We start from the raw sequence: 57,671 nt of genomic DNA, 5'->3' as shown, positions 1-57,671 counted from the left end.
CGTGATAGCGCACCAGTCGCTTGGGGGCGACCCGGCCTTCGTCGTCGATCTCGCCGACGCCGATGAACTCGCGCTCAGGACCGACCGTCATGCGAACCTGGCCGCCTTGCGGGGCACCGGCCACCTGCACGGCCTGACCCTGGTTCACATAGGCGGCCACCGCCGCCAGCATGTTCACCTCGGGCAGGGCCGCCACGGCGGTATCCATCGGCAGCAGCAGGGGATCGAGCTGCTCGCGCGGCGGAATGCTCTCGGCCTTGGCCTGCTCGAAGATGCACTCGAGCTGATCCAGAGTCAGCATCCGCTCATAGGGATAGTTCGCTACCTGGGTGCGGCGCAGCTGGGTGACGTGGGCGCCACAGCCCAATACCTCCCCCAGATCGTCCACCAGGGAGCGGATGTAGGTACCCTTGCTGCAATGCACCTCCAGCCGCACCTCATCCCCTTCGAAACTCAGCAGTTTGAGCTCGAACACAGTGATGGGACGGGCTTCCCGCTCGATCTCGATGCCTTCACGGGCATACTCGTAGAGCGGGCGACCGTTGTGCTTGAGGGCGGAGTACATGGACGGCACCTGCATGATAGGGCCGCGGAACTGGTCCAGCGACTCGATCAGGGTGCCCAGAGCCACGTTCACCGGCCGGGTGGAGACCACCTCACCGTCGGAGTCGCTGGTGTTGGTGCGCTCGCCCAGCTTGGCGGTCACCTCATAGCGCTTGTCCGCCTCCAGCAGATACTGGGAGAACTTGGTGGCCTCGCCAAGGCAGATCGGCAGCATGCCGGTCGCCAGCGGATCCAGGGCACCGGTGTGACCGGCCTTGGCGGCGTTGTAGATACGCTTGACCTTCTGCAACACATCGTTGGAGGTCAGACCGGTCGGCTTGTCCAGCAGCAGGATGCCGTGTACGTCACGACCCTTGAAACGGCGTCTACGAGACATCTCAGGCTTTATCCTCTGTATCATCCGGTGCGGCTTCATCTTCCTCACGGCCGGCTTCGGCCATGCGACGCTTGTCGTCACGCACTGTGTTGGACACCAGGTTGGAGATGCGCATCCCCTCGACCAGCGTCTGGTCGTAGTAGAAACGCAGCTCAGGCACCACCCGCAGGCGCATGGCGCTGCCGAGCAGGCTACGGATGTAACCGGCGGCTTCGGTCAGGCCCTTGAGCCCTTCCGCGATACGCTCGGCATCGATATCCAGCTGCAAGAAGGTGACGTATATCTTGGCGTAGTTAAGGTCCTTGGACACTTCCACGTCCGAGACGGTTACCATGCCGATGCGCGGGTCTTTCACCTCACGCTGCAAGATCAGTGCGATTTCGCGCTGGATCTGCTGGCCGACCCTGCTGGTCCGGCTGAATTCTCTGGCCATATTTCTATCCTGCGATAAAAGGGGGCCGCAGCCCCCTATTTTGTCTAATGCCCGGCTTACAGAGTCCGTTGAATGACAACAGTCTCGTAAACTTCGATCTGGTCGCCTTCGCGTACGTCGTTGTAGTTCTTGACCGCGATACCACACTCGTAACCGTTGCGGACTTCGTTGACGTCATCCTTGAAGCGGCGCAGGGATTCCAGCTCGCCTTCATAGATGACCACGTTTTCACGCAGAACACGGATACGGTTGGAACGCTTGACCACACCTTCGGTAACCATACAGCCGGCAACGGCGCCGAACTTCGGTGACTTGAAGACGCTACGCACTTCAGCCAGACCGATGATCTCCTGACGATACTCAGGAGCCAGCTTGCCGCTCATGGCCTGCTTCACTTCGTCGATCAGATCATAGATGACGGAGTAGTAACGCAGATCCAGGCTCTCGGATTCGATGACCTTGCGCGCAGAAGCGTCGGCACGGACGTTGAAGCCCACCAGGATGGCGCTGGAGGCAGCCGCCAGGGTAGCGTCGGTTTCGGTGATGCCACCGACGCCGGAGCCCACGATCTTGACCTTGACTTCGTCGGTAGAGAGCTGCACCAGCGCATCGCAGATGGCTTGCACTGAACCCTGTACGTCGGCCTTGATCACCACGTTCACTTCGGACACTTCGCCCTCGGTCATGTTGGCGAACATGTTTTCCAGCTTGGCCTTCTGCTGGCGAGCCAGCTTGACGTCGCGGAACTTGCCTTGACGATAGAGAGCCACTTCACGGGCCTTCTTCTCGTCACGTACGACGGTAGCTTCGTCACCGGCAGACGGCACCCCGGACAGACCCAGGATTTCGACCGGCAGGGACGGGCCCGCTTCCTTGATCTCGCGACCCAGTTCGTCACGCATGGCTCGAATACGACCGTATTCCAGACCACAGAGCACGATGTCGCCCTGGCGCAGGGTACCTTCTTGTACCAGCACGGTAGCAACAGGACCACGACCCTTGTCCAGGAAGGACTCGATCACGACGCCGCTGGCCATGCCATCGACAACCGATTTCAGCTCCAGTACTTCGGACTGGATCAGGATGGCTTCCAGCAGATCGTCGATGCCTTCGCCAGACTTGGCGGAGACGTGTACGAACTGGCTATCGCCACCCCAGTCTTCGGACATGACGTTGTAACGGGCCAGCTCGGTCTTGACGCGATCCGGATCCGCTTCAGGCTTGTCGATCTTGTTGACCGCAACCACGATGGGCACTTCTGCCGCCTTGGCGTGCTGGATGGCTTCGATGGTCTGCGGCATGACGCCGTCATCGGCAGCCACGACCAGTACCACGATATCGGTCGACTTGGCACCACGAGCACGCATGGAGGTAAAGGCCGCGTGACCCGGGGTATCCAGGAAGGTGATCATGCCACTGTCGGTTTCGACGTGGTAGGCACCGATGTGCTGGGTGATGCCACCGGCTTCGCCTGCGGCAACCTTGGCCTTACGGATGTAATCCAGCAGCGAGGTCTTGCCGTGGTCGACGTGACCCATGATGGTCACGACCGGAGCGCGCGGCTTGGCTTCGGAGGTCTCGTCACGATCGGACAGTACCGCCTCTTCCAGCTCGTTCTCACGACGCAGCAACACCTTGTGGCCCATCTCCTCGGCGACCAGCTGAGCAGTTTCCTGATCGATCACCTGGTTGATGGTGGCCATGGCACCCATCTTCATCATCACCTTGATGACTTCGACGCCCTTGACGGCCATCTTGTTGGCCAGCTCGGCCACGGTAATGGTCTCGCCGATCACCACGTCACGGTTCACCACGGCAGCCGGTTTGTTGAAACCGTGCTTCATGGCGTTCGGAGTGGCCATCTTGCCGCGCTTGCCCTTGCGAGCACGGGGGTTGCGGGAGTCCTTATCATCCTCACGGCGACCCGGTTTCTTCGGGCTGCTCTTCGCGGCAGCAGCCGTACGACGGCTGGTCTCTTCCTTACGATCCAACTCATCTTCAGCCGCTTGCGCGTGCTTGTTGGTGGTCAGATGGTAATCGCTGCTCTCTTTGGCGCGAGCGGCTTCTTCTTCGGCCCAGCGAGGACCGTTCTGTTCCGCCATGACGCGAGCCTCTTCGGCTTTCTTCGCGGCGAGTTCTTCAGCCTTGGTCAAGGCTGTTTGTTCTTGTTGGCGCTTCAGTTCTTCTGCTTCGCGCTTGGCCATCTTTTCTGCCTCTTGCTGAGCTGTGCTAGCGGCTACTTTGGCGGGCTGTGGAGCCTGTCGAGCCTTTGATTGTGCCTCGATCCGCGCCTTTTCCTCAGCTTCACGACGAGCCTGCTCAGCCTCACGGCGAGCCTTCTCTTCAGCGTCGAGACGGGCCTTATTGTCGGCCTCGTGACGAGCTTTTTCTTCTGCTTCCAAACGCGCTGTTTCCTCGGCTTCCGCCTGACGCTGTTCATCTTCCAGCGCCGAGCGTTTTACATAGGTGCGAGTCTTGCGCACTTCTACCTGCACTTCTTTGTTCTTGCCGCCAGTCCCCTGAACACTGATGGTGCTCTTGGTCTTGCGCTGCAACGTCATGCGGGCAGGTGCGGTGCTCTCGTCACCTCCATGCTGTTTTTTCAGGTGCGCCAGCAGAGTCTGTTTCTCAGACTCGCTGACCAGGTCGTCGGCCTTGCTCTTGCTGATACCGGCATCGACAAACTGCTGGAGAAGACGATCAACCGGCGTGTCGATGTCAGTGGCAAGTTGTTTGACTGATACTTCTGCCATTCATTTTCCTCCGTTTGATCTTAACTAGACTGCTCTTCTCCGAACCAACAGATATTGCGAGCAGCCATTATCAGCTCACCGGCTTTCTCAGCGGTCAGCTCTTCAATGTCGGCAAGGTCGTCGATACCTTGCTCTGCCAAATCTTCCAGGGTACCGACACCGCGGGCGGCCAGGGCATAGGCCATGTCGCGGCTGAGGCCAGCCAGATTGAGCAGGTCTTCGGAAGGCTCAACACCTTCAAAGGATTCTTCTTTGGCCAGGGCCTTGGTGGTCAGTACATCTTTCGCACGCTTGCGCAGCTCTTCCACCATGTCTTCGTCCAGACCGTCGATGGCCAGCAGCTCATTGACGGGCACGAAGGCAATTTCTTCCAGGGTGGAGAAACCTTCTTCCATCAGCAGACTGGCGAAATCGTCGTCGATATCGAGGGCGCTGGTGAACAGGGTCAAGATGCGATCGTTCTCGGCCTGGTGCTTGGCACGCATGTCCTCGACGGTCATGACGTTCAGCTCCCAACCGGTCAGCTGGGAGGCCAGACGCACGTTCTGACCGTTGCGACCGATGGCCTGGGCCAAGTTGGCGGCTTCCACGGCGATGTCCATGGTGTGGTTGTCTTCATCGACGATGATGGAGGCCACATCGGCAGGCGCCATGGCATTGATCACGTATTGAGCCGGGTTGTCATCGTACAGCACGATGTCGGCGCGCTCACCGCTCAGCTCGGCGGAGACCGCTTGTACGCGGGCACCACGCATGCCGATACAGGCACCGATCGGGTCGATACGACGATCGTTGGTCTTGACCGCGATCTTGGCGCGGGAACCCGGGTCACGGGCGGCGCCCATGATTTCGATCATCTCTTCGCCGATTTCCGGCACTTCGATGCGGAACAGCTCTTTGAGGAAGTCAGGGCTGGAGCGGCTGACGAACAGCTGGGAGCCACGGGCTTCCGGACGCACTGCATAGAGCAGACCACGAATACGGTCGCCCGGACGGAAGGTCTCGCGCGGCAGCATGTCGTCACGGAAGATCACGGCCTCGGCATTGCTGCCCAGATCCAGGATCACGTTGTCACGGTTGCTCTTCTTGACCACGCCACTGATGATGGTGCCTTCCTTGTCCTTGAACTGGTCAACGACTTGGGAACGCTCGGCTTCGCGCACTTTCTGCACGATAACCTGCTTGGCGGTCTGGGTGGTGATACGGTCGAAGGTGACAGAATCGATCTGGTCTTCAACATAGTCACCCACCTGGATTTCGGGGTCATCTATCTGGGCCGCTTCGAGGGTGATTTCACCGTAAGCGTTCTCCATGGAGGCCTGATCGGCTACCACTACCCAGCGGCGATAAGTGTCGTAGTCACCGGTCTTGCGATCGATCTCAACGCGAACTTCAATCTCGCCTTCGTATTTTTTCTTGGTCGCAGTCGCCAGCGCAGTCTCCAGCGCCTGGAAAATCTTCTCGCGGGGAACAGCTTTCTCGTTGGACACAGCGTCAACGACCAGCAAAATCTCTTTATTCATATCCGATAGCCTCGTTAACCAAAGTTCGGCACTATGTTCGCTTTTTGGATATTGGTGAAAGCCAACACCTCGTCCTTACCATCTACCGTCAGGGTGACCATGTCGCCCTGCACGGTTTTGATTACGCCTTTGAACTTGCGGCGGTTGTTTGTTGCCATCCGAAGCGAAACCGCCGCCTCTTGGCCAACGTATTTTTCGAACTGGGCGACCTTGAACAAGGGGCGATCCAGGCCAGGGGAAGAGACTTCCAGGAAGTACTCCTCGGTGATGGGGTCTTCGACGTCCATGATGGCGCCAACCTGGCGGCTCACCTCGGCACAGTCTTCCACCGTCACGCCTTGTTCTGCATCGATGAAGACGCGCAGGGTCGAGTGCCTACCCGCACGGATAAACTCGACACCCCAAAGTTCAAAACCCAAGGCAACGACCGGAGCCTCGAGCAGATCGGTCAAACGTTGTTCCAACGTAGCCAAAGTCACCCTCCGAAAAACAAAAAAAGGGCATATAGCCCAGATAGAGATCGATTCAGAATAAATCGCACATAACAAAAAGCCCCGATGTCAAATCGGGGCTTGGCGCTTTACCCTGATTGTCGCCTCGCAGCGACCGCCTTCCTGAGCGTAGGAAATGCGTGAAATTTGGTTGCGGGGGCCGGATTTGAACCGACGACCTTCGGGTTATGAGCCCGACGAGCTACCATGCTGCTCCACCCCGCGTCCGAAATCGTGCGAGATTATAGCCACTTCACCCTCGTCACACAAGACTGACTGGCTATAATACACTCGGTTACCCGAGCTCACTGCTTAATTGGTGCCGTGGGCGGGACTCGAACCCGCACACCCTAGAGCACTACCCCCTCAAGATAGCGTGTCTACCAATTCCACCACCACGGCAAAAACTCTTTACTCGGGAACGTCAGTATCTTTCTTCACTGGCGCTTTTGTCTGCTCAACTTGTTGAGTCTGTTGCAGATTTTCCCATTCGCTACCCTGTTTTACCTTGTTGCTTGACATGGATCCAAGCAGCAGGCTGATCAAAAAGAACAGAGTGGCTAAAATTGCAGTTGTGCGGGTCAGGAAACTGCCTGAACCACCGGAGCCGAATACGGTATTCGATGCCCCTGCGCCGAAGGAGGCGCCCATATCAGCCCCTTTACCTTGCTGAATCATCACCAGACCGATCAGAGCCAGCGATACCAACAGATAAACGACTAAAAGAATCTCGTACATTTAACTTGCACCCTTTGCCGCTTCAACAATTCCTAAAAACGCCTTGTCATCGAGACTCGCACCGCCGATCAGACCGCCATCAATGTCGGGCTGGGCAAACAAATCTCGTGCATTGGCCGGTGTCACGCTCCCACCATAGATGATTCTGACTTTCTCACCTATTACCGGAGTATCCTCCGCCAAGCGACCGCGAATAAAGGAATGAACCTCTTGTGCCTGCTCGGGTGTGGCGCATTTACCTGTGCCTACAGCCCAAATCGGCTCGTAGGCGATGATAGCATTATCGAAAGCCATCGCGCCATTTTTCTCTATGACGATGTCCAGCTCCTCGGCGATCACCTCGAAGGTTCTTCTCGCCTGCCTCGCCGCACCTGACTCCCCCAAACAGAGGATGGGGATCAAGCCTGCCGCTCTGGCTGCCGCAAACTTCTCTGCGACGATAAAGCTGGTCTCACCAAAGAGACGCCTGCGCTCGGAGTGCCCTACCAATACGTAACGACACCCTGCCTCAACCAACATCTCACACGAGACTTCACCCGTGAAAGCGCCGGCCTGGTGCTGACTCACATTCTGAGCCCCCAACTTCATCACCTTCTGCTCATTGAGCAGCGAAGCGGTGAAATCGAGATGCACATGGGAAGGACACAAAACCACATCTACTTGCTCATCGATGCCTTGCAGGCACTGGCCAGCAAACTGTTCTAACTGCGACCTACTACCGTGTAACTTCCAGTTGGCTGCTACAAACGGCTTGCGATGTCCCATCGGCAACTCCCTTGCGAAAGCGGGCTGATAATATCCAGAGGATGCTCAGCTGACAAGTGCTATTTTCAAATTTTCGAATCGTTTGAACAAGATACAACCAAGGCGACTAGAAAGCCGCCTTGGTTGCTCATTAAAACGCCGATTCGACCTGTTTGGCGATGCGATTCGCCATGTCCATCACTTGCTGTTCGTGCTCACCCTCCACCATCACCCGGATCAGGGGTTCGGTGCCGGATTTGCGCAGCAAAACGCGGCCACGGCCACCCAGCTCCTGTTCTACCTTGGCGACTTCCTGCTGTACGGCCACCGCCGTCAGCGGATCCTTGCCCTCGGCAAAGCGCACGTTCACCAGCACCTGCGGGAACTTGCTCATGCCGGAGCGCAGCTTGGCCAGCGGCATCTCGGCGGAGCATACCGCCGTCAGCACCTGCAGGGCGGCGACTATGCCATCCCCGGTGGTGGTCTGATCCAGGCAGATGATGTGGCCGGAGTTTTCACCGCCGATGCGCCAGCCCTTCTCGCTCATCATCTCCAGCACGTAACGGTCGCCCACCTTGGCCCGCGCAAACGGAATGCCAAGGGTCTGCAGCGCCAGCTCCAGGCCCATGTTGGCCATCAGGGTACCGACCACACCGCCCTTGAGGCGACCATTGCGCAGCGCATCACGGGCGATGATGTAGAGGATCTCGTCCCCGTCGATGATGTAACCGGTGTGATCCACCATCACCAGGCGATCGCCGTCACCGTCGAAGGCGACACCGAGATCGGCCTTGCACTCCAGCACCTTGGCGGCCAGCGCCTCCGGCGCGGTGGAGCCGACACCGTCGTTGATGTTGAGGCCATCCGGGCTGCAGCCGATGGCGATCACCTCGGCGCCCAGCTCGCGGAACACCGAGGGGGCGATGTGATAGGTGGCGCCATGACCACAATCCACCACCATCTTCACCCCTTCCAGGCTCAGGTGGGTGGGGAAGGTGCTCTTGCAAAACTCGATGTAGCGACCGGCGGCATCGTCGATGCGCTGCGCCTTGCCGAGCTCGGCCGACTCGACGCACTTGAGTTCGTGATCCAGCTCGGCTTCGATGGCGAGTTCGACGTCGTCCGGCAGCTTGGTACCATCGGCGGAGAAGAACTTGATGCCGTTATCGTAATAGGGGTTGTGAGAGGCGCTGATGACGATGCCAGCCTCGGCCCGGAAGGTGCGGGTCAGGTAGGCGACCGCCGGAGTGGGCATGGGCCCCATCAGTATGGCCTTGAGACCGGCGGCGGAGAGGCCCGCCTCCAGGGCCGACTCCAGCATGTAGCCGGAGATGCGGGTATCCTTGCCGATCAGCACCTTCTTGGTGCCCTTCTTGGAGAGCACCTTGCCCGCGGCCCAACCCAGTTTCATCACGAAATCCGGGGTGATAGGGAATTCACCCACCTTGCCGCGCACACCGTCTGTGCCGAAGTACTTTCTGGTCATTGTCTGTTCTCGTTCTTTTATTAGGATACGAAATCTTGTCCCGTCATGGTCATCCAGCCGACACGCAGGGCATCCATGGTAGCGCGCACATCGTGCACCCGGATGATCCTGGCACCATGTTGCAACCCGATCAGGGCGCAGGCCAGACTGCCAGCCAGCCGCTCATCAACCGAGCGGCCGAGCAGATTGCCTATCATAGACTTTCGCGACATCCCCACCAAGAGCGGCAGACCGTAATCCAGCAACTTCTGCTGCTTGGCCAGCAGCTGGTAGTTGTGGGTCAGCGTCTTGCCAAAGCCGTAGCCGGGATCCAGCAACAGTTGATCACGCTTGATGCCTGCCGCCAGACAGGCGGCGATCCGCTCATCGAAGAAGGCCCTCACCTCCCCCAGCAGATCGTCGTAATGGGGCTCCGCCTGCATGGTCCTCGGCTGCCCCTGCATGTGCATCAGGCAGACGGGCACCTCAGCCTCTGCCGCGGCGGCCAGGGCACCAGGCTCGAGCAGGGCCCGCACGTCGTTGATGAGATGGCCACCTGCGGCGCAGCCTTCGCGCATCACGACAGCTTTCGAGGTGTCGAGGGAGATCATGACATCCAGCTCCTGTCCCATCCGCTCGACGACCGGGATCACCCGGTCCAGCTCTTCCTGCACGCTCACATCGGGCGCCCCGGGGCGAGTCGATTCGCCGCCGATGTCGATGAGGGTGGCCCCCTCGGAGACCAACTGGCGAGCATGGGCCATCGCTCGCTCAATCTGGTTGAAATGGCCGCCATCGGAGAAGGAGTCCGGCGTCACGTTGAGGATCCCCATGACGTGGGGACGGTCGAGGGAGAGGCTGCGCCCCTTGCTGCTGAGTTGCATCTTCACTTCCATCTGTATCAAAAACGCGGCATGCGCATAAAGAAAAACCCCGGGCAAGCCCGGGGTTTGGTCATGGCAACTTATTTGGCCGGGACATCGTTAGCCTTGTCGATGTCGTTCAGCTGTGCGCTGTTGTCATCGGCCTTGGCCTGAGTCTTGGCTTCTGGCTCGGCGGTCACGGTAGCGCCGCCTTGCGGGGTATCGCCGTGCTCATCATGCCAGTTGCTGGGGGCACGGACCTCGCGACGGGCCATCAGATCGTCGATCTGCTTGGCGTCTATGGTCTCGTACTTCATCAGCGCATCTTTCATGGTGTGCAGCACGTCCATGTTGTCCAGCAGGATCTGCTTGGAGCGGGCGTAGTTGCGATCGATGACCTGCTTGACCTCGGCGTCGATGACGCGCGCGGTGTCGTCGGACATGTGCTTGGCCTTGGCCATGCTGCGACCGAGGAAGACTTCACCCTCTTCTTCGGCGTAGAGCATGGGACCGAGACGCTCGGACATGCCCCACTGGGTGACCATCTTGCGAGCGATGTCGGTGGCACGTTCGATGTCGTTGGAGGCACCGGTGGATACCTTCTCCGCACCGTAGATCAGCTCTTCCGCCAGACGACCGCCGTACAGGCTGGAGATCATGGACTCCAGATGCTGCTTGGAGTGGCTCCAGCGATCCTGCTCCGGCAGGTACATGGTCACCCCCAGCGCACGACCGCGCGGGATGATGGAGACCTTGTAGACGGGGTCATGATCCGGTACCAGACGACCGATGATGGCGTGACCCGCCTCATGGTAAGCCGTCATCTCCTTCTCGGAGTCCCTCATCACCATGGAGCGACGCTCCGCACCCATCATGATCTTGTCCTTGGCCTTCTCGAACTCCAGCATGGAGACCACACGACGGCTCTCACGGGCGGAGAAGAGAGCGGCTTCGTTGACCAGGTTGGCGAGATCGGCGCCGGAGAAGCCCGGGGTACCACGTGCAATCACAGCGGCATTGACGTCATCCGCCAACGGCACCTTGCGCATGTGCACCTTCAGGATCTGCTCGCGACCACGGACATCCGGCAGACCGACCACGACCTGACGGTCGAAACGGCCCGGACGCAGCAGCGCAGGATCCAGCACGTCGGGACGGTTGGTGGCGGCGATGACGATGACGCCTTCGTTGCCTTCAAAACCATCCATCTCGACCAGCATCTGGTTCAGGGTCTGCTCGCGCTCGTCATGACCACCGCCGAGACCGGCGCCACGCTGACGACCGACCGCATCAATTTCATCGATGAAGATGATGCAGGGGGACGACTTCTTGGCCTGCTCGAACATGTCGCGCACCCGGGAAGCACCGACACCGACGAACATCTCGACGAAATCAGAACCCGAGATGGTGAAGAAAGGCACCTTGGCTTCGCCCGCGATGGCCTTGGCCAGCAGGGTCTTACCGGTACCGGGCGGGCCGACCAGCAGTACGCCGGTGGGGATCTTGCCGCCCAGCTTCTGGAACTTGGTCGGATCACGCAGATAGTCGACCAGCTCTTTGACCTCTTCCTTGGCCTCGTCACAGCCTGCGACGTCGACGAAGGTGGTCTTGATCTGATCTTCACTCATCAGGCGAGCCTTGCTCTTGCCGAACGACATGGCACCCTTGCCACCGCCGCCTTGCATCTGACGCATGAAGAAGACCCAGACACCGATCAGCAACAGCATCGGGAACCAGGAGATGAAGATGGACGTGATCAGAGACGGCTCTTCCGGCTTCTCACCCATGACCTTCACATTGTGATTGAGCATGTCGTTGAGCAGCTGGGGATCCGGCGCCGGGATGATGGTGGTGAAACGCTCACCGGTGCGCTTGACGCCATTAATGACCTTGCCATCCATCCGCACTTCACGGATCTGCTCTTGGGTCACTTCTTTAACGAAGCTGGAATAGTCCAGCTGGCGACTGGTGGTATCGCTGGGGCTGAAGCTATTGAACACCGACATCAACACGACGGCGATGACCAGCCACAGGATTAGGTTTTTCGCCATGTCACTCAAATCAATGACCTCGCAGACTGACAGTTAACGATGAGGGTTAGGGTACTACAGTTTAAAACCGGTAGCCACAATGTAGACTTCTCGTGAACGGGCACGGGAGGAGTCTGGTTTACGTATCTTGACGGCAGAAAAAAGTTTACGAATTTCATTGAGATAGGCATCAAAACCCTCTCCCTGGAACACCTTGACCACGAAACTGCCGTTGGTACGCAGGACCTGATTGCACATGTCCAGCGCCAGCTCGATAAGGTACATGGAGCGTGCCTGGTCCACCTGCGGGGTACCGCTCATGTTGGGCGCCATGTCAGACATGACGACATCAACCTTGTCCGGGCCCACCCGTGCCAGCAAGGCGCCGAGCACAGTTTCCTCCCGAAAGTCCCCCTGCAGGAAATCGACACCGGCGATGGAATCCATCGGCAGAATATCGCATGCGATCACCCGCCCGTTGTCACCCACCTGATTGATGGCAAACTGGGACCAGCCACCGGGGGCCGCCCCCAGATCCACCACCGTCATGCCCGGTTTGAGCAACTTGTCCTTGCCCTGGATCTCGTCGATCTTGAACACGGCGCGGGAACGCAGTCCCAACTTCTGGGCTTTTTTGACGTAATGATCGTCAAAATGTTCTTTTAACCAGCGGCTTGAACTGGGGGAATGCTTTTTCTGGGTCATGATTGTCGACTTTAAAAAACCACAAGGGTTATTAGTATTAAGGGCTAAGTGGGGGTAGAATACGCCCCTTTCAACCCTGACTTATGAAGAAATTGCCATGATTCTCAACAATAAACAGAAACAGTACCTCAAGGGCCTCGCCCACAGCCTGAAGCCGGTTGTCCTGCTGGGACAGCACGGTCTGACTGAAGGTGTGCTGGCCGAGATCGATCTGGCGCTGAACCACCACGAGCTTATCAAGGTGAAGGTGTCGTCTGAAGATCGTGAGATGAAACAGCTGGTGATGGATGCCATCGTCCGTGAGACCGGCGCCATCAAGGTACAGAGCATGGGCCACGTGCTGACCATCTATCGTCAGGCCAGCGAACCCAAAATCCAATTACCGCGCAAGTAACAGGAAAGAGCATTCGCTCTTTCCTTCATTTCTCTTCTTCCCAAGTCGCTTGCCAAAATAGTCGTCAGGCCCTTAACCTGCGATGAATACTTGCGGACATCCACGATGGACAAGCATCACATTCTCACCGAAGAAGAGCTGGCCATGCTGCGGGACTTGGGAGGCGCCGAGGACCTGGCTGCCAGCCAATTTCTGCGCGGTTATCTGAACCTCCCCCTGCTCAGCCTGCTGCAACAGGCCGATCCCCTGATACTCGAGGCCCGCATCGCCGGCCATCAGCTGCGCTTCCCGCTGTCTTGCACCGATGCGGCGGAAGGCCATGTCGAGCTGCGCATCGCCGCCCCCACCATCACCGAGCTCGGTCACCCTCATCTGCGCGCCTGGCGACTCGATGAGAAAGCCAGCCTGCAGACGGCCGACGCCGACTATGTGGTGCACAGCCTGTCGCTGGGCGGCCTCATCGTTGAAGGCCTGCCGCCAGCCTTGGCCAAGGGCGATCCGCTAAGCGGAACGCTCTGTATCGAGGGGCTGTCCCCCTTGCCGCTGACCGGCACCCTGATCAGGCGCATCCGCTCACGCAAACAGCAGCATGACTGGGCCCTGCAGTTTCAACTAGAGACAACGGAGCGGGAACTGTTTCGTGACTGGCTGTTCCAGCGTCACCAGGATGCCTTCATTCAGGAATATCAATCGGACTAAATACAACAGGGGAGCCGGGCTCCCCTGTCTCGTCTGTCAGTCCCGCTCCATCAGAGATAGGCGACTTCCAGGATCTCGTACTCCACATCCCCGCCCGGCGTCTTGACGATGGCCACATCGTCCACTTCCTTGCCGATCAGGGCGCGGGCGATGGGAGAGTTTACGGAGATCATGTTCTGTTTGATGTCCGCCTCGTCGTCACCCACGATGCGGTACACCACTTCTTCTTCCGTCTCGCTTTTCAGCAGGGTCACGGTGGCACCGAAGATAACCCGGCCGTTGTTGGTGATCTTGGTGATGTCGATCACTTGGGCATTGGAGAGCTTGCTCTCAATTTCCTGGATGCGGCCCTCACAAAAGCCCTGCTGCTCGCGAGCGGCATGATATTCGGCGTTTTCTTTCAGATCACCATGTTCACGGGCATCAGCAATCGCTTCGATAATCTGGGGACGCAGCTCGCTCTTCAGATAGTCGAGCTCTTGGCGCAGCTTTTCGGCGCCGCGAACAGTCATCGGAGTATGATTCATAGTCGAAACCTGGGTTGCTTTATAAAGAGAAGCTGCGGCAATCAGGAAGAGCCGCAGCTATCGGTTCAGATGGCGCATCTTAATATGAAGCCGCCACAAAATCCATGTCAGCCCCTGCGAGCGGGATCGCGCTTTGAACGACCAAAGGCTGCCGGGGTGCTGAAGAAAATCGAGAGGATGAGGCGAGCAGAGGCAGCCACGGCGACCTTGACCCTGGCTGCAATATTTTCGTTTTGGTTGTCTGATCAGGCTCACCACCGCATCGAGCCTCGTCTTGCCTAAGCGGCATCCTGTTTAGAGATTCGTTTCCGCACCTTGCTGGCGATCATCGGCCGAAGGGATTCAAAGGGCACTTTGACATCAAACCAGCTGGCAAAACCATCTCAGTATCTGGTGTCGTAATAGCTGTAGATACTCTTTTCCCAAGAGGTATCGGCCATGTTGGCCCAGTTGTCTCGATCAAAACCCGGGGCATTCTTCATGCGTTCCTCTGTGGTATCCATGATGAAACGCTTGTTTTCAGTATCGACCTTCAGGGCGCTCCAGGGCACGGCAAACAGCTTCTCGCCGAGACTGAGGAAACCGCCGAAGGAGAGCACGGCATAGCACACCTTGCCGTTTTCGATATCCAGCATGAGCTCCTTGATACTGCCCAGCTTTTCACCTCTCGGGTCGTACACATCGTCGCCACTGAGCGTGCTGGCGCTGAGTACTCTTGACCCAAGCCGGCGACCGGTCTTGGTTGGAATGATATTGTTCATTTGATGCTCCTGACATTGTTGGAAGAAGGACGAAGGGGAAAAGAGCGTTGGCAGAAAGTTAACCAACGCGGTAACGATTTATTTCCCCTTTCTGGCATCCTTGCGTTCTTCATTTCGATCGTCGGAGGCAGCCTGGCGTTTGCCGACGGACGTTGGAATCGCGCCCTTTGATTCCTTGTCGTCCTTGCCCTTGCCTCTGGTCTCTTCAGTACGCCCCTTGAGTTGGTCCTTGTTCATGGTGAACTCCTGGTAGTGAGTTGGATGAAGGTGCGAGCACCGACAATGGGATCCCGCACCAGCCATCGTGAGAATAAGCCGCGCACAACAGGGGGGTCTGTACGTTGACCCACATAGATAACGGACCCGGCAAGTTCGCCATTCTGTGGGCCCGACCCGAAGAGATACCCACCTATCGGGAGAGCCCTTCCGTTCGCCATCGCACAGATCAAGGCCCACCAGGATTGATACCGTCGGGAGAGGTTCCTCGTAACCGGTCGACTCGTTGAGCGATGCCGCGGGCTGCATTCACAAAGACCGCACACATCGGGTGCAGGCAGTGCCTCTCTCCCGTCCGGTCCTGCTGGGCACACCAACCCGGGCCACAGCTATGTTCGACCTTGACGTGAACGGCATATTTTTCTTCACGGTGTCACCGCTACAACTGATGCTGCGGGGGACCTTGATCTATTGGTTCCTGTTCGTAGTCCTGCGATTCGTGCTGAGGCGAGACATCGGCACTCTTGGGCTCAGCGACTTTCTGTTTGTGGCGATCCTCGGTGACGCGGCGCAGAACGCGATGATCGGCAGCGCCACCTCGACCACAGACGGCATGGTGCTTATCGCAACCCTGGTGTTCTGGAGCTACCTGCTGGACTTCCTGAGCTTCCACTTTCCGGCAGTCCGCCGCTTCACGTCGGCACAGCGCATATGCCTGGTCCGCGACGGCAAGATGCTGAGGCGGAACATGCGCCGCGAGTTCATTACCGAGGAAGAGTTGAGCGCGAAGATCCGCCAGGAGGGCATCGATGACATCGCGCGGGTCAAGCACATGTATCTCGAGGGCGATGGCGAGATCAGCCTGATCAAGCAGGAGGGGAGCGAGCCTCCCCAATGAGGACAGGGGTTGTATGCGCCATCGCACCGACACAACCACTGCGTCAACATACCGTGCAGATCATGCCTTAGTGATGAAACGAGGCGTTTTCCAGATCCTCGGCGTCGGGCAAGCCCGATCCGGACATGGTGCAGGCCAACACGGGAAGGATCGGTAATGGGGCGACAGCCGTCATCGCAGCCACCGGCAAGCATCGTCATCCGGCACGTGGACTGACCCTCCTCGTATCCGAGAAGAAGTCAGTGCATAGCGCCGACGTCGAGGCGAATCGGCCGGATTCGCCTCTCGTGGACCCTTAAGGAACGAGATCATGAACCGGGGAGCCCAACAGCCCGTCGCGGCAGGCTCTGGAGCCTCGCCCACTCTCCTTATCGCCACAACCCCCCTGATCCCGAGCATCCACATTGCACCGGCGGAGGGGTGGGCACCTGGCGCGATACTGATGGCCGCCCCGGCACACACGTGACCGCCTTCGCCCGAGGACTGGATCATGTATTTGCTGCCCAGTGGCGATGTTCTGGTGGCGGAGACCAATGCCCCGCCAGACCGGAGAGGCCAAGGGGATCAAAAGTGGGTGATGGGGCTGCTCATGAAGCAGGCGGGCGCGGCCACAAAAAGCGCCAATCGCATCGCGCTGTAGCGTGATGGCGATGGCGTGGCGGATCTGGTTCTGTCCTGATGACAGGCTTGAACTCGCCTTTTGGCATGTCACTGGTGGGGAGTTTTCTCTACGTCGCCAATACCGATGCGGTGGTGCGGTTTGCCTATCGACCCGGTGATACCCATATTGCAACGCCCGTCACCACTGTGGTGGCCCTGCCAGCGGGCCCCATCAATCATCACCGGACTGGTAAAAACTACTTGGGCTCAACAACCCCGATCGGGGCCGATACCGTCGGTTTGCCCTGCATGATGGCGATCTCCACCCGTCGGTTCATGCGCCTATTCTCAGGGCTGTTGTTCGGCGCGAGCGGCAGAGAATCCGCCATGCCCTGCACCACCAGCCGGTTGCCGTCGAAGCCGGGCACCTTGATCATCTGGTGGGCCACCGCCACCGCCCGCTGGGATGACAGCTCCCAGTTGGACTGGAACAGCTCGTCTTCGGGCGCCGCATCGTCGGTGTGACCGGAGACGGTGATCTCCCCCGGCACATCCTTGAGCAGGGCCGCCACCTTGCGGATCACCGGCCAGAACTGGGGTTGCAGGAAGGCAGAGCCAGCCGGAAACGCTGCTTTTTCTCGAATACGAATGATGATCTGCTGCCCCAGCGCCTCTATCTCCAGGGTCCCGTCCTGGATCTGGGCTCGCATCTGCTCGGCCAACTCCCTGGCCAGGGCGCTGGGCTGCGCCTGCTGGACGGGCTGCGCACTCTCGCCGCCGCTCAGTTTGCCATCCGGCCGCTCTTTTCCGCCGGTCTGCTCGGCGTCACCGGACTGAAAATCCAGCTCGGTCTCGGTCAGATCGACGGTCTGCTGCATGATGGTGTCGATGGGCGTCGGCTCGGGCCGACCCGGTCTGAACTCCTGGGCGATGACCGAGGTCCCCTTGGGGATGTCTTTGACCTCCAGGATGTGCTGCACCCCGAATGCCTTCTCCATGGAGCCGGCGATCTGCTTGAACTTCTGCACATCCATCTCGGCGAAGGAGAGCAGCAGCACGAAGAAGCACATCAACAGCGACATCAGATCGGCGAAAGTCCCCATGTAACCGGGCAGGCCGGGAGGCGGACACTTGCACTTTGACATGTGGCCTCCTATGCGAGTCCGTTGTTGCGTTTGGACTGATGCAGATAGTTTTGCAACATGGCCTGGATCACCCGGGGGTTTTGCCCATCCTGAATGCCCATGATGGCGTCCAGCACCAGGGTACGGCTCAGCTGCTCCTCGCCGCTGCGCAGCTCCAGCTTGTCGGCGATGGGGATGGCAATCATGTTGGCCTGGATGGCGCCATACAGGGTGGTCAGCAGGGCCACCGCCATGGCCGGGCCGATGGACTTGGGATCGCTCATGTTGGCCAGCATGGCCACCAGTCCTACAAGGGTGCCTATCATGCCCATGGCGGGGCCGAGATCGCCAAGGGCGCGAAACACCTTGATGGCGATGACATGGCGCTCGGCGGTGAGTTCGATGTCTTTCTCCATCACGGCTCGCACCACGTCCCCCTCATGGCCATCTACCAGCATGTCGATCCCCTTCTTCATGAAGGGGTTGGGGATATCCGCCGCTTCGAGGGCCAGAAAGCCCCCCTTGCGCGCCGCATCCGCCAGCTCGACCGCCTTGGCGATCAGATCGTCGAGCTTGTCGCCCTTGTACATGAAGGCCTTGCCCGCCACCTTGAATGCCATCAGAAACTGGCTGAGATTGAACTTCATCATGGCGATGAAAAGCGAACCCAGGATGGTGATATAGACCGAGGGCATATCGACATACATGCTGACAGGGCCCCCCAACGACATGCCGTACACCACGACCCCAAATCCCACCACTATGCCTATCAGACTGCCTAAATCCACAACCCTGCTCCTGTCACCGAACTCGTCATTTATTTATACTTTGTTGAATTTTCTGCTATTGCCCCCCTGGCGGCAAGCCTGACCTGCCTCAATCGCCACCAAATCAATGCTGGTGGATGGCCGCAGTGTATCGACCGGGGCTCCGATAGTTTGAGGCGGGTGCACTTTTCTGCCTCCCCCCTGTGGCCGGTCGATGTTAAGATGAGCCGTTTTTTTCAATCCCCGAGGATGGACATGGCCAGTAAAAAGATCGACCGTCTGAGTTTTGATGCCACCCTGGAAGAGCTGGAGACCATAGTGCATCAGCTCGAACAGGGCTCACTCCCCCTCGAGGAGGCACTCAAACAGTTCGAACAAGGCATCCACCTGGTGCGCGCCGGCCAGCAGAAGCTGGAGCAGGCCGAGCAGAAGATCCAGATCCTGCTGACCCAGGCCGATGGCAGTGAACAAGCGGTTCCTTTTCGGCCAGAGCAAGGAGAGGAGTGAGTGACGCTGGACGATTTTTCCCGCCTGCACCGGCGCCGTATCGACGACTGCCTCTCGGCACAGCTTGAGGCCCTGCCCGCCCTGGCCCCTCGCCTGCGGGACGCCATGAGTTATGGTTTGCTGCTCGGCGGCAAGCGGGTGCGCCCCTTCCTGGTCTATGCCGTTGGCGAGATGCTGGGGGTGCAAAGCGAGTATCTCGACGGACCGGCTGCCGCGGTGGAGTGCATTCACGCCTACTCCCTGCTGCACGACGATCTGCCCGCCATGGACAACGACGACCTGCGTCGCGGTCAACCGACAGTGCACAAGGCGTTTGATGAAGGTACCGCCATCCTGGCCGGCGATGCCCTGCAAACATTGGCGTTTTCGATCCTGGCCGACCATCCCCTCCCCCAGGAGCTGATGACCAACAGAGTCAAGATGCTGAGCACCCTGGCCCGCGCCTCGGGGTACCTCGGCATGTGCGGCGGTCAGGCACTGGATCTGGAGGCCGAGAGCCGCCAAATCAGCCTCGCCGAGCTGGAACAGGTGCACCGCCACAAGACCGGCGCCCTCATCGAGTGCGCCGTCACCCTGGGCGCCCTGTGCAAGGCGGATGTGGAGGCCGACACCCTGGCCGCCCTGCAAACCTATGCCGCCGCCATCGGGTTGGCCTTCCAGGTGCAGGATGACATCCTCGACATCACCGGCGATACCGCCACCCTCGGCAAGCCGCAAGGTTCGGATCTGGCGCAGCAAAAGAGTACCTATCCGGCCCTGCTCGGACTCGACAATGCCCGTGAGCTGGCTCGCGAACTGCATGACAAGGCCTTAACAGCCCTGCAATCCTTGCCCTACAATACCGACATTCTGGAAGCGTTTGCCGATTACATCATCGAGCGAACCCACTAAACGCTGGATAACAGTAACAATATGAGCGTTGATATAAGCGATTTCCCCAACCTGGCCCTCGCGGACACGCCGGTCGAGTTGCGATCCCTGCCAAAAGAGCGGCTGCCCGTGCTGTGCAACGAGTTGCGCGAGTATCTGCTGCGCTCGGTGAGCCGCTCCAGCGGCCACTTCGCCTCCGGCCTCGGCACCGTCGAGCTGACGGTGGCGCTGCACTACGTCTACAACACCCCCTTCGATCGGCTGGTGTGGGACGTGGGCCATCAGGCCTATCCCCACAAGATCCTGACCGGTCGGCGCGAGCGTATTCACACCATTCGCCAGAAAGACGGTCTGCACCCCTTCCCCTGGCGTGACGAAAGTGAATATGACGTGCTCTCCGTCGGTCACTCCAGCACCTCCATCGGGGCGGCGCTCGGCATGGCCGTTGCCGCCGAGAGCGAAGGGCTGGGCCGCAAGGTGGTGGCCGTCATCGGCGATGGCGCCATCACCGCCGGCATGGCCTTCGAGGCGCTCAATCACGCCGGCGATGTCCACAAGGACATGCTGGTGGTGCTCAATGACAACGAGATGTCCATCTCCGAGAACGTCGGGGCACTGAACAATCACCTGGCCCGACTGATGTCCGGCAAGCTCTACACCACCATCCGCGAAGGCGGCAAGAAGGTGCTGGCGGGTCTACCCCCGGTCAAGGAGCTGGCCAAGCGGGCGGAGGAGCACCTCAAGGGCATGGTGGTGCCCGGCACCCTGTTCGAGGAGTTCGGCTTCAACTACATAGGCCCCATCGACGGCCACGATATCCACGCCCTGGTCGAGACACTGCGCAACATGCGCAACCTCAAGGGGCCTCAGTTGCTGCACATCAAGACCAAGAAGGGCAAGGGTTACGAGCCCGCCGAGAAGGATCCCATCGGTTATCACGCCGTGCCCAAGTTCAACCCGGACGACTGTGCCTTGCCCAAGAGCGCCGGCGGCAAGCCGACCTTCTCCGCCATCTTCGGTCAGTGGCTGTGCGACATGGCCGCCAAGGATGAGCGGCTGGTCGGCATCACCCCCGCCATGCGCGAGGGCTCCGGCCTGGTCAAGTTCAGTCAGCAATACCCGGATCGCTACTTCGACGTGGCCATCGCCGAGCAGCACGCGGTCACCTTCGCCGCTGGCCTCGCCATCGCCGGCCAGAAGCCGGTGGTGGCCATCTACTCCAGCTTCCTGCAACGGGCCTATGACCAGCTGATCCACGACGTGGCGCTGCAACAACTGCCGGTACTGTTCGCCATCGACCGCGCCGGGCTGGTGGGGGCTGACGGCCCCACCCATCAGGGGGCATTCGACATCAGCTTCCTGCGCACCGTGCCGAACATGGTGGTGATGACCCCGTCCGATGAGAACGAGTGCCGCCAGATGCTCTACACCGGCTACCAGCACAACGGACCGGCTGCGGTGCGCTATCCCCGCGGCAGCGGCTGCGGCACCGAGATCATGAGCGAGATGACTGCGCTGACACTCGGCAAGGGACGCATAGTACGCGAAAGAAAGGGGAGTGAGTGCAAGGGCACCGCCATACTGGCGTTCGGCACCCTGCTGCATCAGGCCAAGGCCGCCGCCGAGGCGCTGGACGCCACCCTGGTGGACATGCGCTTCGTCAAACCCATGGACGAGGCACTGGTGCTCTCCCTGGCCGCCACCCACGATCAGTTCGTCACTCTGGAAGACAACGCCATCATGGGCGGGGCCGGCTCCGCGGTGAACGAGCTGCTGATGCGCGCCAAGCAGTGCAAGCCGGTGCTGAACCTGGGCCTGCCCGATCGCTTCATCGAGCAGGGTACCCAGGAGGAGATCTACGCCGTGCTGGGGCTCGATGGCGCGGGTATCCTCGCCAGCATCCAGGCTTGGCAACAAGCCTGACGAGAGCAACTGCGAGCAATAAAGAAGGGCGCCTTATGGCGCCCTTCTTGTTTCACATCTCTGCGGGTTACCCCGTTGTTACCCCTTGTAGATCTTGGGGTTGAACACATCCTGCAACCAGTCGCCCAAGAGGTTGATGACCAACACCAGCACCACCAGACAGAGGCCGGGGAAAGCGGTGATCCACCAGGAGCCGGAGAAGATGTAGTTGAAGCCCACGCTGATGAGCGAGCCGAGCGACGGCTGATCCACCGGCATGCCGAGCCCCAGGAAGGAGAGCGCGGCCTCACTCATGATGGCGTTCGCCACCTGCACGGTGGAGATGACCAGGATGGGGGACAGGCAGTTCGGCAAGATGTGGCGGAACATGATGCGCGGGGCACGGAACCCCATCACCTTGGCCGCTTCCACATACTCCTTCTTCTTCTCCGCCAGCACGGAGGCGCGTACGGTACGGGCGTACTGCGGCCACTCGGCGATGCCGATGATCACCACCAGCATCACGATGGCGAACTCGGAATAGAGCTCGGAGCCAAAGCTCGCCTGGAAGATGGCGGAGATGATGATCGCCACCATCATGGTGGAGAACGACAGCTGCACGTCGGCAAAGCGCATCAGCAAGTTGTCGATGCGGCCACCGACGTAACCGGCAATCAGCCCGATGACGATACCGAGGAACAGCTGCAGCGCCACCGCAAACAGACCTATGGTCAGCGAGATGCGGGCACCGTAGAGAATGGTGCTCCAGATGTCACGACCCTGGTTGTCGGTGCCGAGCCAGAAGCGAGCCTCGCCCCCTTCCAGCCAGGAGGGGGGCAGCTCGGCATCCATCAGATCGAAGCTGGTCTGGTCGTAGACGTTGTGCGGCGCCAGCCAGGGTGCCAGCAGCGCGGCCAGCACGAACACCACGAATACGACGAAGCTGAACATGGCTACCTTGTCCCGCAGGAAGTAGTAGACGATGTCAGAGTTTTTAAAGCGCGCCCAGCGGCTCGGGCTTGCAGTCACAGCGTTAGTCATGCTTACCCCTTGGCAGTCAGGTTAACGGTCGGGTTGATGAGCCCGTAGAGCAGGTCGACCAGGGTATTGGTCACCACGAAGATCAGGCCGACGAAGATGACGTAGGCGGTGATCAGCGGCGTATCGACCCGGTGGATCGCCTCGAGGAACAGGAAGCCCGTTCCCGGCCACTGGAACACGCTCTCGGTCAGAATGGTGTAGGCCACCATGGTGCCGATCTGCACGCCGCCGACGGTGATCACCGGCAGCATGGTGTTCTTGAGCGCGTGGCTGTAATAGACCTTGTTGTTGTCCAGTCCCTTGGCGCGGGCAAACTTGACGTACTCGGCGCCGAGTTGCTCCAGCATCTCGGAGCGCACCAGCCGGATGAACAGCGGCAGCATGATGGAGGAGAGCGATACCGCGGGCAGGATCAGGTGTTTGATGCCATCCCAGGTGAAGAAGCCCGACTCCCAGCCCAGCAGGTTGCGGGTCTCGCCACGGCCATAGGCCGGCAGCCAGCCAAGCTGGATGGAGAACAGATACATCAGCATGATGGCGGTCAAGAACACCGGGATCGAGATACCGATGCTGCTCACCGCCATGATGAGCTTGGTCAGTATGCTGCGCGGTCTGATCGCCGAATACACCCCCAGCGGAATGGAGACGACGACGATGATGACTGCGGCAGCAAACACCAGCTCAAGGGTCGCTACCAGCTTGTCGAGGATCACCTCGAGAGCGGGTCGCTTGAAGAAGTAGGAGGTGCCCAGATCCCCGTGTACCGCGTTCTGCAAGAAGCGGCTGTATTTCACCAGGAAGGGATCGTTGAGACCCATCTTTTCGCGTAATTCATGGCGCACAGACTCGGAGACGGATTGTCCCACCAGCTCGCGCAGCGGATCCCCCAGGTTGTCCTGGATGGAGAAGGCGACCAGGCTGATGACGAACATCACTATCACGGCCTGATAGAACCGTTTCAGCAGGAATGTAAACATGCTTGTCCTTCTACGTGGCCTGTGTCGTGGCACAGGCTTCTGTTAATGGTGGGGGCAGCCATGGCCGCCCCCACCGGGTCCTTCCTTAGCGCTTCTCTTACTTGTTGACCACCAGGTCACCCAGGTAAGGGAAGTTCATCACGTTGACGATCGGCTTGATGTCGACATTCTTCTTGGCGCCATAGGCCAGATCTTCCCAATGCAACGGCACGTAGGCAGCGTCGTCGATCAGCATGGCTTCCACCTTCTGCAGGATGGCGGCACGCTTGGCCGGATCCGTCTCGGTGTTCGCTTCCATCACCATCTTGTCAGCCTCTGCGTTGGCATAACCGCCGCAGTTGTACTGGCCCATGCCGGTCTTGGCATCCTTGGTGAAGGTCAGGAACTCGAAGAAGTTCGCACTGTCTTCGGTGTCGGAGTGCCAGCCGATCAGCTGCATGTCGGCGGCGCACTTGTCAAACTCGGGCCAGTACTGGGCCACCGGCATGGTCTTCAGATCGACCTTGATGTTGATCTTGGACAGCATGGCGGAGACCGCCTGGGCGATCTTGACGTCGTTGACGTAGCGGGCAGCCGGGGAGATGAAGCTCATCTTGAAGCCCTTCTCGAAGCCGGCTTCCTTCATCAGTTCCTTGGCCTTGGCCAGATCATACTGGGGCTTGAGCGCCTCATTGTAACCGGCATAGCCTTTCGGGCTCAGCTGGCCAGCGGGGGTACCGAAGCCTTTGTTGATCTTGTCGACGATGCCCACCTGGTTGATGGCGTAGTTGATCGCCTGACGCACGCGCTTGTCTTTCAGCGCCGGGTTGGTGTTCTGGTTCAGCTCGATGATGATGGCGCGGGTACCGGACAGGGTCACCAGCTGGGAATCCTTGCCATTCTTCACGCGCTCCAGATCGTTCGGGGCAACCGGGTAGATCATGTCAACGTCACCACCCAGCAGGGCGGCTACGCGGGTCGCATCTTCCTTGATCGGCACCACGGTCAGGTTCTGAACGTTGCCCTTGGAAGCCTTGTCCCAGTAGTTGGCGTTACGGGTGTACTCGAGCTTGACGCCCTGCTCGCGGAACTTGACGCTGAACGGACCGGTTCCGGAGACGTGGGTGGAGGCATAGGAGTCGCCGTTCTTGACAATGGCGGCCTTGTCTTTGCCGGCGTCATCCTTGCCGCTGTAGAACTTGGAGTCCATCGGGAAGATGTAGGTGACGGTCTGCAGTACCAGCGGGAACGGCTTGGCGGTGACGAGATCGACGGTAAAATCATCGACCTTCTTCGCTTCGGTGATGGGGTCGAAGATCGCCTTGAAGTCCGGGGAGGCTTTCAGGCGGTTGACGGTCCAGACCACGTCGTCGGCGGTGAACGCGTTACCGGAATGGAACTTGACGCCCTTGCGCAGGTGGAAGCGGACGGTCTTGTCGTCGATGCGCTCAAACTTCTCGGCCAGACGCGGCTCGAATTGCAGATCCTGGGTGTAACGCATCAGGGGATCGAACACCAGGTGAGACATCTCCAGGGTCTGACCGGAGAGCTGCTCCTGCGGGTCCAGCGAGGTGGCATCGGAGGCGACGGCCACCTTGATGTCGGCGGCAGAGACGTTAAATGCGAAACCAGCGGCGAACAGCGCCATGGCAATCTTTGATAATCCTTTCTTCATGTCTTTCTCCATGCTTTTGGCTTTTTTATTGACACTATTGATGACAAACAGACCGGCGAGCCGGCGCTTTCCTAACTTGCGATTTCCAGCCCCTCGCGGGACATTCCCTTAAACTCCGGCATCAGCGAGATCAGCTTGCGGCTGTACTCATGCTCGGCATTGGTAAAGAGTTTCTCGGTCTCGGCCACTTCCACCAGATGACCGTGATGCATCACCCCGATGCGATCGCACATCTGGCGAATGACCGGCAAGTCGTGGCTGATAAACAACATGGTGAGCCCAAGCTCCTGCTGCAAATCCTTGAGCAGGTTGAGGATCTGGGCCTGTACCGAGACATCCAGCGCCGAGGTCGGCTCGTCGCAGATGAGGAAACGCGGCCGGGTCGCCAGGGCACGGGCAATGGAGATGCGCTGGCGCTGACCACCGGAGAACTCGTGGGGATACTTGACTCCGGCACCGCGGCCGAGGCCGACGTGATCGAGCAAGTCGCTCACTATCCCCTGGATCTGGCTCTCGCTGCTGGCGAGTTTATGGAAGCGAATGGGCTCTGCGATGATGTCACGCACCTTCATGCGCGGGTTCATCGAGGAGTAAGGGTTCTGGAACACCATCTGCATCTGGCGGCGCAGCGGGCGACGCTCGTGTTCCCCTTTCAGGGCAGTCAGATCAATCCCCTCGAACACGATTTTGCCGGTATCGGGCGGATAGAGGCCGGTGATGGCGCGGGCTATGGTGGACTTGCCGGAACCCGACTCCCCCACCAGACCGAAGGTCTCCCCTTCGAAGATCTCGAAGCTGACGTTGTTGCAGGCACGCACGTACTGGCGACGGCTCGGGAACAGGGAGTTCTTGGTGACAAACTTCAGATCCACGTTCTCCACCCGCAGCAGCGCCCCTTCATAGCTGCGCTGATCCTGACTCTGGCCGAGCCAGTGGGTCTTGAGGTCGATACTGGTGTCCGGCGCGCTCGCGTCTTCGATATAGGAAACCAGCGGGAAACGCACCAGCTTGACGTCCGAGCGGGGCACCGCCGAGATGAGGCTGCGGGTATAGGGGTGACTGGGGCGACCCAGCACCTGTTCGGTGGTACCGAACTCCACCAGATCGCCGCGATACATCACCGCCACCTTGTCGGTGACGTTGGAGACGACCCCCATGTCGTGGGTCACCAGCATGCAACCCACCTGACGCTCCTTGCACAGGTTGCGGATGAGTTGCAGGATCTGGTCCTGGATGGAGACGTCCAGCGCCGTGGTCGGCTCATCGGCGATGATGAGCTCGGGATCCCCCGACAGGGCGATGGCGATGACCACCCGCTGGCGCATGCCGCCGGAGAATTGATAGGGATATTGCTTGATGCGCAATTCCGGTTGCGGAATGCCGACCGCGCTCATCAGCTCGAGCGCCTTGGCGAAGGCGGCCTCGCGATTGAGGTCGGTATTGGCCAGGATGGTCTCCACCAGCTGCCGTTCGACGGTGAACAGCGGGTTGAGGGAGGTCATGGGATCCTGGAAGATGAAGCCGATACGGGAGCCGCGGATGGCCCGCATCTCGTTTTGGCTCTTGCCGGAGATCAGCTCACCATTGAGGTAGATGTCGCCACGGGCGATGCGGCCGGGCGGGCTCAACAGATCGATGACGGCATTGCCGATGGTGGATTTGCCGGCGCCTGATTCACCGACCACCCCGACGATCTCCCCCTTTTCCACAGAAAAAGAGAGATCCTTCACCGCGGCCAGCACCCCATAGCGGGAGGGGTACTCGATCCGCAAGTTTTTCACTTCGAGCAAGGACATGGTTACCTCTGCGGGGGACATCCGTCCCAAATAATTCGTCCGTAAATCAGCCGCAGATGCTGGTGGTGCCTTGGGTCGTTGATATTGAGTGTTTAGCGAGTAAGAAACGCTCAATCCATGAGGCAGCGAAACCAGCAATCCGGGCGGGTTTTTTGCATTTTTTTGGAATAACCCGCGAGTAAGTTAGTCGGTTTGCCCGCGGGTGTAAATGATCCAGTTATACAATTTCGCAATGTTTTGCGCAGATAACGCACACTTCAATGGCGTAAAATGTCGACTAAAATCACATTAGCAGATGTTGTGACGGTAACGCGAGCAGTTACCATATTTAAATTTCAACAATAGCTTAACAAGCAATCAGATCAACTATTCCATTTCGCCTGTCGAGCTTCGAATGAGTAGTGAATATTTATGTAAAATGATTTTTTAACGGCAGCATATCTGGATGAAGGAAAAATAAGCAGAGGTAAATAGGGAAAAATCAGAATGATCCGCCAGTGACGGGGGCGGCCATGGGGGGCAGTCAGGGGTAAAATTGCATACAAAACAGTGCGGGTCCGCCAAAAGGTCGGACCTGCACTCCATCTGAGGGCATTATTTTATCCCGCCGGCCAGTCGCTGCATGCAGGACGGGGTGAATAACCCAGCGATCGGCTAGATAGCCGGACATGACATCCGGCCTGACCCAAGGCGGTAAGACTCAGCCTATCCAGCCGGCCAGCAACTGCATGCACAGCAGGGCGAACAGGCCGGCGATCAGATCGTCGAGCATGATGCCCAGGCCGCCGTGGATGCGGCGATCGAACCAGGAGATGGGCCAGGGCTTGAGCACATCGAACAGCCGGAACAGCACGAAACCGGCCAGCACCCACTCCCAGCCGGTGGGGGCCGCTATCATGGTCACCCCGAAGCCAATCACCTCGTCCCAGACGATGGCACCGTGATCCGGCATGCCGATGGCATCGGTGGCGCCCTGGCAGATCCAGATCCCCGCCACTAAGCCCAGCGCCAGCAAGGCGACAAACCAGGGGGTAGAAAGGCCGCTCACCAGCAGGTAGAGCGGAATGGCGACTAAGGTCCCCATGGTGCCCGGCGCCTTGGGAGAGAGGCCGGCACCAAAGCCCACCGCCAGCAGGTGGCGCGGGTTCCTCAGGTTCAGCCGTTTCAACTCGGGCTTTATCATAAACAAGCTCATGCGAAGTGATCCCATCCCTTGAGTTCAAGCTCCACCGCTTGCTCGCCCCGCACATAGTCGATGCCGGGCTCGCCAGCCAGGATCCGGCCGATGCGGGTGAACTTGACGCCGCAGTTCGCCAGCGCCGTGTCCAGCGCGCCGTGATGCTCCTGTGGCACGGTGAAGCAGAGCTCGTAGTCATCGCCCCCCGCCAGCGCCAGCTGCCAGGCATCCCGTTCGGGCACCGCATCCTGCAACACGGGGGAGAGCGGCAGCAGACCGAGATCGATCTGCGCCCGCACGCCGGAGGCCTTGAGGATGTGGCCAAGATCCGAGGCCAGACCATCGGAGAGATCCAGCGCACTGCCCGCCAGCCCGCGCAGGGCCTGGCCAGCCAGGATGCGGGGATGGGGATGATCGAGGCGCGGCAGCACCGCGGCCAGTTGGTTCTCGTTGAGGCTGCGCTTGCCCAGCAGATGGGAGAGCGCCAGGGCGGCGTCCCCCAGGGTGCCGGTCACATAGATGCCGTCGCCGGCCTTGGCGCCGCTGCGCAGCAGGGCGCGCCCGGTCGGCACCGAGCCCTTCACCGAGACGGTGATGGAGAGCGGGCCGCGGGTCATGTCCCCCCCCACCAGGGCCACGTTGTAGTACTCGGCAAGCTCGAGGAAGCCCTCGGCAAAGCCGGCGACCCAGGCCTCGTTGATGGCCGGCAGGGTCAGCGCCATCGAGACCCAGCGCGGCTCGGCCCCCATGGCAGCGAGATCGGACAGATTGACCGCCAGCGCCTTGTAGCCGAGATCCACCGGATCCATGTCGGGAAAGAAATGCACGCCGCTCACCAGGGTATCGGTGCTCACCGCCAGCTGGGTATCGGCAGGCAGGGTCAGCAGGGCGCAGTCATCTCCAGGGCCCATCACCACGTCCTTGCGGGCGTGGGGGACCTTGAAGTACTTCTCAATCAGCTCAAATTCACCCATACAGTAAAAAGCCAGCATTTAGCTGGCTCCTCTCTTAATGCGGATGGACGACGGGATCAACGCTTCGGCAGCGTCTTGATCACCTTGTCCAGTACACCGTTGACAAACTTGTGGCTGTCATCGGCGGCGAAGGCTTTGGCCAGCTCGATCGCTTCGTTGATCACCACGCGCGGCGGCACATCATCACGACGGGTCAGCTCGTAGGTCGCCAGACGCAGGATCGCCTTGTCCACCATGTCCACTTCGTCCAGCGGACGGGAGAGGAAAGGAGAAAACACCTTGTCCAGCTCGCTGCAGTGGAGGGCTACCCCGAACAGCAGATCGCGGAAATAGCTCAGGTCCACACCCTTGGTGTCCTGATCGATCTTGAACTGCTCTTCGATGTCGCCCACGTTAGCCTTGGTCATCTGCCACTGGTAGATGGCCTGGGTGGCGCAATGACGGGCCTTACGGCGCTCAGACGGTTTCAATGTATTATTCCTCAAGCAGTTTCAGTACGTTGATCATTTCGAGCGCACTCAGTGCAGCCTCTGCACCCTTGTTACCCGCCTTGGTACCGGCGCGCTCGATGGCTTGTTCGATGTTTTCGGTGGTCAGCACGCCGAAGGCAACGGGAATTTCATATTCCATCATTACTTGGGCCAGACCCTTGCCGTTCTCGCTCGCCACCAGTTCGAAGTGGTAGGTACCACCACGGATGACGGTGCCGAGGGCGACGATGGCATCGTATTGACCACTCTTGGCCAGCTTCTTGGCTGCCAAGGGGATTTCGACGGCACCCGGCACGCGCACCAGGGTCAGATTGCTGTCCTGCACCTGGCCTTGACGCTTGAGCACGTCCAGTGCGCCGTTCACCAGGCTGTCATTGATGAAGCTGTTGAAACGGGCAACGACAATAGCAACACGCGCCTCGGGAGCCGCGATATTTCCTTCGATAATCTTCATTGGAAATCCTGTCTCTGTGCAATCAAAAAGGGCCGGGGTCAAAAGTGCGCACATTCTAGCACAACAGACCCACGACAAAAACCATGCCCGCACAGGGCGAGCATGGTGACTTGTTCATTCATCCGCGGGGTTTATTCGCCGACGTATTCCACGACCTCGAGACCGAAGCCACCGAGGGCGTGATATTTCTTGGGCGAGCTCAACAGCCGCATCTTGCCAACCCCCAGAGTCTTGAGGATCTGGGAGCCCACGCCGACCCGGCGCGAGGTACCCTGCCACTTGGCCCCTTCCGGTTGCAGTCCCTTGTCGGCGGCTTCAAACGCCTTGACCCGGGCCAGCAGCTCGTTGCCGCTGGCTTCCGCCCCCAGGATCACCAGCACGCCGCCCTCTTCGGCGATGCGCGCCATGGACTTGGGCAGCGGCCAGCTGCGGGCACTGTGACGGTCGGTGTGCAGCAGATCGCTCAGCACGTCGTGCAGATGCACTCGCACCAGGGCCGGCTTGTCGGCCTGGATCTCACCCTTCCTCAGGGCGAAGTGCACCTGATTGTCGATGGTGTCGCGGAAGGTGATGAGGTCGAATTCGCCGTATTCGGTGGGCAGCTTGCACTCGGCCACCTTTTCGACCGTGGTCTCGTGCTGGTTGCGGTACTCGATAAGATCCGCAATGGTGCCGAGCTTGATGCCGTGCTGTTCCGCGAAGATCTCCAGATCCGGGCGACGCGCCATGGAGCCGTCTTCGTTGAGGATCTCGACGATGACGGAGGCCGCCTCATGACCCGCAAGCCGGGCCAGATCGCAGCCCGCCTCGGTGTGGCCGGCACGGGTCAGCACGCCGCCATCCTGCGCCATCAGCGGGAAGATGTGGCCAGGCTGCACCAGATCCGCAGCCTTGGCGTTCGGCGCCACCGCGGCTTGCACGGTGACGGCGCGATCGGCGGCGGAGATGCCGGTGGTCACCCCTTCGGCCGCCTCTATGGTGACGGTGAAGGCGGTGGAGAACTGGGCGTTGTTGCGGTCTACCATCAGCGGCAGCGCCAGCTGCTTGCAGCGATCCCGGGTCAGGGTCAGGCAGATCAACCCACGGCCGTAACGGGCCATGAAATTGATGTCTTCCGGCCGGACACAGGAGGCGGCCATGATGAGGTCCCCTTCATTCTCCCTGTCTTCGTCATCCATCAGGATCACCATCTTGCCAGCCTTGATATCGGCAATGATTTCCTGGGTTGTGCTCAGCGCCATGGGCTACTCCATCAACATGCTTCGGGGATTGAGCCCGTGGGCTCGACTTGATACTGCGTCATTCCGTCCTAGATGGGGGCGCTGGCCCCCGTTTCAACCCGGGCGGGATCACAGAAAACCGGTTTGGCGGACCACTCAGCCAGGCTATCGGGCTGAGCGGCGGGCCGGGATCCGTCGCGAGCGCTCATCAACAAGGCAGACAACCGCATTTCACTAGCTGTTTATACCAAAAAATAAATATTAAACGGATAATTAAACCACCACATCAATGAATGATGGAATTATTCACCATCACAGGAAACCGGATTGCGCCAGTTTCTCCAGGGTCAGAGACGAGCCCGCGCTCTCCTGTCCCTTGCCCTGCATCAGCCGCTCCAGATAGCGGGCTATCTGATCCACCTCGAGGTTGACCCGATGGCCCGGCTTCCAGCGGGCTATGGTGGTCTCCTGGGCGGTGTGGGGCACTATGGTGAGGCGAAACAGCGAGCCCTGCACGGCGTTGACCGTGAGGCTGATGCCATCCACCGCGATGGAGCCCTTCTCGGCGATGTAGCGGGCGAGCTCGCTAGGCGCTTCAATCCAGTATTCGATGGCGCGGCCACTGCTGGACTTGCTCTTCACCTCGCCGATGCCGTCCACGTGGCCGGAGACCAGGTGGCCGCCGAGGCGCGAGGTCGGCATCAAGGCTTTTTCCAGGTTGACGGGATCGCCGACCTTGGCGCTGGCAAAGCCGGTGCGAGACAGGGTCTCCAGCGACACGTCGGCGGTGTAACGCTGATCACCCAGGGCCACCACCGTCAGGCAGACGCCGTTGGTGGCGATGGAGTCGCCGAGCTTGACGTCGCTAAAGTCGAGGGTCGGCGCGTGCACCGTCAGGGCCATGTCCTCCCCCTGACGACGCAGCTCGGCCAGGGTACCCATGGCTTCGATAATTCCGGTAAACATGCAGATCACCTTGCTGATGACGGGGCCCGCTCAGCCCCGGCCTGTGTTGAATATGGAGAACTGAAGGATCAGCCCCTCTGGCCGTGATGGGAATGGCTTGTTTTCAAGCCACCCATCCTAGGGCTTCGGGGCTAAACGATCTTGGCCGTGATGCGGATATCCTGCCCCACCAGCCGCACATCCTTGAGGTTGAGCTTGGGCGCCTGGAACAGGCGGGTCAACTCGGGCAGGTGGAACAGGCCGCGGCCCTCGTCCCCCAGCAGCTTGGGCGCCTGATAGAGCACCAGCTCATCCACCAGCCCCTTGGTCAGCAGGGCGCCGCACAGCGTTGGCCCCGCCTCCACCAGCACCGAGTTGATGTTGCGCTTGGCCAGCAGCATGAACAGGCTCACCAGATCCAGCTTGCCGTCGAGCAGCGGCAACTCCAGCTGCTGCACCCACTCGGGCCAGTCGCCGGCCGCCTTGTGACGGGCCAGCAGCACAGGTCCCGCGGTCTGGAACAGCGGCAAGTCCGGGGTCAGCCGGTTCTGCGAGTCGACGATGACCCGCAGTGGCTGGCGCAGGGCCTCCTTGGGATAGACCGCCTTGACGGAGGGGGGCAGCTCGTCCCAGCGCACGTTCAGGGAGGCGCCGTCCGCCAGCACCGTCTCGGCGCTGGAGAGCACGGCATCGTGACGGGCGCGCAGGCGCTGCACGTCGGCGCGGGCAAGGGGACCTGTGATCCACTGGCTCTCGCCGCTCGCCATGGCGGTGCGACCATCCAGGCTCGCGCCCAGCTTCACCGTCACCTGCGGGAAGGCGGTGCGCATCCGCTTGAAGAAGCCAGGATTGAGCGCCTCGGCCTCGGCGCTGAGCAGGCCGAAGTCTGCCTTGATACCCGCCTCGGAGAGCATGCGCAGGCCGCGTCCGCCGACCTGGGGATTGGGATCCACCATGGCGGCGACTACCCGGGTCACCCCGGCCTTGATCAGTGCCTCGGCGCAAGGGGGCGTGCGGCCGTGGTGGGAGCAGGGCTCGAGGGTTACGTAGGCGGTGGCACCACGGGCCTCTTCCCCGGCAGCATGGAGGGCATAGACCTCCGCATGGGGTTCGCCGGCACGCTGGTGCCAGCCCTCCCCCACCACCACGCCGGCTTTCACCAGCACGGCGCCGACACAGGGGTTCGGGGCCGTGGTGTAGCGGCCGCGGCGGGCCAGCTCGAGGGCCCGGTTCATCCATTGATAATCGTCTTGACTAAACATCTGGGCTCCCGTTACAGGCGAGAAAATGGGTTATATGGCGCCGGCCTATTTTTCCAGCTTGGCGATCTCTTCACCGCTTCTTGTCAGAACAAGGCGGATATCCTCGAGTCCTGAGGTAGAGAGGGGCGAAGCGGATATTGCCTTGCTCACCCTCGTTACTTCTCCAGCTTGGCGATCTCTTCGCCAAATTCGCGGATGTCTTCGAAGCTGCGATAGACGGAGGCGAAGCGAATATAGGCCACCTTGTCGAGGGTCTTGAGCTCATCCATCACCAGGTTGCCCAGCAGTTGGGAGGCGACCTCGCGCTCACCGGTGGCGCGCAGGCGGGACTTGATGTGATTGATCCCCTTCTCGATGGCTTCCATGCTCACCGGCCGCTTCTCCAGCGCCCGCAGTATGCCGCCGCGCAGCTTGTCTTCGTTGAAGGGCTCGCGAGAGCCGTTGGACTTGATGATGCGGGGCATCACCAGCTCGGCCATCTCGAAGGTGGTGAAGCGCTCGTGGCAGAGCAGGCACTCGCGGCGTCGGCGCACCTGGTGGCCTTCTGCCACCAGACGGGAATCGATCACCTTGGTATCAACGGCACTACAGAAAGGGCAATGCATCGGACCTCCGGCGCAAACTCAGGGCAAGTAAAGGGTCACCTGCCATTGGGGTCAGGATCTTGGCCTGCCAGTGTAACACGGCCACCCAAAACCGGTAAAAGCCCAGAAAAAACAATGCCACCCGTGGATGGCATTGAGGCTGCACCGAGAATGGCCGCCGCCATCAGTCGTCATAGGGCAAGGCATCGGGATCGCAATCCACATAGTCGGGAGCCGGATCTTGTTCAAACTGCACCGCATCGATGTGGGTCGCCCCTTGCATCAGCGCCTTGCTCACCCTGTGCATGCCATCCATCACCCGGCCTTCGCTGTCGAGGATGATGGGATAGGCGAGATCGGCGGCCAGCATCAGCTGGCAGTGCTCCACTATGCTGCGCACCGTGGGCCTCACGCTCCCATGCCCGTACCAGTGCTCCCTGTCGAGTTCGGCTATTTGACCAAGCGGCACGGCGCGCACCGGCAACCCGCGCCCCAGCCTTATCAGTCGGCGCACATCCCAGGCCAACAGGCCCTCCGGGCTTGGGCGAAAGTGATACTGGGGGCGGATGGACGAGATGAGGTCGTTATCGTTGAGTCTTGTCTGATCGGGCATGAGATCTCCTCTCTATGATCGGCGGTGCACGGCGCCCAAGTGGCGCCGCCATATAAACAACAATGCCACCCGAGGGTGGCATTGTTTTTATACCAGAGTTTCTGGCGTATCAGGCATAAACCGGCAGACGACGGCAGATATCCAGCACTTTCTCGCGCACGGTGGCCAGCACTTCGTCGTTGTCGTGGTTGTCCAGCACGTCGCAGATCCAGCCAGCCAGCTGCTTGCTCTCGGCTTCCTTGAAACCGCGGCGGGTGATGGCCGGGGTACCCAGACGCACACCAGAGGTGACGAAGGGGGAGCGCGGGTCGTTCGGCACCGAGTTCTTGTTGACGGTGATGTTGGCCTTGCCCAGCGCGGCATCGGCTTCTTTACCGGTCAGCTCGCGGCCGATCAAATCAACCAACATGAGATGGTTGTCGGTACCGCCGGAGACGATCTTGTAACCACGGCTCAGGAACACCTCGACCATGGCCTTGGCGTTCTTGACGACCTGGGCCTGGTAAGTCTTGAACTCGGGCTCAAGCGCTTCCTTGAAAGCCACGGCCTTGCCGGCGATGACGTGCATCAGCGGGCCACCCTGGCCACCCGGGAAGACGGCGGAGTTCAGCTTCTTGTAGAGCTCTTCGTCATCGGCGGCGGAGAGGATCAGGCCACCGCGCGGACCGGCCAGGGTCTTGTGGGTGGTGGAGGTGACCACGTGAGCGTGGGGCACCGGGTTCGGGTAGACGCCAGCGGCAATCAGACCGGCAACGTGAGCCATGTCGACGAACAGCCAGGCACCGATTTTGTCGGCGATCTCGCGCATGCGGGCCCAGTCAACGATACCGGAGTAGGCGGAGAAGCCACCGATCATCATCTTCGGCTTGTGCTCGACGGCCAGACGTTCCATCTCGTCGTAGTCGATCTTGCCGGATTCATCGATGCCGTAGGGGATGATGTTGTACAGCTTGCCGGAGAAGTTGACCGGGGAGCCGTGGGTCAGGTGACCGCCGTGGGCCAGGTTCATGCCCAGCACGGTGTCGCCCGGCTGCAGCAGGGCCATGTAGACGGCGCTGTTGGCCTGGGAGCCGGAGTGCGGCTGCACGTTGGCGTAAGTGGCACCAAACAGTTCCTTGGCGCGCTCGATGGCCAGGGTCTCAACCACGTCCACATACTCGCAACCTCCGTAGTAACGCTTGGCCGGGTAGCCTTCAGCGTACTTGTTGGTCAGCTGGGAGCCCTGGGCTTCCATGACACGGGGGCTGGTGTAGTTCTCAGACGCGATCAGCTCAATATGCTCTTCCTGACGACGGGTCTCGTCGGTAATGGCCTGCCACAGCTCGGGATCGTAGCCGGCGATGGTCATGTCACGTTTCAACATCCGTTTATCTCCTGAAAATCGTTTGCGCGATAGGTGAAGTGGGCCCGCGCATTGTAACGTGAGCGAGATCAAAGAGACAGTCCAACCACCTAAAAAAATGTTGAATCTATGTTGCAAAATGCACATTTATTCAGTCGGCAGCCACGCTTTTCGTCGCCAGCCAGCGCCGCAACGCCTCCATGGTCTCCTCGAACACCGCGGTCAGGGTCGCCGGATCACCCCCCCCCGCCTCCAGCTCGGCGCAGTGCGTCGCAAGCTCGCTCAAGCCCAGCGCCAGGGCGCTGCCCTTGAGCTTGTGGGCCCATTGTCGCCGCGCCTCTCCGGGCTCGCTCGCTACCAGTGCCGCCACCAGCTCGGCGCCCTGCGACTCGAACAGCGCGACCAGCTGGCGGATGCGCGGCAGGCCCAGCATGGGCAGATCCGCCTCCAGCATCGCATTGCCCGCAGCCGGTCGTGACGCCGTCGCCTCAGTGCCAGCCTGAGCGATCGAGGCGTCTTCCTCCTTGCACTGACGCGCGATGGCGCCGGCCAGGGCCGCCAGCCGCACCGGCTTGCCGACAAAATCGGCGAAGCCGGCCGCCAGGCAGTGGCGGATATCCTCGGGGTACATCTGGGCCGAGACGGCGATGGCGGGCAGCGCCCGGCCATGGACCTCCTCGCTGATGGCGGCGAGATCTTCCCGCAGGCTGATGCCGTCCATGTCCGGCAGGTTGATGTCGAGCAGCGCCAGATCGAATGCCCGTTCGGTCACCAGCGCCAGCGCGCTGCGACCGTCCTCCGCCAGGGTAACGCCGTGGCCGAGGCGCGCCAGCATGCCTTGCGCCACCAGCCGGTTGATCTCGTTGTCCTCCACCAGCAGGATCTCCCGTGGCCGGCAGAGGTGGAAGGGCTGCGGCTCCGTTGGCAGGAGCGCGGCCGAACGTTGCAGGGGCAGGCTGAAGCTGAAGCGGCATCCCTCCCCCGGCTCGCTGGACAGTAGCAACTCGCCCCCCATGGCGCTCACCAGCTTCTGGCTGATGGCAAGGCCAAGCCCGGTGCCACCCTGATGGCCGAGATCCCGCTTGCGCTGGCGAAACGCCTCGAACACCAGTTGCTGCTCATCGTCCGGGATGCCGGGGCCGGTATCCTGCACCACGAACTCGATGCAGGGCTCGGCGCAGGGGCCATCGCACGCCAGCGGCATCAGCGACAGGCTGATGCGCCCCTGCCGGGTGAACTTGACGGCGTTGCCGAGCAGGTTGGCGAGCACCTGGCGCAGCTTGCCCATGTCCCCCTCCACCACGGGGGGCAGGGTGTCGGCACAGGCCAGCTCGAGGCGCAGCCCCTTGGCCTCGGCCCTTGGCCGAAACAGGGTGCAGAGCTCGTCCGCCAGCTGGTGCAGCGGGAAGGGCTCGCGGCGAGCCTCCACGTGGCCTGCCTCTATCTTGGAGTAGTCGAGAATGTCGTTGAGGATCTCGAGCAGGGATTCACCGCTGTGGCCGATGGCGGCCAGATAGCGCTGCTGCTCCCCATTGAGCCGGGTATCTTCCAGCAGACTGAGTCCCCCGAGGATGCCGTTCATGGGGGTACGGATCTCGTGGCTCATGGTGGCGAGGAAGACCGACTTGGCCCGGTTGGCCTGCTCCGCCTCGGCGCGGGCCAGTCGCTGCTTCTCCACCTCTTCGTTGAGGCGCAGGTTCGCATGGCTGAGCTGGCCGGTGCGCTCCTCCACCCTGGACTCCAGCTCCCGCTGATAGCGACCGAGCTCGATGGCGTTGTCGCGAAACACCTGCAGGGCCCGGCCGAGCTCGGCCAGCTCGTCCTGCCCCTGTGCCCTTGAGGGCAAGGGCGCCAGATCCCCCCGCGCCAGCCGGCTCATCCCCTCCACCGCGTGTTGCAGCGGCCAGACGATACGACCGTAGACAATGCGCCACATCAGCAGGATCAATAGGCCAAGGGTGAGCAGGCCGATCAGCACCAGGGCCCGCTCCACCAGTTGCAGCCGCTCCCGCAGCGCCTGCTGGCTCTGGCCGAGGGCGTCGCGCGCCCCCGTCACCAGGCTGTCGACCTGCTGGTTGAGGCTCGCCATCATGACCTCGTTGGCCGAGGCCAACACCCGCAGCGCCTCCCCCTTGCCGAGCCAGTCACTGCGCAGTTGCACCAGCTTGTCGCTCTGCCCGAGCAGCGCCAGCGCCTGCTCCACCGACGCCCGGCGACCGGGATCCGTCACGGCGCCAGCCCGCAGTTGCAAGATGGCCAGGGCCTTGCGGCTCTCCTGTTGCAACCGCTGCAAGGCGGGTTGTTGCTCGCTGCGCCAGATCTCCTCGATGCGTTGCTGCTGCATCAGGGTGCGGTGACGCAGTTCCGTCATCTGCTCAAGCCAGTCGAGATCCTGCTCCAGCAGGCGATCGAGCACCCCATGGGCGGGGACTCCCTGCAACCCATAGAGGGATCCCATGCCCGCCACCATCACGGTCTCGGCGTTTTCCATCTGGCTGCGGGCCAGCTCCGCCACCTGGCCGGCGGCGCCCACCAGCCTAGTGCGCAGCGCACTGCCTTCGGCCATCAGCCCCAGCCGCTCCCCCACCAGCCAGCCCTGCTGCCCCAGGTTGCCGATGATGGTCTGGCTGAGTCGATGGAGCTGTGCCAGATCCCCCTCGGTGCCGAGCCTGTCCAGCACCTGTTGCATCTGCTGCCCCTGCAGGGTCAGCAGGCGTCCCTGATGCGCACGCTCGGCCTCGCTGCTCGCCATGGCCAGCAGGTGGGACGAGTTCTGGATCTCGCCGCCAAGGCGCGCAAGGGTGCGGGCGCTCTCCTGGCTCGCCAGGGTCTGCTGCACTCCCTGCTCCAGCTGGCGCAGGCGGTTGAGCCCGACCCAGCCCAGCAGGGAGGCGCTCAGGGTCAGCAGTGCCATCAGGGAGAAGGCCAACAGCAACTTGCCGCCAAGGCCGGAAAACATTCGCACGGGGGATCCCTTGGTTGTGATCGGTTTTGTCCGGATAATAGGGCCTCACACTTTAACAAAACCCTCTGCCATGCGAAGCCTCTCTCTGTGCATTCTGCTCGCGCTGCTCGCCCGTCCCGCCTTCGCCTTCGAGGTGGAGCACTGGCCGGACGGGGCCTTCACCGGCCAGCCCACGCGGCTGGCCTGGGCGGAGCCTGCGCCCCTCGCCAAGCCCTTGACCCTGTGTGCACTCTACCCCCATCTGCGGGATGCCTACTGGCTGTCGGTCAATCAGGGCATGGTGGAGGAGGCCAGGCGGCTGGGCGCCCGGGTGCGGATCCACGAGGCGGGGGGCTACGGAGCCCTGGCCGAGCAGCGCAAGCAGCTGCGCCAATGCGCCGACGAGGGGAGTGACGCCATACTGCTCGGCGCGGTCAGCTATGAGGGCCTGGCCGAGGCCATCAGGCAGAGCCCCCTGCCGGTGTTCGGTCTGGTCAACGATCTCGCCCCGGGGCTTGCCATCGCCCAGGTTGGCGTGCCCTGGCAACAGATGGGCTGGCGCATCGGCCACTGGCTGGCTGAGCGCCATCCGGCGGGCAGCCCGCCCGTCTCGGTCGCCCTCTTTCCGGGCCCCGACTCCGGCGGCGGCACCCCCTTCGTCGAGTCCGGCTTCCTTGATGCCATCCGTGGCAGCGCCATCCGGCTCGTCACCACGATGCGCGGCGACAACAGCCGCGAGATCCAGCGCACCCTGGTGCAGCAGACCCTGAGCCGCCATCCCGACCTCGACTATCTGGTGGGGGGCGCCATCGCCGCCGAAGTGGCGGTCAACGAGCTGGCCCAGCATCATGCCGGGCATCCCAGGGTGCTCTCCATCTACTTCAGTCACGGGGTCCAGCGCGGCCTGCTGCGCGGCAAGATCCTCACCGCCAACAGCGATCAGATGCGCGAGCAGGGACGTCTCTCGGTGGCTCAGGCGGTCTGTCTGCTCAGGCAGCCGGATGCCAGCGAGGCGCAGTGCCCACGGGTCATGGGGCCTCCCATCCTGACCCTGACAGCCCCCCTGAGCGCGCCGGAACACTCGCTGTCGGATGGGAATTTTCGTCCCGTCTACCGGGTCGGCCTGGACCAGGCAAGCCCCTAGACCAAAACCCGAAGCGGATCACAATCCCCCCTTGGCGGTTCTTGTAACATATTCATTCGAATAGCATTTAAGTCTGGAACCGCACAGGGCAAACGGGGAGAGTCGTGATGGAGCATCTGCTGACCTTTATCATTCTGGTGGTCTTCTTTCTGTTTTACTGGATCTACTACAGCCATCAGCGCAAGTGCGTCCCCGCTACCCCCTGGGAGGAGGTGCCCACCCGGGCCCAGTACCTGAGTGCCCACCCGGAGGCGGTGGACGGCAAGATAGTGTTCTGCCGCCACTGCGGTCACCACAAACTGCTGGAGGTCGGTCTGGTGCATCTGGCAGACTTTCGGCGCGAATGGGCCTGTGCCAAGTGCAAGCGGGTACTGTTTCGTGCCGAGGATGACCACTAGACCCAAACACCCGCGAGGAAGAGAGATGAAGATGTTACACGCGAGCTGCCTGTGCGGCGCCGTCAAGCTACGCCTGCCGGACAGCTTCGACTACATGGGCAACTGCCATTGCGGCGAGTGCCGCAAATTTTCCGGCTCGGATTACGCCTCGGTGGGTGGGCTGGACGGGGACAAGGTCGAAGTGGTGAAGGGCAGCGACGCCATCGCCCGCTTCCAGAAATCGGAGGAGACCAGCCTCGCCTTCTGCCGCCACTGCGGCTCCAGTCTGTTCAGCCAGAAGCGCAGCAGCGGCAAGATCAACCTGCGCCTCGGGGTGCTGGACGAGGCGCCGAGCCAGCAGCCCGGCTTTCACATCTTCGTCGGCTCCAAGGCGCCCTGGCACCGGATAGGGGACGACTGCCCGCAGTTTGAGACCCGACCACCGGCCTGATGGCAGAACAACCCACCACTTACTGCAAAATTACTTATTAAATAATTCACAAAACGCACTAAAAGCAGCCAGATTCACTGCCTACGGGGCGATCTGACCGGCGAACAGGTAACCCTCGCCGTGGACGGTGACAAACAGCTGGGGATCCCGCGGCTCCTCCTCCAGCTTGCCCCTTAACCGGCGGATCAGCACGTCTATGGTGCGATCGCTCGGCCCGTCCCCGCGATGGGTCACCAGTGAGAGGATCCGCTCCCGGCTGAGCACCCGGCCCGCATGGGCGACGAACACCACCAGCACCTCGTATTCCGCCTTGGTGAGGCGCACCGGCACCCCGTCCTTGCTGAGCTGACGGCGGGGAATGTCGAAGCGCCAGGGGCCGAAGCAGACCGCATCGTCATCGGGCTCGCGCACCTCCGAAACCGGGGCCGCCAGGGAGATGCGCCACAGCAGGTTCTTGACCCGCACCAGCAATTCCCTGAGCTCAAACGGCTTGGTGACATAGTCATCGGCCCCCATCTCCAGCCCCACTATTTTGTCCACCGCATCGCTGCGGCCGGTGACCAGAATGATGCCGACCGTGCTGCGAGCCCGCAGCTCGCGGGTCAGCAGCAGGCCGTCTTCCCCGGGCAGGTTGATGTCCAGCATCACCAGGGCGATGTCCTGCTCCGCCAGGGCGGCCCGCATCCCCTGCCCGTCTTCCACCGCCGTCACCCGATACCCTTCCCGCTCGAAATAGCCGGTCAGCTTCTCGCGGGTCACGACGTCATCTTCGACGACCAGTATGTGGTGGCGCATGGCAGGGCTCGCAGCAGGGAAAGAGGGGAGTATTCTATTCACATTTTTTCATAAATACCCCTAATTCATTAATTTTTACCGGCAACCCTGTTCACAGCCGCTCCCTATCATGGCTCACATCAAAAAAGCGATCTGAGAGACCTTCCATGAAAAAACTGTGGCACTTCCTGCGCACACCCAGCCGCCGCTGGTCGGTGCTGGCGCTGATCCTGGTCGGGGTCGGCGTGACCCTGGCCGGCTCCGTCGGCCTGCATTACGGCTTCGAGAAGACCAGCTCCCTGGAATTCTGTGTCTCCTGCCACTCCATGGAGAGCACCGTCTACCAGGAGTACAAGGAGTCCATTCACTACAAGAACGCCTCCGGGGTGCAGGCGGTCTGCACCGACTGCCACCAGCCCAAGGACTTCGTCGGCAAGGTGGCCCGCAAGATGGAGGCCGCCAACGACCTCTATCAGGAGTACATAGGCCACAGCATCGACACCCAGGAGAAGTTCGAGGACAGGCGTCTGCACCTGGCCGAGAAGGTCTGGGCCCGCATGAGCAGCCAGAACTCCAAGACCTGCAAGTCCTGCCACAGCTACGACAACATGGATCACGCCAGGCAGTCCCCCGCCGCCGCCCTGGCCATGCAGGACGCCGCCGCCAAGAACATGAACTGCATCGAGTGCCACAAGGGCATAGCCCACGAGCTGCCGAACATGGCAGGGGGCTTTCGCGCCACCTTCGCCAGCCTCAAGGAGGCAGCTCAGGAGGCTCCCGCCGCCGAGGCGCTCTACACCCTGGCCGAGAAGGATCTCTACGCCGATGAGCAGAGCACCGAGGCCGTCGGCAAGCTGCTGCCCGCCTCCCGCATTCAGGTGCTGGCCCGCAGCGGCGATCGCCTCCAGGTCGCGGTCGAAGGCTGGCGCGAGCAGGGCGGCAAGGGCCGGGTGCTGAGCGAATACATGGGCAAGCGGGTCTTCGTGGCCACCCTGCGCGATGAGATCAAGGCCGGCGAGCAAGTGCTCAAGCAGCAGATGGATGAAGCCACCCAGATCCCCTGGGAGCAGGTACGGGTCCAGGCCTGGGTCGATGGCAAGGGACTTGAGTCCTCGTTACAGCCCATCTGGGACTATGCCGGCGAGATGTACAAGTCCACCTGCAACTCCTGCCACGCGGCGCCGAACCCGGCGCACTTCACCGCCAACGGCTGGATCTCCGGGCTCAAGGCGATGTCCGCCTACTACCGCCTGAGCAAGGAAGAGGAGCGCACCCTGCTCAAATACCTGCAGAACCACGCCGCCGATACCGGCGGCCAGGGTAGCCACTAAGGATTCGAAAGAGGAATAACATCATGATCAACATTTCCCGCCGTGGTTTCCTGGGTGGCCTGCTGGCCAGCGGTGCCTCTGCTCTGATCGGCCCCTCCCTGCTCGGCCGCGCCGTCATGGCCGCCGAGTCCGGCAACAAGCTGGTGCAATCGGGCTCCCACTGGGGCGCCTTCCGCGCCCGGGTGGTGGACGGCCGCTGGGTCGAGACCCTGCCGTTCGAGCACGACAAGCACCCGACCGAGATGCTCAAGGGGCTGGCCGAGGTGGTCTACAACCCCTCCCGCATCCGCTACCCCATGGTGCGCCTCGACTGGTTGCGCAAGGGCCACCAGTCCGACACCCGCGAGCGCGGCCAGAACCGCTTCGTGCGGGTGAGCTGGTCCCAGGCCCTGGACTTCTTCTATCACGAGCTGGAGCGGGTGCAGAAAACCCATGGCCCGAGCGCCCTCTATGCGGGCCACTCCGGCTGGCAGTCGGTGGGCAAGCTGCACTCCGCCGGTGCCATGCTGGGCCGCGCCATGAACCTGCACGGCACCTATCTTGCCAAGGCCGGTGACTACTCCACCGGCGCCGCCCAGGTGATCCTGCCCCACGTGGCGGGGGCCATGGAGGTGTACGAGCAGCAGACCTCCTGGCCGCTCTTGCTGGAGCACAGCAAGACCATCGTCATCTGGGGTTCTGACCCCATCAAGAACCTGCAGGTGGGCTGGCTGGTGCCGGATCACAGCGTCTACGACTACTGGGCACAGCTCAAGGAGAAGGTGGCCAAGGGGGAGATCCGGGTCATCAGCGTCGATCCGGTCAAGTCCAAGACCCAGAAATACCTGGGCTGCGAGCAGGTCACCCTGAACCCGCAGACCGACGTGCCGCTGATGCTGGGGATCGCCCACACCCTCTACAGCGAGCAGTTGCACGACGCCAAGTTCCTGAAGAACTACACCACCGGCTTTGACAAGTTCCTGCCCTACCTGCTCGGCGAGAGCGACGGTCAGGTGAAGAGTGCCGACTGGGCGGCCAAGCTCTGTGGCGTGCCCGCCGATACCATCCGCGAGCTGGCCCGCACCATGGCCAGCGGCCGCACCCAGCTCATCGGCGGCTGGTGCGTGCAGCGCATGCACCACGGCGAGCAGTACGCCTGGATGCTGGTGGTCGTGGCCTCCATGCTGGGCCAGATCGGCCTGCCCGGCGGCGGCTATGGTTTTGGCTGGCACTACAATGGCGCCGGCACCATCACCTCCAGCGGCCCCATCATGTCCGGTTTCAGCTCCGTCATCCCCGGGGTCAAACCGCTTCATGACGGCGACTGGAAGGGCTACTCCAAGTTCATCCCGGTGGCCCGCTTCGTCGACTGTATCCTCAATCCAGGCAAGACCATCGCCTTCAACGGCCAGACCATCATCTATCCAGAGATGAAGATGGCGGTGTTCTGCGGCAACAACCCCTTCCACCACCAGCAGGATCGCAACAAGATGGTGGCGGCATGGCGCAAGCTGGAAACCGTGGTGAGCGTGGATCACCAGTGGACCGCGAGCTGCCGCTTCGCGGACATAGTGCTGCCGGCCACGACGACCTATGAGAGAGACGATATAGAGCAGTGGGGCTCCCACTCCAACGCCGGCATCCTGGCCATGCGCAAGGTGGTGGAGCCGCTGTTCGAGGCCCGCGATGACTACGACATCTTCGCCGACCTCTGCCGCCGTTTCGGCCGCGAGGCCGAGTTCACCGGCGGCAAGAGCAAGCTGGAGTGGATCCAGAGCATCTATGACGACGCTCGCCTGCAGGGCCGTGGTATCGGCATCCGGCTGCCCCGCTTCAGCCAGTTCTGGCAGGGTGAGGGCTTCGTCACCTTCCCCGCCGGCCAGCCCTGGGTGCGCCACGAGTCGTTCCGTCAGGAGCCGGATCTGGAACCCCTGGGCACCCCGTCCGGCCTCATCGAGATCTTCTCCCAGACCATCGCGAACTACGGCTACGCGGACTGCCCCGGCCACCCGGTCTGGATCGAACCGTTCGAGCGCTCCCACGGCGGTCCGGGCAGCCAACAATACCCGCTGCACCTGCAGTCCTGCCACCCGGACAAGCGGCTGCACAGCCAGCTCTGCTCCTCGGATGCTTACCGCGCCACCTACACGGTGCAGGGGCGTGAGCCCGTCTACATGAGCCCCCAGGATGCCAAGGCGCGGGGCCTCAAGGACGGGGAGCTAGTGCGGGTGTTCAACGGTCGCGGTCAGGTGCTGGCGGGGCTGGTGATCTCTGATGACTATGCCCCCGGCGTGGTACGGATCCAGGAGGGGGCCTGGTACGGTCCGCGGGAAGGGGGCAAGGTGGGTACCCTCTGCACCTATGGTGACCCCAATGTGCTGACCGCGGACATCGGCTCCTCCAGTCTGGCCCAGGCCACCACGGCCCACACCACGCTAGTGGAGATCGAGAGATTCCAGGGCCAGGCGCCGGCGGTCACCGCCTTTGGCACGCCGGGATCGGCGGTCGGCATCGACCCCATGTTCCCGGCACTGTGAGCGGGGCTGGCCAAAACAGCCCCTTGAGTTTCCTTTATTTTTAAAGTCGTTAGAATCGGGGGCCATCCAGGCTCCCGATTGTCATCCACGGAGGAAAAATGCAGGAATTTATGGCTACCAGCGAACGCAGGGCCGAACTTTACTGGTGGTTTTCCACCCTGTTTGCCACCGAACTCAGCGATGCGCAGATCGCCGAGTATGACAGCTACGATGTGCGCAGCTTCCTCAAAAGCCTCTCCACGCTGGATCCCATGCGGGAGGCCGTGGCCGAGCTCAACGACGCCATCGCTCGCCTGCTGGTGCGTCCGGATCGCCAACTGGAGCTGGCTGCCGATTTCGCCGGCCTGTTCCTGGTCGATCCCAAGCAGGGCGCCCTGCCTTACGAATCCCTCTATCGCGGGGAGGCCAAGCTGCTGATGCAGGCCCCCATGGCCGAGATGCAGGAACGTCTCAAGCGCCTTGGCATCGATGTGAGCGACAAGTTCAAGGAGCCCGCCGATCACCTGGCCATCGAGCTGGATCTGATGGGCAATCTCATCATCCGCGCCGCCGAGGCCACCACTGCGGATGAGCGGGCCCAATGGTTGCAGGAGCAGGAAGAGTTGCTGCACCACCACCTGCTCGGCTGGTTCGAGCGTTTCGAGCAGGCCTGCCGCCAGGCCGACCAGTTCGGCTTCTACGGCGCCAGCGCCCGCCTGCTGGGGGTCTTCCTCCACATGGACGCAAACTACCTCAGCCTGGTCAAACCGGCACAAGCCGCCGACTGATCCGATGAAAACGGCCCTGCTGTTTATCAACCGCCAGCTGTCGATGCCATGAAGACAGCCTTGTTGCTCATCAACTACCGGCTGTCGATGCCATGAAGACAGCCTTGCTGTTGATCGCCTGCTGGCTGCTCAGCTTTATTCCTATGGAACAGGGCCTGCTCCCCCTGGCGGCCCTGTTGTTCAACCCGGACAGGGAACTCTACGGCGCCGCTCAGCTCACCGGTTTCGCCGGCATCTTGCTCACCCTCTACCTCGCCAACCTCGGGGTGGAGGTGGTGCTGCGTCGCCGCTTCCAGATAGCGGGCATGCTAGCCCTGCTGGTGGCCTGGATCGATTTCATCCACAGCAGTGGCAGCGATGCCCACTGGTTGCCCCTGATGGCCTTCGCCCTGCCTTTTCTCGGGCTGGCCATGCTGGTGCTGGTGCGCGGCCTGCAGGCCTTCGGTCGCCAGAAAGGCTGACCCCCTTTATCCAGATCTGGCGCCACTCTCTGGCTAGCTCCCACTTATGGTTCAGTGTCGCGTCCAGATGACAACGACCGCAATTGAGCCGCCGCCATGGCGCGAAAAAGGGAGCCTATGGCTCCCTCTCTCTTGTCAGCTGCCCTGCCCCATCTGCTGCCATCATTCCCTTCGTCGCTATCCAAAAGTCTAATTGCCCTCGGGCACCAAAGGTATAAGTTGTTACTCAAACATGACAGAAATGTATTCACAGGAGTGAGAGATGAGCGAGCACAAGGTCTACCCGGTCAAGGCCCACATCGGCAGCGGCGCCCTGCTGGACAAGGAAGGTTATGAGGCCATGTACCAGGCATCGGTACAGGATCCGGACGCCTTCTGGGGTGAGCAGGGCAAGATCCTCGACTGGATGAAGCCCTACACCAAGGTCAAGAACACCTCCTACGATCCGGGCCACGTCTCCATCAAATGGTATGAGGACGGCCTGCTCAACGTCTCGGCCAACTGTCTGGATCGCCATCTGCACGAGCGCGGTGACAAGGTCGCCATCATCTGGGAAGGGGACAACCCCGCCGAGGATCGCAAGCTGACCTATCGCGAGCTGCATACCGAGGTGTGCAAGTTTGCCAACGTGCTCAAGGCGCAAGGGGTCAAACGCGGCGACATGGTCTGCCTCTACATGCCCATGGTGCCGGAAGCCGCCGTTGCCATGCTGGCCTGTACCCGCATCGGTGCCGTGCACAGCATCGTCTTCGGTGGTTTCTCACCGGAAGCCCTGGCCGGGCGCATCATAGACTCGGGCTCCTCGGTCGTCATCACCGCCGATGAAGGGCTGCGCGGCGGTCGCCCCATCCCCCTCAAGAAGAACGTGGACGAAGCGCTCACCAACCCGGAGACCCGGGTCAGCAAGGTGATAGTGCTCAAGCGCACCGGTGGTCAGGTAGCCTGGCACAACCATCGCGATATCTGGTGGCACGACGCCGTCGCCGCCGCCAGTCCGGATTGCCCGGCCGAGGCCATGGGCGCCGAGGATCCGCTGTTCGTGCTCTACACCTCCGGCTCCACCGGCAAGCCCAAAGGCGTGTTGCACACCACCGGCGGCTACCTGGTCTACGCCGCCCTCACCTTCAAGTACGTGTTCGACTACCACGAGGAGGACATCTACTGGTGTACCGCCGACGTGGGTTGGGTCACCGGCCACTCCTATCTGGTCTACGGGCCGCTCGCCAACGGTGCTACCACACTCATGTTCGAAGGGGTGCCGAACTACCCGGCCACCAACCGCATGAGCCAGGTGGTGGACAAACACCAGGTCAGCATCCTCTACACGGCGCCGACCGCGATCCGCGCCCTGATGGCCAAGGGCCGCGACGCCATCGAAGGCACCTCTCGCCAAAGCCTGCGCATCATGGGATCCGTGGGTGAGCCCATCAACCCGGAAGCCTGGGAGTGGTACTACCGCACCATAGGGGACGAGCGCTGCCCCATCGTCGACACCTGGTGGCAGACCGAGACCGGCGGCATCCTCATCAGCCCTCTGCCCGGCGTCACCCCACTGAAACCGGGTTCGGCTACCCGCCCCTTCTTCGGGGTGCAGCCGGCGCTGGTGGACAATCTGGGCGAGCCGCTGGAGGGCGCCACCGAGGGCAACCTGGTGATCACCGACTCCTGGCCGGGCCAGATGCGCACCGTGTTCGGCGATCACGAGCGCTTCGAGCAGACCTACTTCTCCACCTTCCCGGGCCGCTACTTCACCGGCGACGGTGCTCGTCGCGACCAGGACGGTGACTACTGGATCACCGGTCGCGTCGATGATGTACTGAACGTCTCCGGCCACCGCATGGGCACCGCCGAAATTGAATCGGCCCTGGTCGCCCATCCCAAGATTGCCGAGGCGGCGGTGGTGGGCGTGCCCCACGAGATCAAGGGTCAGGGCATCTACGCCTATGTCACCCTGATCGCCGGGGAAGAGCCGAGCCGCGAGCTGCATAAAGAGGTGAAGGAGTGGGTGCGCAAGGAGATAGGTGCCATCGCCACGCCGGACGTGATCCACTGGGCCGAGGGGCTGCCCAAGACCCGCTCCGGCAAGATCATGCGCCGTATCCTTCGCAAGATCGCCACCGGCGAGACCGACAGCCTGGGGGATATCTCCACCCTGGCGGATCCGGGCGTCGTGGACAAGCTCATCCGCGAGAAGTCAGAGGCGGCTTGATCTTCATCCCGACTCCCCACAAAGCCGGCCTTGCGCCGGCTTTGTCGTCTTCGTCGTCGGCGTTTCCGCCATCGGCTTAAAAAGCTCAATAAACGACCAGATGTAGAGATTAGACCAGTAAAATGCTGCTAATTTTCACGAAATCAATATAATTGCGAAATCTGTGTGCCAGGGCACACCGAATTGCGCAGAAAATGGCTAGATTTCTGGTAGTCCACAGATTGCTGATAGATAGCAGCATTATCATCGAGGATGCACTCAATATGTCGCAACATCACCGAATCCTCCTGCTCAACGGTCCCAACCTGAATCTGCTGGGCAAGCGGGAGCCGGGAATCTACGGCAGCAAGACGCTCGATGAGATCGTCGCCGATCTGCAGCAAAGTGCCAGCGAACTTGGCGCCACCCTGGAACACCTGCAATCCAACGCCGAACATGAGTTGGTCGGCCGCATTCATCAGGCCATGGGCCAGGTGGATTTTATCATCATCAACCCGGCCGCCTTCACCCACACCAGCGTCGCCCTGCGCGATGCGCTGCTGGGTGTAGCCATCCCCTTCATCGAGGTTCACCTGTCAAACGTCCATGCCAGGGAGCCCTTCCGTCATCACTCCTATCTGTCTGATGTCGCCAAGGGGGTGATCTGCGGGCTGGGTGCCGATGGCTACCAATTCGCTTTAACCGCAGCCGTGCATCAATTGCGCGCGGCTTGATAATCACTGATCAGATAAAGAAGAAAGAGAATGCTAATGGATATCCGCAAAATCAAGAAGCTGATTGAACTGGTTGAAGAGTCCGGCATCGCCGAGCTGGAAATCTCCGAAGGGGAAGAGTCCGTTCGCATCAGCCGCAATTTCTCCGGCCAGGTTAGCGTTGCACCGCAGATGATGATGCAGCAGGCGCCGGTTCAGCAGGTTGCCGCCCCGGTTGCCGGTGCTGCCCCTGCCGCCGCTCCTGCGGCTGCCGACACCACTCCGAGCGGCCATCTGATGCGCTCCCCCATGGTCGGCTCCTTCTACCGCTCCTCCAGCCCGGAAGCCAAGGCCTTCGTGGAAGTCGGTCAGCACGTCAATGTCGGCGATACCCTGTGCATCGTCGAAGCCATGAAAATGATGAACCAAATCGAGTCTGACAAGGCCGGTGTGATCAAAGCGATCCTGGTTGAAAATGGTCAGGCCGTCGAATTCGACGAGCCGCTGTTCATCATCGAATAAGGGAAAACGCCACCCATGTTGGACAAAGTAGTCATCGCCAACCGAGGTGAAATTGCCCTGCGGATCCTGCGCGCCTGCAAAGAGCTCGGGATCAAGACAGTGGCCGTTCACTCCACCGCCGATCGGGAGCTCAAGCATGTGCTCCTGGCCGACGAAACCATCTGCATCGGCAAACCCGCCAGCGGCGAATCCTACCTCAACGTGCCGGCCATCATAGCCGCCGCCGAGGTGACGGGTGCCGTCGCCATCCACCCGGGTTACGGCTTCCTCTCCGAGAACGCCGACTTTGCCGAAGTGGTCGAGAAATCCGGCTTCATCTTCATAGGCCCGCGCGCCGAGACCATTCGCCTGATGGGTGACAAGGTCTCCGCCATCGAGGCGATGAAGAAGGCTGGCGTGCCCTGCGTGCCCGGCTCCGACGGTCCGGTGGACAGCGATGCCAAGCGCAACGCCACCATCGCCAAGCGGATCGGCTACCCCGTGATCATCAAGGCCGCCGGTGGCGGTGGTGGTCGTGGCATGCGCGTGGTGCGCAACGAGGCCGAGCTGGCCGCCGCCATCGCCCTGACCAAATCCGAAGCAGGCCAGTTCTTCAAGAACGACATGGTCTACATGGAGAAGTACCTCGAGAACCCGCGCCACATCGAGATCCAGGTGCTGGCAGACGGTCAGGGTACCGCCCTCTATCTGGGTGAGCGGGACTGCTCCATGCAGCGTCGCCACCAGAAGGTGGTCGAAGAAGCGCCGGCACCCGGCATCACCGAGGAGATGCGCAAGTTCATCGGTGAGCGCTGCGTGCGCGCCTGTCTCGAGATCGGCTACCGTGGTGCGGGCACCTTCGAGTTCCTGTACGAGAACGGCGAGTTCTACTTCATCGAGATGAACACCCGGATCCAGGTCGAGCACCCGGTCACCGAGATGGTCACCGGTGTGGATCTCATCAAGGAGCAGCTGCGCATCGCCGCCGGCCAGCCCCTGTCGATCACCCAGCAGGACATCCGCATCCGTGGCCATGCCATCGAATGCCGGATCAATGCCGAGGATCCGGCCACCTTCATGCCCTCTCCCGGCCTCATCCAGCGCTTCCATGCGCCGGGTGGTCTGGGGGTGCGTTGGGAGTCCCACATCTATGCCGGCTATAAAGTGCCGCCATACTACGACTCCATGATCGGCAAGCTGATCTGTTACGGTGAGAACCGCGACATCGCCATCGCCCGCATGCGTCACTCCCTCGACGAGCTGGTGGTAGAAGGGATCAAGACCAACATCGCCCTGCAAAAAGAGATCATGAAGGACGAAAACTTCCAGCACGGTGGCACCAACATCCACTATCTGCACAAGAAGTTGGGTCTGTAAGAGGCTCTCAGCAAGAGAATCTCGGGTCCAGACAGGATCTGCAATTGAAAAAGGGCCATGGCGACATGGCCCTTTTTTGTTATCCTTGCGCCCCTCAAAAATGGTTGGAGGCCAAGGTGAACCGTTTCGCACTCGCCCGTCGGGAAGCAGCCCTCTGCCTGCTGCTGACCCTGCTCTATTTCGTTGCCTGGTATGGCACCGCTTATTTCATCCCGGAAGAGCTGGAACTCTGGGACATGCCGCTCTGGTTCCTGCTCAGCTGCATCCTGATGCCACTGCTGTTTATCGGCCTCTGCGCGCTCATGGTGGATCGCCTCTTTGTCGACATCCCCCTCGATACCGAGGAGCCCTTCGTCGAGCCAATTCAGGCCAACGGCACCCAGGGATCTGTTCACGCTTTCCACGAGTCCTCATCCCATAGCGAGGAGTCTCGCCGCCATGAATCTTGAGTTGATGCTACCGCTTATCGTCTACCTGGTGCTGGTGCTGGGGGTCGGCTTCTGGGCCAGCCGCCATCGCAGCAACGGGGACTTCGTGCAGGAGTACTTCATCGGCAACCGCAGCATGGGTGGCCTGGTGCTGGCCATGACGCTGGTGGCCACCTACACCTCGGCCTCCTCCTTCATCGGTGGGCCGGGCGCAGCCTACAAGATTGGCCTCGGCTGGGTGCTGCTGGCGATGATCCAGCTGCCCACCGTCTGGCTCACCCTGGGGGTGCTTGGCAAGAAGTTCGCCATCATCGCCCGCCGGGTCAACGCGGTGACCATCAACGACATGCTGTGGGCCCGCTATCGCAGCAAGTGGGTGGTGGTGCTGGGATCCGTGACCATCATCCTCGCCTTCATCGCGACCATGGTGGTGCAGTTCATCGGCGGGGCCCGCCTGCTAGAGACCGCCACTGGCCTCAGTTATCAGCAGGGCCTGCTGCTATTTGCCAGCTGCGTACTACTTTATACCGTCATCGGCGGCTTTCGCGCCGTGGTCATGACCGATGCGCTGCAGGGGATCATCATGCTGATCGGTACCGGCGCCCTGCTGGCCGGGATCCTGGTGGCCGGCGACGGCCTGCCGAACCTCATCCATCAGCTCAAGGTGATCGACCCCAAGCTGGTCAGCCCGCAGGGGGCCGGCGACATGCTGACCCAGCCCTTCATGCTGAGCTTCTGGATCCTGGTCTGTGTCGGGGTGGTGGGGCTGCCCCACTCGGCCCTGCGCTGCTTCGGCTACCGGGACAGCAAGGCGTTGCACAGAGGCATCCTCATCGGCACCGTGGTCAGCGCCCTGCTGATGTTCGGCATGCATTTGGCCGGCGCCCTGGGGCGCGCCATCCTGCCCGGCATGGACAGCCCGGACAAGATCATGCCGTCCCTGATGATGGAGGTGCTACCACCCTGGCTGGCGGGGGTCTTCCTGGCGGCGCCCATGGCGGCCATCATGTCCACCATCGACTCCCAGCTGATCCAGGCCTCGGCGACCCTGGTGAAGGATCTCTACCTCAACTATCTCAGTCCTAAACAGGAGCAGCAGGAGAAGCTGGAGGTGCGGGTGCCGCGCCTCTCCCTGCTCTGCACCCTGATCCTGGGCACCCTGGTGCTGCTGGCGGCGTTGCAGCCCCCCGAGATGATCATCTGGCTCAACTTGCTCGCCTTCGGGGGCCTGCAGGCAGTGTTCCTCTGGCCGCTGGTACTCGGCCTCTACTGGTCGCGGGCCAACGGCCCCGGGGCACTGGCCAGCATGGTCTCGGGCATTGTCTGCTACGGGGTCCTGAGTCAGTGGGGGATCCAGCTGGCCGGCCTGCACGCCATAGTGCCGAGCCTGGGGCTGGGGCTGGTGGCCTTCGTGCTGGTGAGCCTGCTGACCCCGCCTCCGGATCAGGCCGTTCGCCGATTATTTGATCAGAAATAATAAAGAGCGCAATAAAGGGATCTTCCCTATCCCAAAATGGGTGCCTTGCGGTTAAACTGTGCGCCACGTCACAAAAAGTTCCGCGATCATGCCCGTTCAGAACGCCAGAAAGATCCTGACCCAGTCCCTGCAACGGCTCGGCTATGCCCTGCTGCTGCCGGTCTCCATCCTGCCGCTGGCCGCCCTGCTCTATCGGCTCGGCCAGCCGGATGTGCTGGATCTGGCGGTGCTCTCCCTCGCCGGGCAGGCCCTGTTCAGCCAGATGCCGCTCATCTACGCGGTGGCCATCGCCTTCGGGCTGAGCCGGCAGGGACAAGGGGCACAGGCCCTGGCCGGGGCGGTCAACTTTCTGTTGCTGAGCTCGGCGCTGGGCACCCTCTGTCCCGGCCTGCATGCGGACATGATCTGCGGTCTGCTGGCGGGGCTGACCACGGCGCTGGTCTGCTCCTGGGCGCGCAGCCTGTCCCTCCCCGGCTGGCTGAGGGCGCTGCCGGAAGAGATCCCCGCCCTGCTGCTCTCGGCCCTGGCCTGCATGCTGCTGGTCATCCCGCTGGCGCTGATCTGGCCACTGCTGGAGCAGGGCATCAGCCTGATCGCCTCCGACCTGCTCACCACCCCCTTCGGCGCCTTCTGCTACGGCGTACTGAACCGACTGCTGATCCCTCTCGGTCTGCACCAGGTGCTGGGCAGCCTCGTCGGCCTGGGCGAGAGCAACCTGCAGGCGCTGGCCGCCGCCCAGCCGCTGCACGAAGGCTATGTGGCGGGACTCTATCCCGTCATCATGTTCGGTCTGCCGGGGGCCTGCTTCGCCATCTGGCTCCATCGTCAGCGCATGCACCGACTGCCACAAGGGGGCCTGCTGCTGACCCTGGCCCTCACCTCGGCCCTGGTCGGCATCACCGAACCCATCGAGTTCCTGTTTGCCTTCACCGCTCCCTGGCTGTTTCTGGCCCACGCCCTGCTGACCGGGCTGTCGCTCGCCATCTGCAGCGGGCTGGGCATCAAGGTGGGCACCTACTTCTCCGCCGGGCTGCTGGATCTGGTGCTGAGCTACTCCACCGGCGAGCACAGCTTCTGGCTCATCCCCCTCGGCATCCTGTTCTTCGTCGCCTACGCCCTGTTGTTCTCCCAACTGCTGGAACACGCTCCCCTCAGCCTGCCGAGCAGACCCCTCGCCGAGGAACTGCCACGGCTGGCGAGCGTGGCCCCCACCGATCCGCAGATGCTGGCGATCCAGTATCTCAAGGTGCTGGGGGGCATGGACAACCTGCAGGCCATGAGCGTCTGCCTGACCCGCCTCAGCCTGCGGGTGCGTGACATGGCGCTGGTGGATCAACTTCGTCTGACGAGCCTGGGTTGCCTCTCCTGGATAGCCCTGAACGAGCATCAGCTGGTGCTGGTGCTGGGCCCCAATGCCGGCCTGGTCGAGGGGCAGCTGCGCATGCTGGCCGATCGCCAGTCGGTCCCGCTCGGCTTCGAGCCCAACAAGGCCACCCTCAGCTTCTGACGACTCAGGCGAAGGGCAGGCGGTCGGCGACAAAGTCCATCAGCGAACGCAGGGCGGGGGCCAGGTGCTCCCGGCTCGGGTAGATGAGGTAAAACGGATTGGGCGGTATGGGGTGGTTCGGCAGCACCTTCTGCAGCCCCCCCCCGATCAGATCCTCCTGACAGACATGATCCGGCAACAGCGCTATGCCGCCACCGTTGAGGGCCAGCTCCCGCAGCGCCAGCAGGCTGTTGCTGATACAGGCTCCCCGTGGGCGCCAGCCCCCCTCCTGCAGTGGCCACACCGGCAGCGCCGAATGTACCAGACAGGCGTGCCGTCCCAGCTCGCTCAGTTGCTGAGGCTCGCCATGCCGGCCCAGATAATCCGGCGCCGCCACCAGATGGCGCGCCACCTGGCCGATGCGCCGGCAGATGAGGCTGGAGTCTTTCAGCGGCGCCGCCCGCAGCGCCAGATCGTAACCCTCCCCCACCAGATCCAGCTGCTCGTCACTCAGGGTCAGCTCCAGCACCACCTCGGGATAGAGGGCACGAAACTCAGCCAAGATCTTGCCGAGCAGCAGGGTGCCGGTGGCCTCGGGGGCGGTGACCCTCACCCGGCCGGCCGGCGCACTGCGCAGCCTGGCCATGGCCAGGTTGGCGCTGCGCGCCAGGGTCAACAGCCCCCGGCAGTGCTCCACATAGAGCTCCCCCTGCGGGGTCAGGCTGAGCCTGCGGGTGGTGCGTTGCAACAGGCGCACCCCCAGCTGGGATTCGAGGCGCGAGATCTTCTGGCTCACCGAGGACTTGGGCATGCCGAGCACCTCGGCAGCCCCGGTGAAGCTGCCCTGCTCCACTACGGTGGCGAACAGCCCCATCAACTCCAGTTCGACATTGTTCATATATGCAAACAGTCTTTACCAATTACCCATCTTAATCGGAATAATTAACCAGACTAGACTCTCTGGCAATCCCACTCATCCCGATTTGAAAGGAATTGCCATGAAAGCCATCGCCCTCACCCATTATCTGCCCAGCGATCACCCCCACTGCTTCATCGAGGCCGAGATCCCCACCCCGACCCCGGGCCCGCGGGATCTGCTGGTGCGGGTCAATGCCACCTCCATCAACCCGGTCGACACCAAGGTGCGCGCCCCCAAGGCCAAGGTGGAGCCGAGCCCCCGCGTGTTGGGGTGGGATGCGGTGGGGGAGGTCGTCGCCGTGGGCAGCGAGGTGACCCTGTTCAAGGCCGGCGACAGAGTCTGGTATGCCGGTGACATCAGCCGTCCCGGCAGCAACAGCGCCCTGCAGCTGGTGGACGAACGCATCACCGCCCTGGCCCCCACCAACTTAAGCGATCTCGAGGCCGCCGCCCTGCCCCTCACCGCCATCACCGCCTGGGAGGCGCTGTTCGATCGCATCGGCCTTCACCCTGAGAGCGAGGGCCGACTGCTCATCATCGGCGGCGCCGGCGGCGTCGGCTCCATCGCCATCCAGCTGGCTCGCCAACTCACCAGGATGGAGGTGATCGCCACCGCCTCACGGCCGGAGACCCGTGACTGGTGCCTGGCCATGGGCGCCCACCAGGTGGTGAGTCATCACAACCTGCAGGCGGAGCTGGCGGGGCTTGGCATCAGCCAGCTCGACGCCATCTTCTGCACCAACGCCACCGATCAGCACTGGAACGCCATGGCGAACCTCATTCGCCCGTTCGGCCACATCTGCACCATCGCCGAATCCAGCGAGCCCTGGGATCTCGGCCTGCTCAAGCCCAAGAGCGCCACCTTCAGCCAGGAGTTCATGTTCACCCGCTCCCTGTTCCAGACCCCGGACATGATCGAGCAACACCACCTGCTCGGCCGGGTCGCCGCGCTGCTGGATGAGGGCGTGCTCAAGAGCACGCTCACCAGGACGATCCCCGCGCTGACACCGATGAGCCTGGCCCAGGCCCATCGCGAGGTAGAGGCCGGCAACATGGTCGGCAAGCTGGTGATCGACATGAGTGGCTTTGCGGACTAATACCTTAGAGGTAAAAACTGCACCATCATGGGGTGAACTCACCAGCGGCAGGCCCCAAGAGTGCACAGCGTCATCGGGAATAAGTGGCCATCAGCCGGCATCATCCCGGAAAACCGATAAAAAAGGCGCTGTCCCAATTACGTGTTGAAAGGCTAACCTTGAAATAGGTCATCCCCCTGAAGGCCACCATCATGGATACTCAAGCCTTTCAACACCTGCTGTCTCTCTTCCCACTGCTCAC

General features: G+C 61.5%; 54 protein-coding genes, 2 tRNA genes and 1 pseudogene (1 of these 57 running past the window's edge). 22 read left to right on the top strand and 35 right to left on the bottom strand.

Features of this window, described 5'->3' with window-relative positions:
* The 13 genes from truB to rlmE all read right to left on the bottom strand — a co-directional run.
* Positions 1-940, bottom strand: the 5' portion of a protein-coding gene (truB, locus tag MM194_RS17540) for a tRNA pseudouridine(55) synthase TruB (protein WP_241344275.1). It extends 20 nt beyond the left edge of the window; the window shows 940 of its 960 coding nt (coding positions 1-940); it begins with the start codon at positions 938-940; its stop codon lies beyond the left edge, outside the window.
* Between the two features lies 1 nt (position 941).
* Entirely contained in the window at positions 942-1,373 is a 432-nt protein-coding gene (gene rbfA / locus MM194_RS17535; protein ID WP_033131613.1) for a 30S ribosome-binding factor RbfA, read from the bottom strand.
* 56 nt (positions 1,374-1,429) lie between these two features.
* Entirely contained in the window at positions 1,430-4,126 is a 2,697-nt protein-coding gene (infB, locus tag MM194_RS17530) for a translation initiation factor IF-2 (protein ID WP_033131612.1), read from the bottom strand.
* A gap of 20 nt (positions 4,127-4,146) precedes the next feature.
* The gene (gene nusA / locus MM194_RS17525) at positions 4,147-5,649 is read right to left on the bottom strand and encodes a transcription termination factor NusA (protein WP_033131611.1); all 1,503 of its coding nucleotides are present in this window, start codon (positions 5,647-5,649) and stop codon (positions 4,147-4,149) included.
* A 14-nt stretch (positions 5,650-5,663) separates the two neighbouring features.
* Positions 5,664-6,122 (bottom strand): ribosome maturation factor RimP, encoded by a 459-nt coding sequence (gene rimP / locus MM194_RS17520; RefSeq protein ID WP_033131610.1) that lies wholly within the window; start codon positions 6,120-6,122, stop codon positions 5,664-5,666.
* A 166-nt stretch (positions 6,123-6,288) separates the two neighbouring features.
* Positions 6,289-6,365, bottom strand: a tRNA-Met gene (locus MM194_RS17515).
* Between the two features lie 92 nt (positions 6,366-6,457).
* A tRNA-Leu gene (locus MM194_RS17510) sits at positions 6,458-6,542 on the bottom strand.
* Positions 6,543-6,551: 9 nt separating this feature from the next.
* Positions 6,552-6,878 (bottom strand): preprotein translocase subunit SecG, encoded by a 327-nt coding sequence (gene secG, locus MM194_RS17505; protein WP_033131609.1) that lies wholly within the window; start codon positions 6,876-6,878, stop codon positions 6,552-6,554.
* The gene (gene tpiA / locus MM194_RS17500) at positions 6,879-7,643 is read right to left on the bottom strand and encodes a triose-phosphate isomerase (RefSeq protein WP_241344274.1); all 765 of its coding nucleotides are present in this window, start codon (positions 7,641-7,643) and stop codon (positions 6,879-6,881) included.
* Between the two features lie 130 nt (positions 7,644-7,773).
* Positions 7,774-9,108 (bottom strand): phosphoglucosamine mutase, encoded by a 1,335-nt coding sequence (glmM, locus tag MM194_RS17495; RefSeq protein WP_241344273.1) that lies wholly within the window; start codon positions 9,106-9,108, stop codon positions 7,774-7,776.
* Between the two features lie 20 nt (positions 9,109-9,128).
* Positions 9,129-9,971 (bottom strand): dihydropteroate synthase, encoded by an 843-nt coding sequence (folP, locus tag MM194_RS17490; protein ID WP_241344272.1) that lies wholly within the window; start codon positions 9,969-9,971, stop codon positions 9,129-9,131.
* Positions 9,972-10,051: 80 nt separating this feature from the next.
* Complete coding sequence (ftsH, locus tag MM194_RS17485) at positions 10,052-12,010, bottom strand: ATP-dependent zinc metalloprotease FtsH (RefSeq protein WP_277605150.1); 1,959 nt, start codon at positions 12,008-12,010, stop codon at positions 10,052-10,054.
* Between the two features lie 45 nt (positions 12,011-12,055).
* Positions 12,056-12,685: a 23S rRNA (uridine(2552)-2'-O)-methyltransferase RlmE gene (gene rlmE, locus MM194_RS17480; RefSeq protein ID WP_241344270.1), complete on the bottom strand. Its 630-nt coding sequence runs from the start codon at positions 12,683-12,685 to the stop codon at positions 12,056-12,058.
* A 97-nt stretch (positions 12,686-12,782) separates the two neighbouring features.
* Between rlmE and yhbY the strand changes: the two genes are divergently transcribed.
* A complete protein-coding gene (yhbY, locus tag MM194_RS17475; protein ID WP_033131603.1) occupies positions 12,783-13,079 on the top strand; it encodes a ribosome assembly RNA-binding protein YhbY in 297 nt (98 codons plus the stop codon).
* Between the two features lie 105 nt (positions 13,080-13,184).
* The gene (locus MM194_RS17470) at positions 13,185-13,778 is read left to right on the top strand and encodes a PilZ domain-containing protein (protein WP_241344269.1); all 594 of its coding nucleotides are present in this window, start codon (positions 13,185-13,187) and stop codon (positions 13,776-13,778) included.
* A gap of 50 nt (positions 13,779-13,828) precedes the next feature.
* Here MM194_RS17470 and greA read toward each other — a convergent pair whose 3' ends face one another.
* From greA to MM194_RS17455, 3 genes are all read right to left on the bottom strand, one after another.
* Complete coding sequence (gene greA / locus MM194_RS17465; RefSeq protein WP_033131601.1) at positions 13,829-14,305, bottom strand: transcription elongation factor GreA; 477 nt, start codon at positions 14,303-14,305, stop codon at positions 13,829-13,831.
* 383 nt (positions 14,306-14,688) lie between these two features.
* Positions 14,689-15,066 (bottom strand): PRC-barrel domain-containing protein, encoded by a 378-nt coding sequence (locus tag MM194_RS17460; RefSeq protein ID WP_241344268.1) that lies wholly within the window; start codon positions 15,064-15,066, stop codon positions 14,689-14,691.
* 78 nt (positions 15,067-15,144) lie between these two features.
* Positions 15,145-15,303 (bottom strand): hypothetical protein, encoded by a 159-nt coding sequence (locus tag MM194_RS17455; RefSeq protein ID WP_193354279.1) that lies wholly within the window; start codon positions 15,301-15,303, stop codon positions 15,145-15,147.
* Between the two features lie 370 nt (positions 15,304-15,673).
* Between MM194_RS17455 and MM194_RS17450 the strand changes: the two genes are divergently transcribed.
* Both MM194_RS17450 and MM194_RS17445 read left to right on the top strand, forming a co-directional pair.
* Positions 15,674-16,180, top strand: coding sequence for a YetF domain-containing protein (locus MM194_RS17450; RefSeq protein ID WP_033131599.1), 507 nt, complete (start codon positions 15,674-15,676; stop codon positions 16,178-16,180).
* A 490-nt stretch (positions 16,181-16,670) separates the two neighbouring features.
* Positions 16,671-16,820: a hypothetical protein gene (locus MM194_RS17445; protein ID WP_161785839.1), complete on the top strand. Its 150-nt coding sequence runs from the start codon at positions 16,671-16,673 to the stop codon at positions 16,818-16,820.
* 217 nt (positions 16,821-17,037) lie between these two features.
* On the opposite strand, the gene MM194_RS17440 is transcribed toward MM194_RS17445, so the two are convergent.
* Both MM194_RS17440 and pomA read right to left on the bottom strand, forming a co-directional pair.
* On the bottom strand, positions 17,038-17,925 hold the full coding sequence (locus MM194_RS17440) for a flagellar motor protein MotB (protein WP_033131598.1): 888 nt from the start codon (positions 17,923-17,925) through the stop codon (positions 17,038-17,040).
* 8 nt (positions 17,926-17,933) lie between these two features.
* On the bottom strand, positions 17,934-18,692 hold the full coding sequence (pomA, locus tag MM194_RS17435; RefSeq protein WP_241344267.1) for a flagellar motor protein PomA: 759 nt from the start codon (positions 18,690-18,692) through the stop codon (positions 17,934-17,936).
* 234 nt (positions 18,693-18,926) lie between these two features.
* Here pomA and xseB point away from each other — a divergent pair, with 234 nt between their 5' ends.
* The 3 genes from xseB to dxs are packed head-to-tail and all read left to right on the top strand — an operon-like array spanning position 18,927 to position 21,971.
* Complete coding sequence (xseB, locus tag MM194_RS17430) at positions 18,927-19,178, top strand: exodeoxyribonuclease VII small subunit (protein WP_033131616.1); 252 nt, start codon at positions 18,927-18,929, stop codon at positions 19,176-19,178.
* Positions 19,179-20,069: a (2E,6E)-farnesyl diphosphate synthase gene (gene ispA, locus MM194_RS17425; RefSeq protein ID WP_033131596.1), complete on the top strand. Its 891-nt coding sequence runs from the start codon at positions 19,179-19,181 to the stop codon at positions 20,067-20,069. It begins immediately after the preceding gene.
* A 21-nt stretch (positions 20,070-20,090) separates the two neighbouring features.
* The gene (dxs, locus tag MM194_RS17420; protein WP_033131595.1) at positions 20,091-21,971 is read left to right on the top strand and encodes a 1-deoxy-D-xylulose-5-phosphate synthase; all 1,881 of its coding nucleotides are present in this window, start codon (positions 20,091-20,093) and stop codon (positions 21,969-21,971) included.
* Between the two features lie 78 nt (positions 21,972-22,049).
* Here the strand turns inward: dxs and MM194_RS17415 are convergent, their stop codons facing one another.
* From MM194_RS17415 to torS, 15 genes are all read right to left on the bottom strand, one after another.
* Complete coding sequence (locus MM194_RS17415) at positions 22,050-22,991, bottom strand: ABC transporter permease (protein WP_033131594.1); 942 nt, start codon at positions 22,989-22,991, stop codon at positions 22,050-22,052.
* 2 nt (positions 22,992-22,993) lie between these two features.
* Entirely contained in the window at positions 22,994-23,968 is a 975-nt protein-coding gene (locus MM194_RS17410) for an ABC transporter permease (protein WP_033131593.1), read from the bottom strand.
* A gap of 97 nt (positions 23,969-24,065) precedes the next feature.
* On the bottom strand, positions 24,066-25,622 hold the full coding sequence (locus tag MM194_RS17405; protein ID WP_241344266.1) for an ABC transporter substrate-binding protein: 1,557 nt from the start codon (positions 25,620-25,622) through the stop codon (positions 24,066-24,068).
* 71 nt (positions 25,623-25,693) lie between these two features.
* Positions 25,694-27,418: an ABC transporter ATP-binding protein gene (locus MM194_RS17400; protein ID WP_033132383.1), complete on the bottom strand. Its 1,725-nt coding sequence runs from the start codon at positions 27,416-27,418 to the stop codon at positions 25,694-25,696.
* 700 nt (positions 27,419-28,118) lie between these two features.
* Positions 28,119-28,613: a phosphatidylglycerophosphatase A gene (locus MM194_RS17395; protein ID WP_241344265.1), complete on the bottom strand. Its 495-nt coding sequence runs from the start codon at positions 28,611-28,613 to the stop codon at positions 28,119-28,121.
* On the bottom strand, positions 28,610-29,569 hold the full coding sequence (gene thiL, locus MM194_RS17390) for a thiamine-phosphate kinase (protein WP_033132385.1): 960 nt from the start codon (positions 29,567-29,569) through the stop codon (positions 28,610-28,612). Before thiL ends, MM194_RS17395 begins: the two co-directional genes overlap by 4 nt.
* A 56-nt stretch (positions 29,570-29,625) precedes the next feature.
* Complete coding sequence (nusB, locus tag MM194_RS17385) at positions 29,626-30,039, bottom strand: transcription antitermination factor NusB (protein WP_033132386.1); 414 nt, start codon at positions 30,037-30,039, stop codon at positions 29,626-29,628.
* A gap of 4 nt (positions 30,040-30,043) precedes the next feature.
* Positions 30,044-30,514 carry a 6,7-dimethyl-8-ribityllumazine synthase gene (gene ribE / locus MM194_RS17380; RefSeq protein ID WP_033132387.1) on the bottom strand — a complete coding sequence of 157 codons (471 nt, stop codon included), beginning with the start codon at positions 30,512-30,514 and terminating at the stop codon, positions 30,044-30,046.
* Between the two features lie 131 nt (positions 30,515-30,645).
* A complete protein-coding gene (gene ribBA, locus MM194_RS17375) occupies positions 30,646-31,755 on the bottom strand; it encodes a bifunctional 3,4-dihydroxy-2-butanone-4-phosphate synthase/GTP cyclohydrolase II (protein ID WP_241344264.1) in 1,110 nt (369 codons plus the stop codon).
* Positions 31,756-32,046: 291 nt separating this feature from the next.
* Positions 32,047-32,700: a riboflavin synthase gene (locus MM194_RS17370; protein WP_033132388.1), complete on the bottom strand. Its 654-nt coding sequence runs from the start codon at positions 32,698-32,700 to the stop codon at positions 32,047-32,049.
* 131 nt (positions 32,701-32,831) lie between these two features.
* Positions 32,832-33,941, bottom strand: a complete 1,110-nt coding sequence (gene ribD / locus MM194_RS17365; protein ID WP_241344263.1) for a bifunctional diaminohydroxyphosphoribosylaminopyrimidine deaminase/5-amino-6-(5-phosphoribosylamino)uracil reductase RibD — start codon at positions 33,939-33,941, stop codon at positions 32,832-32,834.
* A 155-nt stretch (positions 33,942-34,096) separates the two neighbouring features.
* On the bottom strand, positions 34,097-34,546 hold the full coding sequence (gene nrdR, locus MM194_RS17360) for a transcriptional regulator NrdR (protein WP_033132390.1): 450 nt from the start codon (positions 34,544-34,546) through the stop codon (positions 34,097-34,099).
* A gap of 163 nt (positions 34,547-34,709) precedes the next feature.
* Positions 34,710-35,138: a hypothetical protein gene (locus MM194_RS17355; RefSeq protein WP_241344262.1), complete on the bottom strand. Its 429-nt coding sequence runs from the start codon at positions 35,136-35,138 to the stop codon at positions 34,710-34,712.
* A gap of 109 nt (positions 35,139-35,247) precedes the next feature.
* Positions 35,248-36,501: a serine hydroxymethyltransferase gene (glyA, locus tag MM194_RS17350; RefSeq protein WP_042644162.1), complete on the bottom strand. Its 1,254-nt coding sequence runs from the start codon at positions 36,499-36,501 to the stop codon at positions 35,248-35,250.
* A gap of 130 nt (positions 36,502-36,631) precedes the next feature.
* On the bottom strand, positions 36,632-39,445 hold the full coding sequence (torS, locus tag MM194_RS17345; protein WP_033132393.1) for a TMAO reductase system sensor histidine kinase/response regulator TorS: 2,814 nt from the start codon (positions 39,443-39,445) through the stop codon (positions 36,632-36,634).
* A gap of 70 nt (positions 39,446-39,515) precedes the next feature.
* Between torS and torT the strand changes: the two genes are divergently transcribed.
* The 3 genes from torT (at position 39,516) to MM194_RS17330 (ending at position 41,396) form a co-directional block, all read left to right on the top strand.
* A complete protein-coding gene (torT, locus tag MM194_RS17340; RefSeq protein ID WP_033132394.1) occupies positions 39,516-40,568 on the top strand; it encodes a TMAO reductase system periplasmic protein TorT in 1,053 nt (350 codons plus the stop codon).
* Between the two features lie 107 nt (positions 40,569-40,675).
* Positions 40,676-40,966, top strand: a complete 291-nt coding sequence (locus tag MM194_RS17335) for a hypothetical protein (protein WP_081966260.1) — start codon at positions 40,676-40,678, stop codon at positions 40,964-40,966.
* A 25-nt stretch (positions 40,967-40,991) separates the two neighbouring features.
* The gene (locus MM194_RS17330; protein WP_033132396.1) at positions 40,992-41,396 is read left to right on the top strand and encodes a GFA family protein; all 405 of its coding nucleotides are present in this window, start codon (positions 40,992-40,994) and stop codon (positions 41,394-41,396) included.
* Positions 41,397-41,477: 81 nt separating this feature from the next.
* Here MM194_RS17330 and torR read toward each other — a convergent pair whose 3' ends face one another.
* Entirely contained in the window at positions 41,478-42,191 is a 714-nt protein-coding gene (gene torR, locus MM194_RS17325; RefSeq protein WP_033132397.1) for a two-component system response regulator TorR, read from the bottom strand.
* Between the two features lie 146 nt (positions 42,192-42,337).
* Here torR and torC point away from each other — a divergent pair, with 146 nt between their 5' ends.
* The 11 genes and pseudogenes from torC (at position 42,338) to MM194_RS17270 (ending at position 55,436) form a co-directional block, all read left to right on the top strand.
* Entirely contained in the window at positions 42,338-43,501 is a 1,164-nt protein-coding gene (gene torC, locus MM194_RS17320) for a pentaheme c-type cytochrome TorC (RefSeq protein ID WP_241344261.1), read from the top strand.
* Positions 43,502-43,524: 23 nt separating this feature from the next.
* Positions 43,525-46,017 carry a trimethylamine-N-oxide reductase TorA gene (torA, locus tag MM194_RS17315; protein ID WP_241344260.1) on the top strand — a complete coding sequence of 831 codons (2,493 nt, stop codon included), beginning with the start codon at positions 43,525-43,527 and terminating at the stop codon, positions 46,015-46,017.
* Positions 46,018-46,115: 98 nt separating this feature from the next.
* Positions 46,116-46,784, top strand: coding sequence for a molecular chaperone TorD (torD, locus tag MM194_RS17310; RefSeq protein WP_241344259.1), 669 nt, complete (start codon positions 46,116-46,118; stop codon positions 46,782-46,784).
* Between the two features lie 92 nt (positions 46,785-46,876).
* Positions 46,877-47,245, top strand: a complete 369-nt coding sequence (locus MM194_RS17305) for a hypothetical protein (RefSeq protein ID WP_042644397.1) — start codon at positions 46,877-46,879, stop codon at positions 47,243-47,245.
* Positions 47,246-47,507: 262 nt separating this feature from the next.
* Entirely contained in the window at positions 47,508-49,454 is a 1,947-nt protein-coding gene (acs, locus tag MM194_RS17300; RefSeq protein ID WP_241344258.1) for an acetate--CoA ligase, read from the top strand.
* A gap of 263 nt (positions 49,455-49,717) precedes the next feature.
* A complete protein-coding gene (aroQ, locus tag MM194_RS17295; protein WP_042644179.1) occupies positions 49,718-50,167 on the top strand; it encodes a type II 3-dehydroquinate dehydratase in 450 nt (149 codons plus the stop codon).
* A 36-nt stretch (positions 50,168-50,203) separates the two neighbouring features.
* Entirely contained in the window at positions 50,204-50,668 is a 465-nt protein-coding gene (gene accB / locus MM194_RS17290; protein WP_033132403.1) for an acetyl-CoA carboxylase biotin carboxyl carrier protein, read from the top strand.
* 15 nt (positions 50,669-50,683) lie between these two features.
* Positions 50,684-52,024 (top strand): acetyl-CoA carboxylase biotin carboxylase subunit, encoded by a 1,341-nt coding sequence (gene accC, locus MM194_RS17285; RefSeq protein ID WP_033132404.1) that lies wholly within the window; start codon positions 50,684-50,686, stop codon positions 52,022-52,024.
* Positions 52,025-52,140: 116 nt separating this feature from the next.
* Positions 52,141-52,368 (top strand): annotated as a pseudogene (locus MM194_RS17280) (YhdT family protein); the annotation flags it as partial.
* A gap of 94 nt (positions 52,369-52,462) precedes the next feature.
* Positions 52,463-53,929 carry a sodium/pantothenate symporter gene (gene panF, locus MM194_RS17275; protein WP_033132405.1) on the top strand — a complete coding sequence of 489 codons (1,467 nt, stop codon included), beginning with the start codon at positions 52,463-52,465 and terminating at the stop codon, positions 53,927-53,929.
* 88 nt (positions 53,930-54,017) lie between these two features.
* Positions 54,018-55,436: a PTS transporter subunit EIIC gene (locus MM194_RS17270; RefSeq protein WP_241344257.1), complete on the top strand. Its 1,419-nt coding sequence runs from the start codon at positions 54,018-54,020 to the stop codon at positions 55,434-55,436.
* A 4-nt stretch (positions 55,437-55,440) separates the two neighbouring features.
* Here MM194_RS17270 and MM194_RS17265 read toward each other — a convergent pair whose 3' ends face one another.
* Complete coding sequence (locus MM194_RS17265) at positions 55,441-56,313, bottom strand: LysR family transcriptional regulator (protein WP_241344256.1); 873 nt, start codon at positions 56,311-56,313, stop codon at positions 55,441-55,443.
* Between the two features lie 100 nt (positions 56,314-56,413).
* On the opposite strand from MM194_RS17265, the gene MM194_RS17260 reads away from it, so the two are divergent.
* Positions 56,414-57,430, top strand: a complete 1,017-nt coding sequence (locus MM194_RS17260) for a zinc-binding alcohol dehydrogenase family protein (protein WP_241344255.1) — start codon at positions 56,414-56,416, stop codon at positions 57,428-57,430.
* The last annotated feature ends 241 nt before the right edge of the window (positions 57,431-57,671 follow it).

The sequence above is a fragment of the Aeromonas sp. MR16 genome, from assembly GCF_022549315.1.
Taxonomy (GTDB): domain Bacteria; phylum Pseudomonadota; class Gammaproteobacteria; order Enterobacterales; family Aeromonadaceae; genus Aeromonas; species Aeromonas aquatica.
Note: the sequence above shows the minus strand (reverse complement) of the source record. Positions and strands in the feature narration are given on the sequence as shown.

Bases quoted from the DNA above. Each gene is read 5' to 3' on its own strand.
- rbfA (WP_033131613.1), bottom strand. From the start codon at position 1,373: ATGGCCAGAGAATTCAGCCGGACCAGCAGGGTCGGCCAGCAGATCCAG.
- infB (WP_033131612.1), bottom strand. From the start codon at position 4,126: ATGGCAGAAGTATCAGTCAAACAACTTGCCACTGACATCGACACGCCG.
- nusA (WP_033131611.1), bottom strand. From the start codon at position 5,649: ATGAATAAAGAGATTTTGCTGGTCGTTGACGCTGTGTCCAACGAGAAA.
- secG (WP_033131609.1), bottom strand. From the start codon at position 6,878: ATGTACGAGATTCTTTTAGTCGTTTATCTGTTGGTATCGCTGGCTCTG.
- tpiA (WP_241344274.1), bottom strand. From the start codon at position 7,643: ATGGGACATCGCAAGCCGTTTGTAGCAGCCAACTGGAAGTTACACGGT.
- glmM (WP_241344273.1), bottom strand. From the start codon at position 9,108: ATGACCAGAAAGTACTTCGGCACAGACGGTGTGCGCGGCAAGGTGGGT.
- folP (WP_241344272.1), bottom strand. From the start codon at position 9,971: ATGCAACTCAGCAGCAAGGGGCGCAGCCTCTCCCTCGACCGTCCCCAC.
- rlmE (WP_241344270.1), bottom strand. From the start codon at position 12,685: ATGACCCAGAAAAAGCATTCCCCCAGTTCAAGCCGCTGGTTAAAAGAA.
- yhbY (WP_033131603.1), top strand. From the start codon at position 12,783: ATGATTCTCAACAATAAACAGAAACAGTACCTCAAGGGCCTCGCCCAC.
- MM194_RS17470 (WP_241344269.1), top strand. From the start codon at position 13,185: ATGGACAAGCATCACATTCTCACCGAAGAAGAGCTGGCCATGCTGCGG.
- greA (WP_033131601.1), bottom strand. From the start codon at position 14,305: ATGAATCATACTCCGATGACTGTTCGCGGCGCCGAAAAGCTGCGCCAA.
- MM194_RS17460 (WP_241344268.1), bottom strand. From the start codon at position 15,066: ATGAACAATATCATTCCAACCAAGACCGGTCGCCGGCTTGGGTCAAGA.
- MM194_RS17455 (WP_193354279.1), bottom strand. From the start codon at position 15,303: ATGAACAAGGACCAACTCAAGGGGCGTACTGAAGAGACCAGAGGCAAG.
- MM194_RS17450 (WP_033131599.1), top strand. From the start codon at position 15,674: ATGTTCGACCTTGACGTGAACGGCATATTTTTCTTCACGGTGTCACCG.
- MM194_RS17445 (WP_161785839.1), top strand. From the start codon at position 16,671: ATGTATTTGCTGCCCAGTGGCGATGTTCTGGTGGCGGAGACCAATGCC.
- MM194_RS17440 (WP_033131598.1), bottom strand. From the start codon at position 17,925: ATGTCAAAGTGCAAGTGTCCGCCTCCCGGCCTGCCCGGTTACATGGGG.
- xseB (WP_033131616.1), top strand. From the start codon at position 18,927: ATGGCCAGTAAAAAGATCGACCGTCTGAGTTTTGATGCCACCCTGGAA.
- dxs (WP_033131595.1), top strand. From the start codon at position 20,091: ATGAGCGTTGATATAAGCGATTTCCCCAACCTGGCCCTCGCGGACACG.
- MM194_RS17415 (WP_033131594.1), bottom strand. From the start codon at position 22,991: ATGACTAACGCTGTGACTGCAAGCCCGAGCCGCTGGGCGCGCTTTAAA.
- MM194_RS17410 (WP_033131593.1), bottom strand. From the start codon at position 23,968: ATGTTTACATTCCTGCTGAAACGGTTCTATCAGGCCGTGATAGTGATG.
- MM194_RS17405 (WP_241344266.1), bottom strand. From the start codon at position 25,622: ATGAAGAAAGGATTATCAAAGATTGCCATGGCGCTGTTCGCCGCTGGT.
- MM194_RS17400 (WP_033132383.1), bottom strand. From the start codon at position 27,418: ATGTCCTTGCTCGAAGTGAAAAACTTGCGGATCGAGTACCCCTCCCGC.
- MM194_RS17395 (WP_241344265.1), bottom strand. From the start codon at position 28,613: ATGAGCTTGTTTATGATAAAGCCCGAGTTGAAACGGCTGAACCTGAGG.
- thiL (WP_033132385.1), bottom strand. From the start codon at position 29,569: ATGGGTGAATTTGAGCTGATTGAGAAGTACTTCAAGGTCCCCCACGCC.
- ribE (WP_033132387.1), bottom strand. From the start codon at position 30,514: ATGAAGATTATCGAAGGAAATATCGCGGCTCCCGAGGCGCGTGTTGCT.
- ribBA (WP_241344264.1), bottom strand. From the start codon at position 31,755: ATGGCGCTGAGCACAACCCAGGAAATCATTGCCGATATCAAGGCTGGC.
- MM194_RS17370 (WP_033132388.1), bottom strand. From the start codon at position 32,700: ATGTTTACCGGAATTATCGAAGCCATGGGTACCCTGGCCGAGCTGCGT.
- ribD (WP_241344263.1), bottom strand. From the start codon at position 33,941: ATGTTTAGTCAAGACGATTATCAATGGATGAACCGGGCCCTCGAGCTG.
- nrdR (WP_033132390.1), bottom strand. From the start codon at position 34,546: ATGCATTGCCCTTTCTGTAGTGCCGTTGATACCAAGGTGATCGATTCC.
- MM194_RS17355 (WP_241344262.1), bottom strand. From the start codon at position 35,138: ATGCCCGATCAGACAAGACTCAACGATAACGACCTCATCTCGTCCATC.
- glyA (WP_042644162.1), bottom strand. From the start codon at position 36,501: ATGTTGAAACGTGACATGACCATCGCCGGCTACGATCCCGAGCTGTGG.
- torT (WP_033132394.1), top strand. From the start codon at position 39,516: ATGCGAAGCCTCTCTCTGTGCATTCTGCTCGCGCTGCTCGCCCGTCCC.
- MM194_RS17335 (WP_081966260.1), top strand. From the start codon at position 40,676: ATGGAGCATCTGCTGACCTTTATCATTCTGGTGGTCTTCTTTCTGTTT.
- MM194_RS17330 (WP_033132396.1), top strand. From the start codon at position 40,992: ATGAAGATGTTACACGCGAGCTGCCTGTGCGGCGCCGTCAAGCTACGC.
- torR (WP_033132397.1), bottom strand. From the start codon at position 42,191: ATGCGCCACCACATACTGGTCGTCGAAGATGACGTCGTGACCCGCGAG.
- torC (WP_241344261.1), top strand. From the start codon at position 42,338: ATGAAAAAACTGTGGCACTTCCTGCGCACACCCAGCCGCCGCTGGTCG.
- torA (WP_241344260.1), top strand. From the start codon at position 43,525: ATGATCAACATTTCCCGCCGTGGTTTCCTGGGTGGCCTGCTGGCCAGC.
- torD (WP_241344259.1), top strand. From the start codon at position 46,116: ATGCAGGAATTTATGGCTACCAGCGAACGCAGGGCCGAACTTTACTGG.
- MM194_RS17305 (WP_042644397.1), top strand. From the start codon at position 46,877: ATGAAGACAGCCTTGCTGTTGATCGCCTGCTGGCTGCTCAGCTTTATT.
- acs (WP_241344258.1), top strand. From the start codon at position 47,508: ATGAGCGAGCACAAGGTCTACCCGGTCAAGGCCCACATCGGCAGCGGC.
- aroQ (WP_042644179.1), top strand. From the start codon at position 49,718: ATGTCGCAACATCACCGAATCCTCCTGCTCAACGGTCCCAACCTGAAT.
- accB (WP_033132403.1), top strand. From the start codon at position 50,204: ATGGATATCCGCAAAATCAAGAAGCTGATTGAACTGGTTGAAGAGTCC.
- accC (WP_033132404.1), top strand. From the start codon at position 50,684: ATGTTGGACAAAGTAGTCATCGCCAACCGAGGTGAAATTGCCCTGCGG.
- panF (WP_033132405.1), top strand. From the start codon at position 52,463: ATGAATCTTGAGTTGATGCTACCGCTTATCGTCTACCTGGTGCTGGTG.
- MM194_RS17270 (WP_241344257.1), top strand. From the start codon at position 54,018: ATGCCCGTTCAGAACGCCAGAAAGATCCTGACCCAGTCCCTGCAACGG.
- MM194_RS17265 (WP_241344256.1), bottom strand. From the start codon at position 56,313: ATGAACAATGTCGAACTGGAGTTGATGGGGCTGTTCGCCACCGTAGTG.
- MM194_RS17260 (WP_241344255.1), top strand. From the start codon at position 56,414: ATGAAAGCCATCGCCCTCACCCATTATCTGCCCAGCGATCACCCCCAC.